Source organism: Pseudomonas nitroreducens (assembly GCF_014204515.1).
Lineage (GTDB): Bacteria > Pseudomonadota > Gammaproteobacteria > Pseudomonadales > Pseudomonadaceae > Pseudomonas > Pseudomonas nitritireducens_A.
Window position 1 is genome coordinate 1 of sequence record NZ_JACHLI010000025.1, and the last position, 56378, is coordinate 56378.

Below are 56378 nucleotides of genomic sequence, written 5' to 3' on the forward strand. Positions count from 1 at the left end.
GGCTCCTACTCGTGCTCGAACACTGCGGACCTGCAGCTTGCCTTGCGCCGCTCTCACCTCCGATCGTATCGGGAAAGGCAGACACAAGCGGACTTTGTCCGCGATAGGTCCTCATCGCGCCGGAGTCCGCTCCTACGCTCGGTTTTGTAGGGCGCATAACCCGGAACGGGTTATCCGCCACGACGGCGGATAACGCCGCGGGCGTTATGCGCCCTACGGGAGCGATCGGCTGCAGCTGGAGCCGTTGGCTAGGAGCGAACTCCATCCGCGATTGGATCTGCTTCGCGCCGGAGGACATCGCGGACGGAGCCCGCTCCTACGCTCAGGCCGCCGCTGAGCGTGCGGCGGGCGCCAGGCGATCGAGACACAACTTGTAACATTCCCTGCCGATCATGACCGGGACACCCCATCCAGCGGACTCCCAGCATGACCACCGATACCCTGGCCGCCGGCGACCTTCCCGTCGCCGAAGAACGGCCCCATCTGGAACACAAGCCCGGCCGCATTACCGCCTTCATCTTCTTTGCCGTGCTCGCCGTCGGCCTGCTGTTCTCGGCCTGGAGCCTGGTGAATGACGTCGATGACGTCACCTCCACGATCACCACCTGGACGCCCTTCCTGCTGCTGGGGGTGGCGCTGTTCATCGCCCTGGGTTTCGAGTTCGTCAACGGCTTCCACGACACCGCCAACGCGGTGGCCACCGTCATCTATACCCACTCGCTGCCGCCGCACTTCGCCGTGGTCTGGTCGGGCTGCTTCAACTTCCTCGGCGTGCTGCTCTCCAGCGGCGCGGTGGCCTTCGGCATCATCGCGCTGCTGCCGGTGGAGCTGATCCTGCAGGTCGGTTCCTCGTCCGGCTTCGCCATGGTCTTCGCCCTGCTGATCGCCGCCATCCTGTGGAACCTCGGCACCTGGTGGCTGGGCCTGCCGGCGTCGTCCTCGCACACCCTGATCGGCTCGATCATCGGCGTCGGCGTGGCCAACGCGCTGATGCACGGCCGCGACGGTACCAGCGGTGTGGACTGGGCCCAGGCGACCAAGGTCGGCTACTCGCTGCTGCTCTCGCCGCTGATCGGTTTCGTCTGCGCCGCGATCCTGCTGCTGGCGCTGCGCCTGCTGGTGAAGAACCGCTCGCTGTACAAGGCGCCCAAGGGCAAGACACCGCCGCCCTGGTGGATTCGCGGCCTGCTGATCCTGACCTGCACCGGCGTGTCCTTCGCCCACGGCTCCAACGACGGGCAGAAGGGCATGGGCCTGATCATGCTGATCCTGGTCGGTACGCTGCCGATGGCTTATGCGCTCAACCGCACCATGCCGGCGGACCAGACCGTGCAGTTCGTCGCCGTCGCCGAAGTCACCCAGCAGGCGCTGGTCCGTGCCGCACCGCAGCCGGCCCCGGCCGACCCGCGCGCCGTGCTGTCGGAATACGTGCGGACCAAGGAAGCCAAGCCGGAACTGATCCCGTCCCTGGCCGCGCTGACTGGCTCCATCGGCGCGGAAGTAAAAGGCTATGGCAGCCTGGCCCGCGTGCCGGCCGAGGCCATGGGCAACGTGCGTAACGACATGTACCTGACCAGCGAGGCGATCCGCCTGATGGACAAGGACAAGGTCGGCAACTTCGACGCGGACACCACCGGCAAGCTGGCCGCCTTCAAGGGCAAGATCGACGAGGCCACGCGTTTCATCCCGCTGTGGGTGAAGGTCGCGGTGGCCATCGCCCTGGGCCTGGGCACCATGGTCGGCTGGAAGCGCATCGTGGTGACCGTCGGCGAGAAGATCGGCAAGACCCACCTGACCTATGCGCAGGGCGCCTCGGCGGAGCTGGTGGCGATGATGACCATCGGCGCGGCGGACATGTACGGGTTGCCGGTGTCGACGACCCATGTGTTGTCCTCCGGCGTGGCCGGGACCATGGCGGCCAACGGCTCGGGCCTGCAGATGCGCACCATCCGCAACCTGCTGATGGCGTGGGTGCTGACCTTGCCGGCGGCTATCGTGCTCTCTGCCTCGCTGTATTGGTTGTTCACCCATCTGTTCTGATTGTCGATGGATGGTTGAAAGCGCTGCTCTTCGGAGCGGCGTTTACTTTTGGCACCGAGTTTCCCTGTAGGAGCGGACTCTGTCCGCGATCCGTTGGCAGGGCCGGCGTGTTCGCCTTCTCTGATGTCGCAGGGTTGCTGCGTTTGCTTGGGTGGTTCAGCGTCGCTTTGGCGTGCGCTGGAGTATTGGGTTTCGCCCCCTCGGGCGACCTACTTTGGAAAGGCCCAAAGTAGGCAAAGGCCTTGCCCCTGCATCCGGTTTTTCGCTTAGGCGAAAAATTCCCTCGTTGAAGCGCAGTTTCAGGGGCACGCGCTGACGGGCCATCCCTGGCCCGACAGCGCTCTCGCGGCATCCATGCCGCTCAACCCCTGAAACTCCGCTTCAACGAGGCCTCCTGAAAGGGGCATTCCGGAGTGTGCGGGCGTTTCACTGGAAGTCTTTTGAGAGCCAGAGCCAGAGCTGAGCGCAGGCGTGGTCTCGTAGGAGCGGACCTTGTCCGCGAAATCCAACGCGTCGGAAGCTGATCTATCAGGAGAACCGCGACGTGATGCGCCTTTAGGAGCGGGGCACGCCCGCGATTCGCGTGTACAAACACGCTCCTGCAAATGGCTTCCACGTTTCCTTCCGGGCCCCGCTTGAAATATCGAACGCGTGGTGCGTATTTTGTACGGGCTTGCGCACTCGCGCGGCGTCCTGTGACTGGGACAAGAAAAACAAGGATAAGAAGTCATGAGTAGCGATCTAGGTAGCCCGCTCGCCGAACGTCTGGCTGGAGTGGAAGAGATCGAGTGCGTCACCCCCGACCTCAACGGGGTGCCGCGTGGCAAGGTGATGACCGGCGAGGGCTTCCTCACCGGACGCCGGCTGCAACTGGCGCGCGGCGTGCTGCTGCAGTGCATCATGGGCGGCTACCCGGCCGCGAAGTTCTACGGCAGCGACGACGGCGACCTCGCCCTGGTGGCCGAGCCGACCCAGATTCACCGTCTGCCCTGGAGCGACGAACCCCGCGCCTTCGCCATCTGCGACGCGCTGGAGCTCGACGGCAAGCCTTCCGGCCTGTCCACCCGCGGCCTGCTCAAGCAGGTGGTGGCGCGTTACGCCGAACGCGGCTGGAGCCCGGTGGTGGCGACCGAGCTGGAGTTCTTCGTCTTCGCCCCCAACCCCGATCCGCTGGAAGCCTTCCAGGCTCCGGTCGGCCTCGACGGTCGTCGCGAGATCGGTCACTCGGCTTTCAGTGTGTCGTCCCACAACGGCTTGCGGCCGTTCTTCCAGGACGTCTACCGCTGCATGGCAGCGGTCGGCCTGGAGCGCGACACCTTCATGCACGAGATGGGCACTACCCAGTTCGAGATCAACTTCCTGCATGGCGACCCGGTGCTGCTGGCCGACCAGACCTTCCTGTTCAAGCACCTGCTCAAGGAAGTCGCGCTCAAGCACGGGCTGATCGTGGTCTGCATGGCCAAGCCGCTGGCGCACACGCCGGGTAGCTCGATGCACATCCACCAGAGCATCGTCGATGGCGAGGGCCGCAATATCTTCAGCGACGCCCAGGGCGAGGCCACGCCGGCCTTCCGCCACTTCATCGGCGGCCTGCAGGCCTGCCTGGCGGACTTCACCCTGCTGTTCGCGCCGAACGTGAACTCCTTCCAGCGCCTGTGCCACCCCTACGCATCGCCGAACAACGCCTGCTGGTCCCACGACAATCGCGCCGCCGGCCTGCGCATCCCGGCCAGCGCGCCGGTGGCCCGTCGGGTGGAGAACCGCCTGCCGGGGGCCGACGCCAACCCCTACCTGGCCATCGCTGCCAGCCTGGCAGCCGGCCTGCATGGCATCGAACGCGAGCTGGAGCCCAGCGCGCCGATCCAGGGCGAGTTCGACGTGCCGCCGGAGTTGCTGCTGCCCTGTACGATGTACGACGCGCTGCAGCGCCTGCAGCGCAGCGAGCTGGCCCGCGAAGTGTTCGGCAACGAGTTCATCGATGGCTACAGCGCGACCAAGGCCATGGAGCTGACCAGCTTCTTCGACGAGATCACCCCGTGGGAGCGCCGCGTCCTGGCCGGGCAGGCCTGACCCGCGCGGGCTGATTTGCAGGCGCCGACAGCGCTGCGGCAAAAGCCGTCGCAGCGCTGATCGGCCGCCATCTCCTGGCGATCTTCAAGCCATCCTCCGCCATCGGGTCGACATCCGTCGAAACGCTCCCCGTGGCCGCGCACGACACGCGCTATTCCGCGCCCGGCAGGGCTCTCGACGCGCCGATTGGCAGCCTCTAATGTGTCCAGCGCAAGTCCCGCTTTCCGCTTTCCGCTGCCCGGACATCGTGCCGGGGTTGTCTGGACCAGGAGGTCCAATGCTTCGGATCGTCACCGCGTTTCGTGCTCTGTACTTCGCCGCCGTCATGCTCCTGACCGGTTCCGGTCTGCTCAGTACCTACCTCGCCTTGCGCCTGGGCGCGGAAAAGGTCGACGGGCTGTGGATCGGCGCCATGATGGCGGCCTACTACCTCGGCCTGGTGCTAGGCGGCAAGATCGGCCACCGGCTGATCGCCCGCGTCGGCCACATCCGCGCCTATGTCGCCTGCGGCGGGTTGGTGACCGCCGCCGTGCTGGGCATCGGCCTGTTGCCCTGGCTGGGCTTCTGGCTGGTGCTGCGGGTCGCCATCGGCCTGGGGATGATGTGCCAGTACATGGTCATCGAGAGCTGGCTCAATGAGCAGGCCGAGGCGCGCCAGCGCGGTGTGGTGTTCGCCGGCTACATGGTCGCTTCCTACCTGGGCCTGGTGCTCGGCCAGCTGGTGCTGGTGGTCCATCCCGGGCTGGGCCCGGAGCTGCCGATGATGATCGCGCTGTGCTTCGCCCTGTCGCTGATCCCGGTGGCGATCACCCACAAGGTCCACCCCGCGCCGCTGCGTCCGGCGCCGCTGGAACCGCGCTTTTTCATCCAGCGCGTGCCGCAGTCGCTGACCACGGTGCTGGTGTCTGGCCTGGTGGTCGGTTCGTTCTACGGCCTGGCGCCGCTCTACGCGGTGGACCAGGGCCTGGGCACCGAGGAGATCGGCCTGTTCATGGGTGGCTGCATCTTCGCCGGGCTGGTGGTGCAATGGCCGCTGGGCTGGTTGTCGGACCGCATCGACCGTGCGGTGCTGATCCGCAACGCCGCCATCCTCCTGCTGCTGGTGGCCTTGCCGCTGGCCGCGCTGCCGCTGCTGCCGGTGCCGCCGCTGAGTCTGGCGCTGCTGCTGCCGATGGGCTTCATCGTCTGCCTGGTGCAGTTCACCCTGTATCCGCTGGCGGTGGCCTTCTCCAACGACCACGTCGAGGGCGAGCGCCGCGTTTCGCTCACGGCGATGCTGCTGGTGACCTTCGGCGTCGGTGCCTGTATCGGCCCGCTGGCGGCCGGCGCACTGATGAAGCTGTTCGGCGCCAACATGCTCTACGCCTTTGTCTGCGCCTGCTCGCTGATCCTCATCTGGCGCGTGCAGCCGGAGAAGGTCAGCGGCGTGCACCGGGTCGACGAGGCTCCGGTCAAGCACGCGGCAATGCCGGACAGCCTGGCATCTTCGCCGTTGTCCGCCGCGCTCGATCCGCGGGTCGACGAGGCGGCGGTAGAAGAGCAGATGAAAGGCAACGACAGCAGCACAGCGACACCGGCAGCGGCGCCTGAAGCCGAAGAGGAAAGCCGGCCCGCCTGAGGGCGGCAGGAAAGAAGAGCAGTGCAGGGCGGCAAGTCTTTGCCGCCCGCTGCAGGCCCTAGAAGAGCTCGTCCTTGTCGAAGCGACGGGCTTCGCGCTGCAACTGGTAGACGAAGCGCTCGACGTTGCGTTGCACCAGCCCGCTCATCTGATGGAAACGCACGCCGGCGAAGCTGTAGCCGACCTTTTCCTCGAAGCTCACGTGGCGCAGTTCGACTTCCACGGTGATCGCGCCGAAAGGCAGGCGCGCGGTGAGCTGCTCGTAGACCTGGCCCGGTTGCAGGCGGTCGGTGACGTTGCCTTCCAGGCGGATCTTGCAGCCGGTGGCGGAGATGTCGATCAGGTTGCCCTTGACCGGGTTCTTCAGCTTGCTCCCGGAGATTTCCACCGGCACCGGCTGGCCCTGGCCGACCGGGGCGCGGAAGGCGTTGCGGCGCTGGTGGTAGAGCATCTGCTCGGGTACCGGCAGCCAGTAGCAGCGGGCACCGTCGATCTCGGCGAAGAAGGCGCTCTGCTTGCATTCCCAGGCGATGCGCACGCCTTCATGGAAGCCTTCGATGCGGAAATCCTCGCCGGCCTGCAGGAAACGTTCGCCGTCATTGGGGATGAGTTCGTCCAGGGCGACGATGTTGCGCTCGCGGTTGACCTCGACGACGAAGCTCTGGAAGCGCTGGCTGCGGCCTTCGAAGGTGATCAGCAGGGGATCGTGGCTATCCATCAGCGTGCGCAGGCTGGCATGGATCTCCACCGGAGCCTTCAGGGTCTTCGGTGGTTGAGGGCCGTTTTCCTCGACGAACAGATTGGACACGGTCCGCGGATCTCCATTGTGTTTGTTATGAGTGGGGCACGGGGCAAGGCCGATACTGGCATTTTGCCCAAACACAGGCCGTCAGGCCAGCATTCCGACGAGCGTCAGGCCTGGCTGAGTGGACGCTGGCGGGTGCCCTGGGTCGAGCCGCCGTAGCGGTCGTAGAGGCGCGGGGTGTCCTGGCCGCGCAGGATGTCGAGCGTGCGCTCGGTGCTGGTCTGGCCGGAGCGGATGATGCGGCCGTTGCGCTGGTTGGCGTCCTGGCAGCGGGCGAGCAGGGCGCTGAGCTCTTCGGCGCGGGCCGACAGCTGGGCGTTGCCGGTGGCCTGGGCGATCTGCGCGAGGCCCGAGCGATCGGCGCTAAGGCCGGCCTGCAGCAGTGCCTGGGTGCGGATGCGGCCGTTCTGCTCCAGCTGTTGCAACAGCGGCAGCTTGCTGTCGAGCAGCTTCTGCAGGGCATCCAGGTCGCGCGCTTGCAGCGCCTGGTACTCGTCATCGATCAGTTGCAGCAGGGTGCTGGCTGCTTCGATGTCGCCGTTGATCAGATTAAGCAGGGCATCGGACATCTTGGGCTCGGCGTTCTAGCGGTTGACCGGCGCGAGCGGACTCAGCGCTGGGATTCGAAATCGAGCAGCTTGCTGGCGACTTTCTGGCTGTCGACCTGGTAGCTGCCGTCAGCGATGGCCGCCTTGATGCGAGCCACTTTGTCGTTGTCGACCACGGGTTGGTCCTTCAGTTGATCGCTTACTTTCTGCAACTGCTGCGCGGTATCGCTGAGCTGTACCGATTCGCCGCTCTTGGCCGGGGCGCTGGCGGAGGACTTCTCGGTGGTTGCTTCGCTGCGACCGCTCTGGACGGCACCGCTACGGCCAGTGCTGGCTGTCGTAGAGGCCGGGTTCAGCCGGTTGAAGTCGATGACCATGGTGGAAACCTCTGGAGGTATTGGACGCTTGCCAAGCTTTTCGGCCGTCCTGCAGGAAACTTTAGGCCGAATTTTCGTGCGCCCGTAGACATTTTGGCGAGGGCTGCGCCCATCATGCCAGAAATGCCGCCCCGCCGAGAGCTAGAGGTTGACCTCCACCGTGCCCGGCTCGACCACCCGCGCCTTGACGATGCGCTGCGAGCGCAGGTTGCGCACGCGGATCTGCTCGCCGGGCACGCCGTCGGACAGCGCCTCGCCCGGCATGAACACATTGATCGCGCTGGTCCTGGCGCGAATCACCACCTGCTCGCCCTTGCGCACGGCGGCGGCCTGCTCCAGGAATACCGGCGCCAGTACCTGGTCGTTGACGGTGGAACGCTTGAGCTTCATGCCGACAACCTGCTGTGGATCGGTCAGGAAGCCCTGGGTCAGCGGGCCGATGTCACGCTCCACGACGCTGATGTCGCCGGGCTCCATGACATGGTTGCGCTGCAGCGGCAGGGTGGTGACCACCACCTGGCGGAACAGCTTTACCGTCGCCGGGATATACACGGTCCAGGGCGAACTGCCGTCGCAGCGCACCTGGACGGTCACCCGACCAACGGGCGTCGCGGTGCTTTCCAGGCTCTGTGTCAGGTCCTTGTCGCACTGCGCCAGGCGCAGCCGCGGGTCGATGCGTGCGACTTCTATCTCGTAGCGCGCGTTTATGCCCGAAGTCTGCAGATAATCTTCCACCTTGAACTCAAGAAAGCCCTGGGTGGAGCCGATAAGGATTTCAGGCGCGGTGAAGTCGTCGGCCCTTGCGGGACCGAGGTTCAGCGCACCGGTGAGGCCGAGCAGCGCCGCCACCAGGGTGGGGGCTTGCCGGAGTCGTCGGAAAAATGTCGTTGCCTGCTTCATGCAACGGGTTAAGCAATGGTCGTGCCGCCTCCATGAAAACAGGCGGCGTTGCGTGCACAGGAGGCTCAATGGCCGGAGTCATGGATTCGGTCAACCAGCGTACGCAGCTGGTTGGCCAGAATCGTCTCGAACTGCTGCTGTTCCGCTTGAACGGCAGCCAGCTGTACGGGATCAACGTGTTCAAGGTGAAGGAGGTGCTGCAATGCCCCCGCCTGACCGTGATGCCCAAGTCCAGCCAGGTGGTGCGCGGGGTGGCGAACATCCGCGGCGGCACCATCCCGATCCTCGATCTGGCGCTGGCCACGGGGCGTCATGCCCTGCGGGACATCGCCAACAGCTTCGTGATCATCACCGAGTACAACACCAAGGTGCAGGGCTTCCTGGTGCACTCGGTGGAGCGCATCGTCAACATGAACTGGGAGTCGATCCATCCGCCACCCAAGGGTACCGGCCGTGACCACTACCTGACGGCAGTGACGCGGGTGGACAATCAGCTGGTGGAAATCATCGACGTGGAGAAGATCCTCGCCGAAGTGGCGCCGACCTCGGAGGACATCTCCGAAGGCGTACTGGATGCCGACACCCAGGCCCGCGCGGTGAGCAAGCGCGTGCTGGTGGTGGACGACTCCTCGGTGGCGCGCAAGCAGCTGGTGCGTTGCCTGGAAACCGTCGGCGTCGAGGTCCTGGCGCTCAACGACGGCCGCCAGGCGCTGGACTACCTCAACCAGATGGCGGCGGCCGGCGGGCATCCGGGAACCGATCTGCTGATGGTGATCTCGGACATCGAGATGCCGGAAATGGACGGCTACACGCTCACGGCGGAAATCCGTCACGACCCGCGCATGCAGGACCTGCACATTCTCCTGCATACTTCGCTGTCCGGGGTGTTCAACCAGGCGATGGTGAAGAAGGTCGGCGCTGACGACTTCCTCGCCAAGTTCCGTCCTGACGACCTGGCCGCGCGGGTTTCCGAGCGGATCAAGGCGGTGGATGGCGCGCTGGCCTGAGGATCCACCAGTAATAAAGGGCGGCGCCGGTGCCGCCCACCGCCACGGCTTTGCGCTATGGTTTTCTTCGACACCGGTCAGGCGGTTGTCGCCCACGGGCGGCAACCGGCCACGAGCAAAGAGGCGTATCTGTGACATCCACCAATTCTGAATTCGAGCTGTTCCGGGATTTCCTGGAGAAGACCTGCGGCATCCTGCTGGGCGCCAACAAGCAGTATCTGGTCGCCAGTCGCTTGAACAAGTTGATGGAGCAGCAGGGCATCAAGTCCCTGGGCGAGCTGGTACAGAAGATCCAGATGCGCAGCCAGCTGCGCGAACAGGTGGTCGACGCGATGACCACCAACGAGACCCTGTGGTTTCGCGATACCTATCCCTTCGAGGTGCTCAAGAGCCGCGTGCTGCCGGAAATGATCAAGGCATCGCCCGGCCAGCGCCTGCGCATCTGGTCGGCGGCCTGCTCCTCGGGGCAGGAGCCCTATTCCCTGTCGATGTCGATCGACGAGTTCGAGCGCACCAACCTCGGCCAACTGAAGGCCGGTGTGCAGATCGTCGCCACCGACCTCTCCGGCTCCATGCTCACCGCCTGCAAGGCGGGTGAGTACGACAGCCTGGCCATCGGCCGCGGCCTGTCCCAGGAACGCCTGGCACGCTACTTCGACCAGAAGACGCCGGGACGCTGGACGGTGAAGCCGCCGATCAAGAGCCGCGTGGAGTTCCGCGCACTTAATCTGCTGGACAGCTACGCGACGCTGGGCAAGTTCGACATGGTGTTCTGCCGCAACGTGCTGATCTACTTCTCCGCCGAGGTGAAGCGCGACATCCTGCTGCGCATCCATGCCACGCTCAAGCCGGGCGGCTACCTGTTCCTCGGCGCCTCCGAGGCGCTCAACGCGCTGCCGGATCATTACCAGATGGTCCAGTGCAGTCCGGGGATCATCTACAAGGCCAAGTGATGGCCGACACCCCGTCTGTTCGGGCGGGGTTCTTGCAAATCATTTGGAGCTGACCGCGGGCGAAGTCCGCGGTCGGTGTCTGCGCCTGCGCCGAGTTTGCGGCGGAGTGTGAACGCAGGATGGGGACTGCGGCGGCGTGCGGTTCGCGAGCAAGCTCGCTCCTACAATCGGGCGCTGCAGATCGGTGTACCTGGGTAGGTCGAATTCCGCCGCGAGGGATTTCGCGGACAAGGTCCGCTCCTACGCCACCGGGAAAGTCTTGACCTCGTAGGGCGCATAACGCGCCAGCGTTATCCGCCGGGGGGTAAACGGCGGATAACCCGTGCCGGGTTATGCGCCCTACGTTCTGGCTCTAACTCTGGCTCTGGTTTTGAAGTCTTCCAGCGAAATATCCGCACGCGCCGAAGTGCCCCTTTCAGGAGGCCGAAGGTGATCGGAGTTCCAGGGGTTGAGCGACATGGATGTCGCGAGAGCGTTGTCGGGCCAGGGATGGCCCGTCGAGGGGGACGCCTAGTTCGGGCCCCTGGAACTCCGAGGAACCGAGGGTACTTTTCGCGAAGCGAAAAGCCGGATGGCAGGGGCGAAGACCTTTGCCTCCTTTGGGTCGTTTGCCAAAGGAGGTCGCCCGAGGGGGCGAAACAAGAAGTTCGCGCGCGTGCCGAAGCGACGCTGAAACACTCAACTACAAGCAAAAGCATCGCGGACAAAGTCCGCTCCTACGGTGTAATCCCGACCACCCGACCACCCGACCACCCGGCAGGCGGCGGATGGCGGATGGCGACGGCGGACAGCAGGCGGCGGACGGCAGACAGCAGACAGCAGACAGCAAACAGCAAACAGCAGACAGCAGACAGCAAACAGCAGACAGCAGACAGCGGTGGAGCAAACAGCAGTGGAACAGGAGGCAGTGGAGCAGGGGACAGAACCCGGATCGGGTTATCCATCTCCAGCAGATAACACCTGCGGCGACCAACTTTAATAGGCCGCCGCAACAACGACGCCACAGGCGGCAAAGCGCAGCGGCAGACTTGCCGCCTTGCCTGCAGCGGCAAGGAAAACGGTTGCCGCTTTGCCGCTGTTTGCCGCCCCTTGCCGCCCCCTGGATCCCCTCAACCCCTTGATCCACAAGGAAATACAAATCTGGCACGCGCCTTGCTGAAGTGTTGGCAAGCCCACACCGGCAAACAGGTTCGTGACCATGAGCATCAGCTTCGACAAAGCCCTCGGCATCCACCAGCAAGCACTGAGCTTCCGCTCCCAGCGCGCTGAGGTGCTGGCCAGCAACCTGGCCAACGCCGACACGCCCAACTACAAGGCGCGTGACCTGGACTTCGCCTCGGTGCTGGCTGCCCAGTCGGACAAGGTGAAGAACGGCACCTTCAGCACCACCCTGACCAACGCGCATCACATTGCCGCGGACGGCGTCAGCTTCGGTGACGAATCGCTGAAGTACCGCATCCCGAACCAGCCCTCGGTCGACCAGAACACCGTCGACGAGCAGATCGAACAGGCCAACTACGCCGAGAACTCGGTGAAATTCCAGGCCTCCTTCACCTTCCTCAACAGCAAGTTCAAAGGGCTGATGAACGCCCTGCGCGGGGAGTAATCGCCATGTCGCTTTCCAGTGTCTTCAACATCGCCGGCACCGGCATGAGTGCCCAGACCACCCGTCTGAACACCACCGCGTCGAACATCGCCAACGCCGAGAGCGTCTCCTCGAGCATCGATCAGACCTACCGCGCCCGCCACCCGGTGTTCGCCACCATGCTCGACCAGGCCCAGGGCGGCAGCCAGGGTTCGCTGTTCGGCGAGACCGACCAGGCCGGCTCCGGCGTGCAGGTGCTCGGCGTGGTCGAGGACCAGAGCCCGCTGGTGCCGCGCTACGAACCGAACCACCCGGCCGCTGACAAGGACGGCTACGTCTACTACCCCAACGTCAATGTGGTGGAGGAGATGGCCGACATGATCTCCGCCAGCCGTTCCTTCCAGAGCAACGCGGAAATGATGAACACCGCCAAGCAGATGATGCAGAAGGTTCTGACCCTGGGTCAGTAAGAGCAGAGGACGCCCCATGAGCATCAATACCGATAACAGCGCTTCGAGCTCGATCCTGTCGTCCCTCAACGCCGGGTCCAAGAGTTCGTCGTCGACCGCCGAGACCGGCACCAGTGCGCTGGGCAAGGATTCCTTCCTGCAGCTGCTGGTGACCCAGCTGAACAACCAGAACCCGCTGGACCCGCAGGACAACACCGAGTTCGTCTCCCAGCTGGCGCAGTTCAGCAGCCTGGAGAGCATGCAGAACCTGGACACCACCCTGGGCACCTTCTACTCCTCGTTCCAGTCTTCGCAGGCCCTGCAGGCCTCGTCGCTGGTCGGCCGCTCGGTGATCGTCAACTCCAGCAAGGTGCAGGTCGACGACCCCACCGCCGGGGTCAAGGGTTCGCTGGTGATGCCGTCCAAGGGCGACGGCGTGACCCTGAAGATCTACGACGACTCGGGTGACCTGGTGCGCACCGTCGACATGGGCAGCCAGAAGGCCGGCAACATCGACTTCACCTGGGATGGCAAGGACGACAGCGGCGAACTGGTCGCCGCCGGCACCTACACCGTCAAGGCCAGCGCCACCCTGGACGGCACCAGCACCGCGCTGACCACCTACCTGCCGGCCACGGTCAACAGCGTCACGCTGGGCCAGAACGGCGGGGAAATGTCCCTGAACCTGGCTGGCATCGGCGCGGTTTCCGCTTCCAGCATTCAGACCATCGGAAAATAACGCCGCGTTTCGGCACAGGAGCAACACATGTCTTTCAACACCGCCCTGAGTGGACTCAACGCCGCGTCGATGGACCTGAACGTCACCGGCAACAACATCGCCAACGTCGGCACCACCGGCTTCAAGTCGTCGCGCACCGAGTTCGCCGACCTCTACGCTTCCTCGATGCTGGGCACCGGCCGCATCGCCGTGGGTAACGGCGTGGTCACCCAGGCCGTTTCCCAGCAGTTCACCCAGGGCAACCTGAGCACCACCGGGCGCAGCCTGGACCTGGCGGTGAGCGGCAACGGCTTCTTCATGACCAGCGACAACGGCAGCCGCGTCTACACCCGCAACGGCACCTTCAATACCGATGCCAACGGCTTCATCGTCGACGGCTCCGGCAATCGCCTGCAGGGCTATGGCACCAACGCCAACGGCAATATCGTCAACGGCGTGATCACTGATCTGAAGGTCGACACCTCCAACCAGCCGCCGAGCCCGACGTCGAAAATCACCTCGACCCTGAGCCTGAACTCCAACGCCACCACGCCCAAGACCACGCCGTTCGACGCCACCGATTCGGACAGCTACAACTGGTCGACCTCCGTGGACATCTACGACTCCCAGGGCAACTCGCACACCATGACGAACTACTTCGTCAAGGACAGCGCCAACAACTGGAGCATGTACACCCTGGTGGATGGTCGTAACCCGCAGACCCCGACCAGCACCACGCCGCTGAGCAGCGACATCACCTTCAACAGCGCCGGCCAGCTGACGGGCATCACCTCCACCGGCATGACCGTCAACGCCGACAAGACCATGACGCTCAACGGCTGGACCCCGGCGGCGGTCACCGACTCCACCACCAGCCCGGTGACCTGGGGCGCCAACGGCGCGGCGGGCACTGCGGGCGGCATCAGCATCGACCTGACCAAGACCACCCAGACCAACGGCGCCTTCGCCGTCACCGCGGTGACCCAGGACGGCTACGCCACCGGCCAGATGTCCGGCCTGTCGTTCGCCGAAGACGGCCAGATGTACGCCACCTACACCAACGGCCAGTCCAAGGTGATCGGCCAGGTGGTCCTGGCCAACTTCGCCAACACCCAGGGCCTGACTCCGGTGGGCAACACCGGCTGGAAGCAGTCGCTGGCCTCGGGCGAGGCGGTCATCGGCACGCCGACCTCCGGCACCCTGGGCTCGGTGGGCTCGGGCACCCTGGAGGAATCCAACGTCGACCTCACCGCGCAGCTGGTGAACCTGATCGTGGCGCAGCGCAACTACCAGGCGAACGCCAAGACCGTACAGACCGAAAGCACCATCTCCGACACCATCATCAACCTGCGTTGATGAGGTGGGGTGCCGGACCTTCCCGCCGGCATCCTGCGCCGGGCCAATGAACCGGCAATCGGTCTTGCCGCTGGCGGCAGAACGTCGCCGCCAGCCGGCCATCGAGGCTCCTTCGGGAGCCTTTCTTTTTTGATATTCCCTTTAATATCAATGTCTTAATTGATTTTTTAGCATTCTGGCACAGCCCTTGCTGAAGTCACTCCAGCACCGCCGGGAATCCGACCCGGCACTGGAGGAATCCCTTGGACAGAATGCTGTATGTCGCCATGAGCGGCGCGAGCCAGAACACCAAAGCCATGCAGGCTCACGCCAACAACCTGGCGAACATCTCCACGACCGGTTTCCGTCGCGACCTGGAACAGGCCCGCGCCATGCCCGTGTTCGGTGACAGCTTTCCGGCGCGCGTCTTCGCCATGAGCGAGCGCCCGGCCACCGACTTCACCGCCGGCGCCCTGCAGGAAACCGGCCGTGACCTGGACGTTGCCGCCAAGGGCGACGCCTGGATCGCCGTGCAGGCTCCCGATGGCGGTGAAGCCTACGTGCGCACCGGCAGCCTGGAAATCGACGCCCTCGGCCAGCTGCGCACCGGCGACGGCATGCCGGTCATGGGCAATGGCGGGCCGATCGCCGTGCCGCCGGAAGAGAAGATCGAGATCGGCGAGGACGGCACCATCACCGTCCGCGGCCTGGGCAACCAGCCCAACGCCCTGGCCACCGTGGACCGCATCAAGCTGGTGACGCCCGATCCCAAACAGCTGGAGAAGGGCGCCGATGGCCTCATCCGCATGAAGTCCGGCGCCCCTGCGCCGCAGGTCGATGCCAACGCCAGCGTGCAGTCCGGCGTGCTGGAAGCCAGCAACGTCAATGCGGTGGACGAGATGACCTCGATCCTGGCGCTGTCCCGCCAGTTCGAGCTGCACGTAAAGATGATGAAAACCGCCGAGGACGATTCCCAGGCGATGGCGCGTGTTTTGCAATTCAGCTGATAGAACCTGATTAACCGTCCGCGGCGCCACAAATCCGGCGCCCGAGGAGAACCACATGCTTCCGGCACTTTGGGTCAGCAAGACCGGTCTGTCCGCCCAGGACATGAACCTGACCACCATCTCGAACAACCTGGCGAACGTGTCCACCACGGGCTTCAAGCGCGACCGCGCGGAGTTCCAGGACCTGCTCTACCAGATCAAGCGTCAGCCCGGCGCCAACTCGACCCAGGACACCCAGCTGCCCTCGGGCCTGCAGCTGGGTACCGGTGTGCGCATCGTCGGCACCCAGAAGAACTTCACCGCCGGCAGCCTGCAGACCACCGACAACCCGCTGGACATGGCGGTCAACGGTCGTGGCTTCTTCCAGGTGCTGACCCCGGACGGCACCGTCGCCTACACCCGTGACGGCAGCTTCCACCTGAACTCCGACGGGCAGATCGTCACCTCCAACGGCAACGCCCTGGAGCCGGCCATCGTCGTGCCGCCCGAGACCCAGACCTTCACCGTCGGCAACGACGGCACCGTCTCGGTCACCGTGGCCGGCAACGCCACGCCGCAGATCATCGGGAACATCCAGACCGCCGACTTCATCAACCCGGCCGGCCTGCAGGCCACCGGCAACAACCTGTTCCTGGAAACCGCCGCCAGCGGCGCGCCCCAGGTCGGCACGCCGGGCCTCAACGGCCTGGGCACCACGCTGCAGAACACCCTGGAGAACTCCAACGTCAGCGTGGTGGAGGAGATGGTGAACATGATCACCACCCAGCGCGCCTACGAGATGAACTCCAAGGTGATCTCCACCGCGGACCAGATGCTCTCCTTCGTCACCCAGAACCTGTAAGTCCTGATCCCGTAGTCGCTCTCCCCGAGAGGTAGCTGTAGATGAACCGTTCCCACCTCCTTCCGCTGCTGGCCATCGCCGCGTTGGCAGGGTGCGTGAGCCCGCCGCCCAAGCCGGACGATCCCTATTACGCTCCGGTGCTGCCGCGCACTCCCGCGCCGGCCGCGCAGAACAACGGGTCGATCTACCAGGCCGGGTTCGAGAACAACCTCTACGGCGACCGCAAGGCCTTCCGTGTGGGTGACATCATCACCATCACCCTCAACGAGAAGACCCAGGCCAGCAAGAAGGCCAGTTCGGACATGTCCAAGGACAGCACCAACAAGCTGGGGCTGACCTCGCTGTTCGGCAGCAGCCTGACCACCAACAACCCGGTGGGCAGCGGCGACCTGAGCCTCTCCGCCGGCTACTCCGGCAACCGCGAAACCAAGGGCGACAGTGCGGCCGGGCAGAGCAACAGCCTGACCGGCTCGATCACCGTCACCGTGGCCGACGTCATGCCCAACGGCATCCTCGCCGTGCGCGGGGAGAAGTGGATGACCCTGAACACCGGCAACGAGCTGGTGCGCATCGCCGGGCTGATCCGCGCCGACGACATCGCCACCGACAACACCGTCGCTTCCACCCGTGTGGCCGATGCGCGCATCACCTACTCGGGCACCGGTGCGTTCGCCGACGCGAGCCAGCCGGGCTGGTTCGATCGCTTCTTCCTCAGCCCGCTGTTCCCGTTCTGAGGTGATGACGATGATGGCCTCTGGAAATGCGCGCAAAGCGATCGCGGACAAAGTCCGCTCCTACGTTCTGGCGGTGCTCTGCGCGTTGCTGGTGGTGCCGGTTGCCCAGGCTGAACGGCTCAAGGACATCGCCAGCATCCAGGGCGTGCGCAACAACCAGCTGATCGGCTACGGCCTGGTCGTCGGCCTCAACGGCACGGGCGACCAGACCACCCAGACGCCGTTCACCCTGCAGACCTTCAACAACATGCTGGCGCAGTTCGGCATCAAGGTCCCGGCGGGTTCGGGCAACGTGCAGCTGAAGAACGTCGCGGCGGTGTCCATCCATGCCGACCTGCCGCCGTTCGCCAAGCCCGGCCAGGTCATCGACATCACCGTGTCCTCCATCGGCAACTCCAAGAGCCTGCGCGGCGGCAGCCTGCTGATGACCCAGCTCAAGGGGATCGACGGCCAGACCTACGCCATCGCCCAGGGCAACCTGGTGGTCGGCGGCTTCGACGCCGAAGGCCGCGATGGCTCGAAGATCACCGTCAACGTGCCGTCGGCCGGCCGCATTCCCGGCGGCGCCACCGTCGAACGCGCGGTGCCGAGCGGCTTCGACCAGGGCAACACGCTGACCCTGAACCTCAACCGCCCGGACTTCACCACCGCCAAGCACATCGTCGACCGCGTCAACGAACTGCTCGGCCCAGGTGTCGCCCAGGCCGTGGACGGCGGCTCGGTGCGCGTCAGCGCGCCGCTGGACCCGAGCCAGCGCGTGGACTACATGTCGGTGCTGGAAAACCTCGAAGTGCAGTCCGGCGACGCGGTGGCCAAGGTCATCATCAACTCGCGCACCGGCACCATCGTGATCGGCCAGAACGTGCGCGTGTCGCCGGCCGCCGTGACCCACGGCAGCCTCACCGTGACCATCACCGAAGACCCCATCGTCAGCCAGCCCGGCCCGTTCTCCAACGGCCAGACCGCCGTGGTGCCGCGCTCCAACGTCAGCGCCAACCAGGAAGCCAAACCGATGTTCAAGTTCGGCCCGGGCACCACGCTGGATGAAATCGTCCGCGCCGTTAACCAGGTGGGCGCTGCGCCCAGCGACCTGATGGCGATCCTCGAAGCCCTGAAACAGGCCGGCGCTCTGCAAGCCGAACTGATCGTGATCTGAGGACGCCGACGTGGACGCCAAACTGCTTTCTGCTGGAACTTCGTCGACCAACTCCGGCGCCTATACCGACCTCAATCGCCTGTCGGCGATGAAGACCGGCTCGGCTCGCGACAGCGCGGGCAACATCCGCAAGGTCGCCCAGGAATTCGAGTCGCTGTTCATGAACGAGATGCTGAAATCCATGCGCTCGGCCAACGAGGTGTTCGCCAAGGACAACCCGATGAACAGCGAGGCGGCCAAGCAGTACCAGGACATGTATGACCACCAGCTGTCGGTGTCCCTGGCCACCCAGGGCCACGGCATCGGCCTGGCCGACGTGCTGGTCAAGCAGATGGAGAAGATGCAGGGCGTGCGCCACACCGGCAACAACCCCTTCGCCCAGACCGGCGCCCAGGCGGCCACCGACGGCACACAGAGCGCCGCGGCCGTCGCCTCGGCGTCCGACCGGCAGAAGACCCCGAGCGTGTTTGCCGCCAACGGCAAGGCCTTGCCGCAGCCCGAAGCCGGTCGTGACGACCGCCAGGCGCTGAACTCGCGCCGCCTCGCGCTGCCGGGCAAGCTGGCCCAGCGTATCGCTGCGGGCATCGTGCCGGGTGCCGACAATGGCAATGCCGTGGCCTCCACCGCCAACCAGCCGGCGCAGCTGGCGAGCAACGACTGGCGTGCCAGCAAGGGCTACGCCCAGCAGATCGACACCAGCGTGCCGGTCGCCGACGTCGATACCTCGGCCATCTCCACCAAGCCGGGCAAGTCGATGTTCGCCTCCGCCGAGGACTTCATCAGCACCATGCTGCCGATGGCCGAACGCGCCGCCAAGCGCATCGGCGTCGACCCGCGCTACCTGGTGGCCCAGGCCGCGCTGGAAACCGGCTGGGGCAAGAAGATGATCGCCCAGCGCGACGGCAGCAGCAGCCACAACCTGTTCGGCATCAAGAGCGGTTCGAGCTGGAAGGGCGATTCGGCCCGCGCCACCACCACCGAATTCGAGCAGGGCAAGCAGGTGAAGGAAGTGGCCTCGTTCCGTGCCTATAACTCCTTCGAACAGAGCTTCCAGGATTACGTCAGCTTTTTGCAGAACAACGACCGCTACCAGGGCGCGCTGGATTCCGCCGCGCGCCCCGACCAGTTCATGAAGGAGTTGCAACGAGCCGGTTACGCGACCGACCCGCAGTACGCGCGCAAGGTCAACCAGATCGCCAAGCAGATGCAGGTCTACCAGACCGTCGCGATGAACGACGGCCCGACCCGCTCGCTTTGACGCCTTTGTAGAGTGGAAAGCGCCAAGGAACGACCATGAGCCTCTTGTCCATCGGATTGTCCGGACTCAACGCCTCGCAGACGGCGCTGAGCACCACCGGCAACAACATCACCAACGTCGACGTCGCCGGCTACACCCGCCAGCAGTCGGTGCAGGGCACGTCTGCCTCGCAGTTCGCGGGGCAGTACTACGTCGGCACCGGCACCACGGTGCAGGATGTGCGGCGCATGTACAGCGAGTTCCTGGCCAACCAGGTGCGCGGCGCGACCTCGGTGAACAGCGATGCGCAGACCTACCTGGCGCAGACCAACCAGATCGACTCGCTGCTCTCGGACAGCACCACCGGCCTGTCCAAGGTGATGCAGAACTTCTTCGCCTCGCTGCAGACCGCGGCGGCGTCGCCCACCGATGCCGCCTCGCGGCAGCTGGTGCTGACCCAGGCGAACAACCTGGCGCAGCGCTTCAACTCCATCTCCACCCAGCTGGGCACCCAGAACAGCTACGTCAACACCCAGATGGACAGCCTGGCCGGGCAGGTCACCGACCTGGCCCGCACCATCGCCCAGTACAACCAGGCGATCACCGCGGCCCAGGCCGGCGGCGCCAGCGCCAACGACCTGCTGGACAAGCGCGACCAGGCGGTGGTGCAGCTGTCGGACATGATCGGCGTCAGCGTGGTCAAGCAGGGCAGCAACTACAACCTCTACCTGGGCTCCGGCCAGCCGCTGGTGGTGGGCAGCAACGCCTCCACCCTGACCGCCGGGCCGAGCGCCAACAATCCGTCGCAGTTCAGCCTCAGCCTGAGCTCCTCCGGCAACTCCTCGATGGACGTCACCTCGGTGGTCACCGGCGGCCAGATGGGCGGCCTGCTGCGCTACCGCAGCGACGTGCTGGACAGCACCCAGAACGAACTGGGGCGCATGGCCATCGTCCTCGCCGACACCTTCAACAGCCAGCTGGCCCAAGGTCTGGACCTCAACGGCAACTTCGGCGCACAGCTGTTCAAGGACATCAACGACGCCAGCGTGATCGGCAATCGCAGCCTGGCCAACACCCACAACACCGGCACCGGCAACCTCAACGTCACCATCAGCGACAGCAGCGCGCTGACCACCAGTGACTACGAGGTGACTTTCACCTCGGCCACCGGCTACACCATCAAGCGCTCCTCCGATGGCGTGCTGATGGGCACGGGCGACCTGACCGACAACCCGCCCAAGGAATTCGACGGCTTCAGCATCAGCCAGCAGAGCGTCGGCACCGTGCAGGCCGGCGACCGCTTCACGGTGATTCCGACCCGCACCGCGGCCAGCGACGTCGCGGTGACCATGACCGACTCCAACCGCCTGGCCTTCGCCTCGCCGGTGGTCGCCAGCACCACCACCGGCAACATCGGCAGCGGCACCATCGCCGGGACCACCCTGACCAGCCAGCTGGATGCCAGCAACGGCACCGCCATGGCCGCGGCGATCAAGGCCGGCCTGCCGGTGAAGCTGGTGTTCGACGCCGCCAGCGGCGGCACCCAGGGCTACACCATCTACGATTCGGCGGGTAACTCGCTGGGCACCGGCAACATCGTGCCGGGGCAGAACAACGACATCAGCATCACCGTGCCGGGCTCGCCAGCGTTCAGCTTCCAGACCACCATCGGCGGTTATCCGGGCAAGGGCGACAGCTTCGGCGTGGCCTTCAACAGCAACGGCGACGCCGACAACACCAATGCGCAGAAGCTGATCGACCTGCAGAGCGCCAAGACCGTGGGCAGCGGCACCGGCAGTGGCAGCGGCATGAGCCTGACCGGCGCCTACAGCAGCCTGACCGAAACCGTCGGCGCCACCGCCAACCAGGCCAAGCTCGACGCCACCGCCACCGCGGCGGTGCTGACCAACGCCCAGGGCACGCGCGACTCGCTGTCGGCGGTGAACCTCGATGAAGAGGCGGCCAACCTGGTGAAGTTCCAGCAGTACTACACGGCGTCCGCGCAGGTCATCAAGACCGCGCAGACACTCTTCGACACCTTGATGAACAACATCTGAGGAGGCTGAAATGGTTGTGCGAATTTCCACCCCGCAGATCTTCAATTCCAACATCGACAACTACAACCGCGGCTATTCCAGCCTCGCCAAGCTGCAGGAGCAGATCTCCAGCGGCTCGCGCATCCAGACCCCGGCCGACGACCCGGTCGGCGCCGCGCGCCTGCTGCAGCTGGAACAGCAGCAGTCGCTGCTGACCCAGTACGCCGGCAACATGACCAGCGCGACCAACAGCCTGAACCAGGAACAGAGCCTCCTCGACTCGATCACCACCGCGCTGCAGCGCGCCCGCGAACTGGTGCTGCGCGCCGGCGACGGCTCGCTGACCGACGACGACCGCGGCGCGGTCAGCGATGAGCTGGGCGAGATCCAGAAGCAGTTGCTGACCCTGATGAACAGCAAGGATGCCAGCGGCAATTACCTGTTCTCCGGCGGCAAGAGCACCGTGCAGCCCTTCGTGCAGAACGCCGACGGCAGCTTCAGCTACCAGGGTGACCAGAGCTCGCTCAAGCTGCAGATCTCCGACAACCTGACGCTGTCGACCAACGACAACGGCTGGAGCATCTTCGAGATGGCCGCCAACGCCAGCCGCACCGTCAGCTCGGTGACCAGCAACCCGAGCACCGACGGCGTGCAGCGGGTGTTCCTGTCCCAGGGCACGGTGACCAGCGACAGCAACTACAACGCCAGCTTCCGCGATGGCGCGCCGTACACCCTGAAGGTGCTCAGCGGCACGCAGTACCAGATCCTCGACAAGGACGGCAACGACGTCACCAGTGACGCCACCACCAACGGCACCTACGACGCCACCTCCAGCGACAGCAACGCCATCAACTTCCGTGGTTCGCAGTTTCAGCTCGACGTGTCGCTGCCTTCCAGCGATGACGCGAGCAACATGGACAGCCTGGTCAACGGCTACAGCTTCAGCTTCGGCGCCGCCCAGGACAGCCTGTCGGTGAAGCGCAGCGCCACCAACACCTCGACGGCGCAGATCACCTCGGCCACGGTGAGCAACAATACCGCCTACACCACGCAGTTCCCCAGCAGCGGCGTGCAGCTCAAGTTCACCAGCGCCACCGACTTCGAGGTCTACGCGCTGCCCACCAGCCAGGGCTCGACGCCGCTGTCCACCGGCACGCTGGGCGCCACCTTCCCGCAGACCGTCACCGTGGCCGGGGTCGACATGACCATCAGCGCAGCGCCGGCGGCCGGCGACCAGTTCGGTGTCACCGCCAACTCGCCGGAGCGGCAGAACATCCTCAATACCATCGGCGACCTGCGCAAGGCGCTGGATACCTCCACCGCCGGCGATCCGCAGGCGCAGCTGAACATCCGCAACCTGGTGGCCAGCGCCATCACCAACCTGGACAAGGCCAGCGACCAGGTGCTCTCGACCCAGTCGTCCATCGGTGCGCGGCTCAACACCATCGATGTGATCAACCAGGAAAACCAGAGCCTGGCCCTGACCAATACCACCACCCAGTCGTCTATCCGCGACACCGACATGGCGGCGGCGACCTCGCAACTGGTGCTGCAGCAGACCATGCTCGAAGCGGCCCAGGCGGCTTTCGCGCGGATCAGCCAGCTGAGCCTGTTCAACAAACTCTGATTCATCCGGCCCGCCCCTGACGGCGGGCCCCCACTTCGGAAGAGACGTACATGGGCGATATCAACTTCAGCGCCAAGGGCCGCCAACTGATCGAGATGTACGGGCAGATGGCTCGCGAAGGCTACGAGCGCCACGACGAACAGCATGTCGACGTGGCCTTCAGCGACTTCGAGCTGCGCCCGTTCCGCCCGCAGATCCGCGAGATCCTGCAGGGCCATGGCATCCGCAATGTGCTCGACTACGGCTGCGGCGGTTCCGACTGGAACCAGCCGGGCTTCGACGACAATGGCCAGTCCGCAGTGCAGTACTTCAACCTGCAGGCGGCTTACCGCTACGAGCCGGCCCGTGGCATCGACGAGCGCCGCAAGGTCGACTGCGTGGTGTCCTTCGATGTGCTCGAACACATCTTCGTCGCCGACGTACCCAAGGTGCTGCGCGACATCTACTCCTGCGCCGACAAGCTGGTGATCCTCAACGTCGCCTGCTACCCGGCCCAGGCGCTGCTGCCCAACGGCGAGAACGCCCACATCACCGTGCGCCAGCCGCTGTGGTGGAAGGGCATGGTGGACTGCATTACGCCGGAGTTCCCTGGCATCACCACCTGCCTGATCTGCTCCACCGCCTGGCGCCAGGCCACCGGCTTCCCGCAATGGAGCGGTGACCTGTGGCAGGCGAGCGAGACGTTTGTCATTGCCAATTGAGTGGGCGGGGTTTCGGCTGCTGGCTGATTGCGAATCTGCCTACGGCTTAACGGGCGCCCAGGTGCTTCGTAGGAGCGGACTCCGTCCGCGATAGTCAGTCCTCCATTGGAGGACTGATCACATGAGCAAACCCATCGGGTTCGTCGAGCGTCCAGGGCACAGGGCGCTGCGAAAAAGCCGAATCTCGATCACGGGTGAGATTTACCTGCTCACCGCCACCACCTCTGACAGGGAACGCTCGTTTGCCGATTTTGCGCAGGCATGCTGCGTTTCGCGTTGCTTCGAAACGGCCTTGGCGCTGGGACGAAATCAACTGCTGGCCTGGGTGCTCATGCCCGACCATGCGCATTGGCTCTTGCAGTTGGGGGAAGGGGAACGGCTGGAGACCAGTGTCGGTCGATTGAAGGCTGTCAGCGCCCGTCACTTCAATGGTGTCTTTGGCAAGCGGGGACCACTGTGGGGCCCCGCCTTCCATGACCATGCCTTGCGCCGAGAAGATGAAATCCTGCCGATCGCTCGATACATCGTTGCCAATCCTCTGCGTGCGGGGCTGGTAGAGCGTGTGGGTGATTACCCTTTCTGGAATACGATGTGGTTGTGAGAGATCGCGGACGGAGTCCGCTCCTACGTTTGGATCAGCTTTTGCGGGAGCGGACTCCGTCCGCGATGCTTTCCTGCAGGAGCAGTCCAAGCCTGCGCTAGCACGCCCCGAGAACTCCCCCAGCAGATCAGATCCAGTGCTCCGGTTCACGTAGGAGCGGACTGCGTCCGCGATGCTTGCGTTGCTGTGTCACCGCCAGAGATGGGCCCACAAAAAAGCCCGGCATCAGCCGGGCTTTTTCACGCGCGCTGCAGATCAATCCAGACGTTTGAACACGCAGAACCCACGGTGGTGGACGCCGTCGTCGAGCAGTTGGCCCTGGTACAGCAGGAAGAAGCCCTGCTCGTAGAAGTGGCGAACGTTGGCGAAGAATTTGGTGTCGTTCATCTTCAGGTCGTTGCTCTCGATGACCACGATGCCGCCGGGCTTGAGCAGGTTCTTCAGGTCGACCACGTAGTCGGGCATCGGCTTGCCGATCCAGACGTGCACGGCGAAGGAGAAGATCACGTCGAACAGGCCCGGATCGCTGGCGCGCAGGTCCTCGTAGGTGCAGGTGCGGAACTCGCAGTTCTGTACCCCGTGGTGTTGCGCCAGGCGGTCGGCGATGCGGATCAGCGAGTCGTTGTTGTCGAAGCCCAGGTAGCTGCCGACCTGCTGCGCCACCTCGATGCCGAAGCAGCCGATGTTGCAGCCGATGTCCAGCACGCGGTCGGTGGGCGAGAGCCATTTTTCCAGCGCGTAGCGATCCATCCGCATCAGGGTCGGGCGCGCGCCGGGCAGGTCCCAGCCTTCGTGGCCCTGGTAGAGTTCCTTGTTGGCGCCGAACACCTGCGACTGCGAGAAGAAGTTCTCGTGGACGTCCAGCTTGCAGTCGCGCCAGGCGCTTTCTTCCGGCGCGGCGTCGGGGCTGCGCAGGTAGCAGAGCACGTCGTTGCCATCCACCAGGCCCAGCTGCTCGCGCAGGTTGTGCTCGGCCCAGACTTCCAGCACGTCGGGCGAGGTGGGCACGGCGGCGCGGCGGATCAGCACCGGCGCGTGGCGGCCTGCGTACTGCAGGAAGCCCTGGTAGTAGAAGTAGCCCATGCGCATATAGGGCACGTGTTCATAGGGAGCGGCGTAGATGATGCCGCTGCCGGATTCGAAGAACAGCGGGGCGATCTTCTGCACCAGGTCCTTGGGGTCGAACAGCGCCTGCAGGTTCAGGGTGCCGGCCTCGATGCGCTGCCAGCCGGTGACCGCCAGCAGGTCGTCACGCTGACTCGGGTTGTTCTCCATGATCGCCTTGGCGCCGGGCGGGCCGCCGGCGTTGGCGGCGTGGCTGGAGCGGGCGAATACCCGGGCCTTGCCGAAGAAGCTGCTGGCCTCGGCCTGGCGCAGGCCCTGGAGCATTTCCAGCTGCGCCAGAAGGTCGGCGGTGTCGGCGCGCTTCTCGTAGGTGGAGAGGCTGGCCAGCCAGTGGTAGGCCTCTTCCAGGTGACCCTGGAACAGCGCCAGGGTCGCCAGGGTGTTGCGCACTTCGAAGTCTTCCGCGTCCAGCTGCACCGCCAGGTGCAGGTAGGGGTGGGCCTCGTCGTAGCGGCGCAGGCGCACCAGCAGGCGACCCAGCAGGCTGTTCACTGCGGCGTTGTCCGGCACGGCCTGCTGGATGTGCAGCAGGTGGTCGAGGGCTTCGTCGTTGTTCTGGTCGAGCTCGCCCAGGGCGATAGCCAGGCTCAGGCGGACCGGCAGGTCGTCGGGGCGTTCGCCGTGCAACTCGCGGAAGGCGGCGACGGCCGCTTCGCGCTGACCGCTCTGTTGCAGTTGCTGAGCCTGGGCAATGCGGGCTTCAAAAGGTTGGGACACTGGGGTTCTCCTCCAAGCGGAGTCGCTGGCGATCAGGGTTGACGGGCGCCGCGCGGGCGGGCCGGTTGAATGGTCTGGGCGTGGGCGGCGTTCATAGCACGCCGCTCCCGCGCATGCGTTGCACGGCCTGGTCCAGGGCTTCGCCCCAGCGGCCCAGCTCGCGGTTGCGGATCAGTTGCACGGATGGGTACCAGTAGCTGGTCGCATCGTCGACGGCCCAGCGCCAGTTCGGGTTGAGCTGGAGCAGCACGAAGGTCGGCACGCCCAGCGCCCCGGCCAGGTGGACGGTGGTGTTGTCGATGCTCAGCACGGCATCCAGGGCGCAGAGCTGGGCGGCCTGGGCATCCATGTCCTTGAGCGGGTTGACCGCCGCGTCATGGTGAATGTGCAGGCCCAGGCTCTCGGCTTCGGCGCGCTCGGGTTCGGTATTGCCGTACTGCAGGTTGATCAGCTGCACGTTGTCCAGCTTCGCCAGTTGCGCCAGTTCCTGCATCTCGATGCGGCGGCTCTGCATGTCGTTGGCGGTGTCGGTGCCGCCGCGCCAGGAGATGCCCACCAGGCGTTTGCCGGGGAACAGCCGCTGGTACTCGGCGCGCTTGGCCTGGGTCTGCTGCGGGTCGGCCTTGAGGAAGGCGCGGGTGCCGGCGAAGGAGGCGAGGGTAGGGCGCAGGAACTCGCCCAGGCTGCCCATGGGAATCTGGTAGTCGCTGCGTGGCCAGGTCTGCCGGTGTACCATGCGCTGGCCGTTGTGGACCTGGCCGGTGCTTTCGCGCTGGATGATCGACAGGTCCGGCAGGCTGCGGTGCAGCAGCGGGTAGAGGCGGTCGTAGGTCTCGACATGCACCTGGCCGCCCAGCTTGAGCAGGTCCGGCAGCATGCTGGCGAACATCAGGTGGTCGCCGATGCCCTGTTCGGCCCAGACCAGCAGGGTCTTGCCCTCCAGCGGCTCACCGCGCCAGCGCGGGGTGTTGAACTCCTGGTGGTGCTCCTTCAGCGACGTCTTCCAGCGCGCCTCGTAATGCGGCCAGGCGACGTCGAACTGCTTGAGGCGCAGTTGCAGCAGCGACAGGTTGTTATGCGTACCCGAATGCTCCGGGAGTTTTTCCAGCGTCTGTATATAGAGGCGGTAGGCGTCCTGGTAGCGCGCTACCTGCTCCAGCGACAGCGCCAGGTTGAACGGGCCGTAGACGTAGTTGGGGGTCAGCTCCACGGTCAGCTGGTGGCAGGCGACGCTGTCGTGGAAGCGCCCGCACTCGAAGTACAGGGTACCCAGCAGACCGAGCAGGATGCTCTGCTGCCAAGGCTCCAGTGGTTTTTCCAGCGCCTGGGTGTACAGCGCCTCGGCTTCCTCGAAACGCTTGCGCAGGCTCAGCGCGGAGCAGTACATGGCCAGCCGCGGCAGGCTTTGCGAAGCCTGGTACCAGCGCTCGGCGCGCTCAAGGTTCTTGATGAACAGCCGATGGGTTCGCATCGTGTCGAGCAGCTCTTCATCGACCTTGGGGTCGGTGGTCATGTCCAGCGCGCGCTCGGCCCAGGGCTCGGCCGATTGCGGGTCCTGCAACTCCAGATGCAGGCGGGCGATCTTGGCGTGGACCATCGCGGTGTTCGGCACCAGTTTCGCCAGCGCTTCATAGAGACGGATCTGCTCCGCACGATCTTCGCGGTCTTCGGCAATCTGCAGCGCCTGGCTCAGGCGCTGGATCTCGGATTGAAGCTTGTGGTTGGACATGCGGAACCTGCTGGTGACGGAGCTTTGGCGCGTGCCGGTGGGCTTTGCAAGAACGAGGCCAGCCGCGGCCTACAGAGCGGTCCGAAGAAAAATCGAAAAAAAAGTTAAAGCCCATCCGACTTGGGACGATAACCCTAACGAAGGTTCTCCACGCCATTTCGAATCAAACGGGCAGGGAGGCCACTTAGCCCTAACACGAGGAATTCGTCATGGCTCTTACCGTCAACACCAACATCGCCTCGCTGTCGGTTCAAAAGAACCTGACCAAGGCCGCCAACAACCTGAACACTTCGATGACCCGTCTGTCCACCGGACTGCGTATCAACAGCGCCAAGGACGACGCCGCCGGCTCGCAGATCTCCAACCGTCTGACCAGCCAGGTCAACGGCCTGAACGTAGCCGTGAAGAACGCCCAGGACGCCAACTCCATCGCCCAGGCCGCTGAAGGTGCTCTGCAAGAGTCCACCAACATCCTGCAGCGTATGCGTGAACTGTCCCTGCAGTCCGCCAACGGCTCCAACAGCAGCGAAGACCAGACCTCGCTGAACCAGGAGTTCAAGTCGCTGACCGCTGAACTGACCCGTATCTCCAAGACCACCACCTTCGGTGGCGGCACCTCCGGTATCAAGCTGCTCGACGGCACCGCCGGCACCAACGGCACCCTGACCTTCCAGGTCGGCGCCAACGCCAACGAAACCGTCAGCTTCACCCTGAGCGACATGAGCGCCACTGCGCTGAAAGGTTCCTCGCAACTGGCTTCCGGCACCCTGGACCTGTCCACCGTGCTCACCGGTTCGGGCGGCATCGCAGCCACCGCCGGCTCGGTCACCGTCAACGGTACCCAGGTCAGCTACGCCAAGGGCGCCAGCGCCAACGACATCGTCTCGGCGATCAACACCAACATCAGCGGCGTGGCAGCAGTAGCCGGCGCAGCTGGCAGCGGCGGCACCACCACCAGCATCTCGCTGACTTCCGGCAAGGACTTCACCGCAGGTGTGGGCACCGGCGCCGGCAGCTCGCACGCTGTGGTCACCTCGAACTCCACCATCCAGGCGCTGGACATCGCTACCGCCAAGGGCGCCCAATCGGCTACCCAGGTGATCGACGCCGCCCTGAAGCAGATCGACAGCCAGCGCTCCTCGCTGGGTGCCATCCAGAACCGTCTGGACAGCACCATCTCGAACCTGCAGAACGTGTCCGAGAACGCCACCGCTGCACGCAGCACCATCCAGGACGTGGACTTCGCCGCAGAAACCGCGGAGATGACCAAGCAGCAGACCCTGCAACAGGCCGCCACCGCGGTTCTGGCCCAGGCCAACCAGCTGCCTTCCGCTGTCCTCAAGCTGCTCCAGTAAGGGGTTGCCGCAAGGCAAAAAACGGAAAGGAAGGGCGCCCGGCGCCCTTCCTTGCTTTGCATTCGGAGGGTAAAACCTGATGGATACCAGCCTCGGAATCAACGGACCGCGTCCGCTCGACAACGCCACCACCGCCGTGGGTGGCAAGCCGGTCGGTGGCAACAGCTTGCCGCAGAACGCCAAACAATCGCCGGCTGCCAAGAACCGTACCGACCTGAACGAAGCCGTCAGCCGGCTGCGTGAACAGGCCCAGTCGGTCCAGCGCAACCTGGAGTTCTCGGTGGATGACGCCAGCGGCGAAACCGTCGTGAAGGTCGTGGCCTCCGATACTGGCGAGGTCATACGGCAGATTCCTTCGGAAGTTGCACTCAAGTTGGCAGAAAGCCTGAAGGAAGCGGGTAATCTGTTGTTCAGCGAGCGCGCCTGATTTCAGTTTTTTCAGAAATTTGGCGCGATTCTTGAATAAGCGTAACCAGACGCAGGCGGCGAACCAGGAACCGCCAGAAATTTGGACAGGAGGGTAGGCACATGGCCGGGACTTCGATCAACGGTGTAGGGTCGGGATACGACATCGACTCCATCGTCACCGCTTTGGTGAATGCGCAGAAGGCGCCCAAATCCAATCAGATCAGCACCCAGAAGACCGCCACCAACACCACGCTGTCCGGTGTTGGTTCGCTCAAGAGCGCCCTGTCGACCTTCCAGACCGCCCTGGGCAAGCTCAACGACACCGATGCCAATGCCTTCGCCGGCCTCGCCGTGAAGAGCTCGAATGCCGATGCGCTGACGGCCACCCTGGGCACCGGCGCCTCCGCCGGCACCTACAACATCGAAGTGAAGAATCTGGCCACCAGCTCCAAGGTGGCGACCCAGTACGTCGACAAGTCCACCTCCTTCGGTGCCGGCAGCCTGACCATCAAGCAGGGCAGCAGCACCTACAACGTCAGCGTCAAGGCCGGCGCCAGCCTGTCGGACATCCGCGACAGCATCAACAGCCAGCTCAAGGACAGTGGCTTCACCGCCAACATCATTACCGACACCAATGGCCCGCGCCTGGTGCTGGGCTCCAGCGTGACCGGCGCCGGCAGCGACATCAGTGTCACCACCAGCGGCGACAGCAGCCTGTCGGTCCTGGCCATCGATGGCGCCGGCACCCAGGCATCCGCCACCGCCGGCGGCTATATCGACAAGCCGGCGATGAACGCCAGCTACACCATCGACGGGCTGCAGATGAGCAGCTCGGTGAACAAGATCTCCAGCGCCATCAGCGGTGTGGAGTTCAGCCTGGTGGCCGAGGGCAAGTCGACCCTGAGCGTATCCACCAACACCGACGGCCTGAAGACCTCGGTGCAGTCCTTCGTCGATGCCTACAACGCGTTGATCACCAGCATCAACTCGCTGACCAAGGTCACCAACACCACCGACTCCAGCGGCAACCCGACCACCTCGGCCGCCGCGCTGGCCAGTGACGCGATGACCCGCAACCTGCTCAGCGGCCTGCACAGCCAGCTGGTGGGCTCTTCCACCAACGGCGGCAGCATCAAGCTGCTCTCGCAGCTGGGCATCAACACCAAGAACGACGGCACCCTGCAGGTCGACAGCGAGAAGCTGGACAAGGCCCTGACCAAGGACTTCGCCTCGGTACAGGGATTCTTCACCGGCAGTGGCGGCCTGATCTCGCGGATGAACAGCAGCCTTGACCTGTACACCAAGACCAACGGCCTGATCGATCAGCGCCAGTCATCGCTGAACCAGACCCTGAGCGACCTGGCGGACCAGTCGACCAAGCTGGACACCCGCATGAGCAAGCTGACCGACACGCTGATGGCCAAGTACACCGCCATGGACACCCTGGTCGCCCAGCTCAAGGCCACCCGCTCCAGCGTGCTGACCACCCTCAACGCGCTGAACAAGACCAGCAGCTCCGACAGCTGATCCCGTCGCCCCGCGCGCGCCGCTCTGCGACGCGCCATGGGGCCTGCCGCCGGGTTTCGTACGATCGTCCATCCGCGACGATTTTTTGCCTAAAGGTTTTCCCGCCAGCGCCGATATTCTGGATATCAACGATTTGATCGTTCGGCGAATCAAGGGGATATCAGATGAACGCTTCGGCAGCGCTGCGCCAGTACCAGAACGTGAACAACCAGTCTCAGGTGCACGACGCCTCGCCCCATCGCCTGATCCAGATGCTCATGGAAGGCGGCCTCAGCCGTATCGCCCAGGCCCGTGGCTCGATGGAGCGCGAGCAGTTCGCCCAGAAGGGCATGCTGATCGGCAAGGCCACCGCCATCCTCGGCGGCCTGCGCGAAGCGCTGAACTTCGAAGCCGGTGGTGAGCTGGCCGAGAACTATGCCAACCTGTACGACTACATGAGCCGTCGCCTGGGCGACGCCAACCGCAGCAATGAACTGGAAGTCCTCGACGAGGTGTCGGGCCTGCTGCGGACCATCAAGGAAGGCTGGGACGCGATCCCGCATTGATCGCGACTCGCCAGGAGATACCGAACATGACTCTCGCCGTCCAGCAGATCGAACAGACCCGCGTAGCCCTGGGGGCAGCGCTGGCCGAGCAGGATTGGGAAGCCATCACCCGTCTCGACCTCGAATGCCGGGTGCACGTCGATGCCGCCATGGTCGAGCCGCTGGATGACGACAGTGATCTCAAGCGCAGCCTGGAAGGCCTGCTGGTGCTTTACCGGGAACTGGTCCACGCTGTCACCAGTCAGCGCGAGGATGTGGCGCGTGAGATCATCCGCGTCAATCGCTCCCACCAGGGCGCCAAGGTCTACCAGCTGTTCGGCTGATCCGACCGGATCGGCTCTCTCCGGGCGACGATCGACCCCGTTCGGTCGCCGCCGCATCCCCCGCGAACTGTGTCACAGTTCCATTGCCATGACCGGGATCAACACCCTTCGTCGGGCAGCATCAAAAAAAACACGCCATTAATTTGACTCTTGCCACATTTTTGACTTTACTAGTGGCCAAATGCTGGCTAACACGAGGAAATTGTGCTCTGGCCAGGTCGTGTCAGCCGCCGTAGTACGGCCTTCAAGCCCGGGATGACAAGCTAAGATGTGGCGCGAAACCAGAATCCTCGTGATCGATGACAACCAGGACCGCTGCCGGGACCTCTCGGTGATCATCAGCTTCCTGGGTGAAGACCAGCTGTCCGGCAACAGCCGCGACTGGCGCCAGATCGTCGAGCCGCTGCCCAATGGCAGCCGCGACGTGCTCTGCGTGCTGGTCGGCGCGGTGGAGAGCAAGGGCGGCGCGCTGGAACTGCTCAAGCAGCTGGCGACCTGGGACGAGTTCCTGCCGGTGCTGCTGATCGGCGAGCCGGTGCCCGGCGAGTGGCCCGAGGAGCTGCGCCGCCGCGTGCTGGCCAGCCTGGAGATGCCGCCCAGCTACAACAAGCTGCTCGACTCCCTGCACCGCGCCCAGGTCTACCGTGAGATGTACGACCAGGCCCGCGAGCGCGGCCGCCAGCGCGAGCCCAACCTGTTCCGCAGCCTGGTGGGCACCAGCCGTGCCATCCAGAACGTGCGCCAGATGATGCAGCAGGTCGCCGACACCGACGCCAGCGTGCTGATCCTCGGCGAGTCCGGTACCGGCAAGGAAGTGGTGGCGCGCAACCTGCACTACCACTCCAAGCGCCGCGACGCGCCCTTCGTGCCGGTCAACTGCGGCGCGATCCCCGCGGAGCTGCTGGAAAGCGAACTGTTCGGCCACGAGAAAGGCGCCTTCACCGGCGCCATCACCAGCCGGGCAGGGCGCTTCGAACTGGCCAATGGCGGCACCCTGTTCCTCGACGAAATCGGCGACATGCCGCTGCCGATGCAGGTCAAGCTGCTGCGCGTGCTGCAGGAGCGCACCTTCGAGCGCGTGGGTAGCAACAAGACGCAGAACGTCGACGTGCGCATCATCGCCGCGACCCACAAGAACCTGGAGAAGATGATCGAGGACGGCAGCTTCCGCGAGGACCTGTACTACCGCCTCAACGTCTTCCCCATCGAGATGGCCCCGCTGCGCGAGCGCGTCGAGGACATCCCGCTGCTGATGAACGAACTCATCTCGCGCATGGAGCACGAGAAGCGCGGTTCGATCCGCTTCAACTCCGCCGCCATCATGTCGCTGTGCCGCCATGACTGGCCGGGCAACGTGCGCGAACTGGCCAACCTGGTCGAGCGTCTGGCGATCATGCATCCCTACGGCGTGATCGGTGTGGGCGAGCTGCCGAAGAAATTCCGTCATGTCGACGACGAGGACGAGCAACTGGCGACCAGCCTGCGCGAGGAGCTGGAAGAGCGCGCGGCGATCACCGCCGGCCTGCCAGGCCTGGACTCGCCTGCCATGTTGCCGGCCGAAGGCATCGACCTGAAGGACTACCTCGCCAACCTGGAGCAGGGCCTGATCCAGCAGGCGCTGGACGATGCTGCCGGCGTCGTCGCCCGTGCCGCCGAACGCCTGCGCATCCGCCGCACCACCCTGGTGGAGAAAATGCGCAAGTACGGCATGAGCCGTCGCGAAGAGGAGATGGCGGAGGATTGACGCCTCCGTCACACTCTATTTTTCAAGCCATTGAAAAATAACGAGTAAATTTTAGGCACGCGGTTTGCTAAGAGTCATTCGACCGACAGATTCACGCCGTCGGACGGATGAGAGAAACCGCATGATGCCAGCCACCCAACGCCAGACCGAAATCGCCTCCGCGCTGCCTGCCGAACAGGTTACCGTGGAGGAGCAGAGCCGTGCCCATCTGGATCAGACCTTCGCGCTGTTCAGCCAGATGTCCAGCCAGCTCACTCAGTCGTACAGCCTGCTGGAAGCCCGCGTCACCGAACTCAAGGGCGAGCTCGCCCTGGTCAGTGCGCAGCGCATGCAGGAGCTGGCCGAGAAGGAGCGCCAGGCCAACCGCCTGCAGAGCCTGCTCGACGTGCTGCCCGGCGGCGTCATCATGATCGACGGCCAGGGCGTGGTGCGCGACGCCAACCCGGTCGCCGTGGCGCTGTTGGGCAAACCGCTGGTGGGCATGCTCTGGCGTGAAGTCATCGCGCGCAGCTTCGCCCCGCGTGCCGACGACGGCCACGAAGTCTCCCTGCGCGATGGCCGCCGCGTGTCCATCGCCATTCGCCCGCTGAACGGCGAACCCGGCCAGCTCATCCTGCTCAACGACCTGACGGAAACCCGTCGCCTGCAGGACCAGCTCGCCCGTCACGAACGCCTGTCCGCCCTCGGCCGCATGGTCGCCTCGCTGGCCCACCAGATCCGTACCCCGCTGTCCGCCGCCATGCTCTATGCCGGCCACCTCAGCGAAGGCGAGCTGCCGGTGGAGCACCAGCAGCGTTTCGCCGGGCGCATCAAGGAGCGCCTGCACGAACTGGAAAGCCAGGTGCGCGACATGCTGGTGTTCGCCCGCGGCGAACTGCCGCTGCCGGATCGCCTGGCGCCTGCGCAACTGTTCGCCAGCCTGCGTGCCGCCGCCGAATCCCATGTCAGTGGCCTGAACCTGCGCTGGCAGTGTGACGCCCGCGTCGGCGAACTGCTGTGCAACCGCGACACCCTGGTCGGCACCGTGCTCAACCTGGTGGAAAACGCCATCCAGGCCGCCGGCCGCGAGGTGCGCCTGAAGGTGCATCTCTACCAGCGCGGCGACAGCCTGCGCCTGTCGGTCAGCGACAACGGCCCGGGCATGAACCGCGAAACCCTGGCACGCCTGGGCGAGCCGTTCTTCACCACCAAGACCACCGGCACCGGCCTCGGTCTCGCCGTGGTCAAGGCCGTCGCCAAGGCCCACCAGGGCGAACTGCGCCTGCGCTCGCGCGCCGGTTTCGGCACCTGCGCCACCCTGGCCCTGCCACTGCTCAAAGCTCAACCTTCTGTTCACGAGGAATGATTGCCATGGCCGCCAAAGTCCTGCTGGTCGAAGACGACCGCGCCCTTCGGGAAGCCCTGTCCGACACACTGTCGCTCGGCGGGCATGATTTCATCGCCGTGGATTGCGCCGAAGCCGCGCTGCCGGCCCTGGAGAAGGACGCCTTCAGCCTGGTGATCAGCGACGTCAACATGCCAGGCATGGACGGGCACCAGTTGCTCGGCCTGATCCGCAAGCGCTATCCGCAACTGCCGGTACTGCTGATGACTGCCTACGGCGCGGTTGACCGCGCCGTGGATGCCATGCGTCAGGGCGCCGCCGATTACCTGGTCAAGCCGTTCGAGCCGCGTGCGTTGCTGGAGCTGGTTGCCCGCCACGCGCTGGGCGCCGTGCCGAACAACGCTGGCGAAGGACCGGTGGCCCTGGAGCCGGCCAGCTTGCAGTTGCTGGAGCTGGCCGCCCGCGTCGCGCGCAGCGACTCCACCGTGCTGATCTCCGGCGAGTCCGGCACCGGCAAGGAAGTGCTGGCGCAGTACATCCACCAGCAGTCGCCGCGCGCCGGCAAACCCTTCGTCGCGATCAACTGCGCGGCGATCCCGGACAACATGCTCGAAGCCACCCTGTTTGGCCACGAGAAGGGCGCCTTCACCGGCGCCATCGCCGCCCAGCCGGGCAAGTTCGAACTGGCGGATGGCGGCACCATCCTGCTCGACGAAATCTCCGAGATGCCGCTCAGCCTGCAGGCCAAGCTGCTGCGTGTGCTGCAGGAGCGCGAAGTGGAGCGGGTCGGCGCGCGCAAGCCGATCAGCCTGGATATCCGCGTGCTCGCCACCACCAACCGCGACCTGCTCGGCGAAGTCGCCGCCGGGCGCTTCCGCGAGGACCTCTACTATCGCCTGTCGGTCTTCCCGCTGGCCTGGCGCCCGCTGCGCGAGCGTCCCGCCGACATCCTGCCGCTGGCCGAACGCCTGCTGGCCAAGTACGCGCGCAAGATGAACCACGCTCCGGTGCTGCTTGCCGACTGCGCCCGCGCCGCCTTGCTGGCGCACCCCTGGCCGGGCAACGTGCGCGAACTGGACAACGCCATCCAGCGCTCGCTGATCCTGCAGCAGGGCGGCCAGGTGCAGGCCGCCGACCTCTGCCTCAGCGCGCCGATCGGCATCGCCCCGCGCCCGCTGCTGAGCGCCGTGCCGACCCCCGTCGCCGTGCCGGTTCCGGCCAGCGTCGAAATTCCGTCGCCGCCGTCCGCCGAGGCCGGGCCACTGGGCGAAGACCTCAAGCGCCGCGAGTTCCAGATGATCATCGACACCCTGCGCAGCGAACGCGGCCGCCGCAAGGAAGCCGCCGAGCGCCTGGGCATCAGCCCGCGCACCCTGCGCTACAAACTCGCGCAGATGCGCGATGCCGGGATGGATGTGGAGGCGTATCTCTACGCCAGCTGACGCTGGCAGTGGTCAGTCGAAAGCTGCAAGCGACAAGTGAAAAGCCCAGCCCTGTGCTGGGCTTTTGCTTGCGGCTTTGAGCTTGTAGCTTGCGGCTGCTCCAATCTGGCACCCAAGTTGCAATCACCCTTGCAAAGCGCCGCGCAGTGTCAAAAAACCGCGGCCAGTCGGAGGGGTAAGTGATGAGTCAGGGTATCGAGTTCAATCGTCTGCTGCTGGAAATGCGTTCCATGCAAATGGAGGCCATGGCCAAGGCTAAGACGCAGGCGCCCGCGACTGCCGAACCGGGTGCGCCGAGTTTCTCGGACATGCTGGGTCAGGCGGTGAACAAGGTGAACGGTACCCAGCAGGCCGCTTCCGACATGGCGACGGCATTCGAGATGGGGCAGAGCGGGGTCGATCTCACCGACGTGATGATCGCTTCGCAAAAGGCCAGTGTTTCTTTCCAGGCGATGACCCAGGTACGCAACAAGCTCGTGCAGGCGTACCAGGACATCATGCAGATGCCGGTTTGATCGGCGAGGATCGTAGGTAATGTCCCAAGCCTCCGTTGTTGACAGTCAAGTTCCGGCCAAGGTCGGCGCCGACGCGCCGAAAAAGCCGCTGCTGGGCCTGTCTTTCCTCGAGAACCTCGCAGACATGCCCATGCTGCGCCAGGTCGGCCTGCTGGTCGGCCTCGCCGCGAGCATCGCGATCGGTTTCGGCATGGTGCTGTGGTCGCAGCAGCCGGACTACAAGCCGCTGTATGGCAGCCTCAACGGCGTCGACGCGAACAAGGTGGTCGAGGCGCTGAGCGCGGCCGACATCGCCTACAAGATCGAGCCCAACTCCGGCGCGCTGCTGGTGAAGGCCGATGACCTGGGCCGTGCGCGCATGAAGGTCGCTGGCGCTGGCCTGGCGCCGACCGACAGCAACGTCGGCTTCGAGATCCTCGACAAGGAACAGGCGCTGGGCACCAGCCAGTTCATGGAGGCGACCAACTACCGTCGCGGCCTGGAAGGCGAGCTGGCACGCACCGTTTCCAGCCTGAACAACGTCAAGGCCGCCCGCGTGCACCTGGCGATCCCGAAGAGCTCGGTGTTCGTCCGTGACGACCGCAAGCCCAGCGCCTCGGTGCTGGTGGAGCTGTACCCGGGCCGCAGCCTGGAGCCGAGCCAGGTGCTGGCGATCGTCAACCTGGTCGCCACCAGCGTGCCGGAACTGGATAAATCCCAGGTCACCGTGGTCGACCAGAAGGGCAACCTGCTGTCCGACCAGCAGGAGCTGTCCGAGCTGACCATGGCCGGCAAGCAGTTCGATTTCACCCGGCGCATGGAAACCAACTTCACCCAGCGCGTGCACAGCATCCTCGCGCCGGTCCTGGGCAACGGCCGCTACAAGGCGGAAGTCTCGGCGGACGTCGACTTCAGCGCGGTGGAATCCACCTCCGAGTCGTTCAACCCGGACCAGCCGGCCCTGCGCAGCGAGCAGGTGAACAACGAGGAACGGCAGAACAGCAACGGCCCGCAGGGCGTGCCGGGGGCGCTGTCGAACCAGCCGCCGGGCCCGTCCAGCGCGCCGCAGACCACTGCGCAGAACAAGCCGGCGGACTTCGTCGCCCCCGGCCAGCCGCTGAAGGACGCCAACGGCCAGCCGATCATCGATCCGAAGACCGGCAAGCCGGAGCTGGCGCCGTACCCGACCGACAAGCGCGAGCAGAACACCCGCAACTACGAGCTGGATCGCTCGGTGAGCTACACCAAGCAGCAGCAGGGTCGCCTGCGCCGGCTTTCCGTCGCGGTGGTGCTGGATGACCGCATGATCGCCGATCCGAAGACCGGCGAAGTCAGCCACCAGCCGTGGACCGCCGACGAACTGGCGCGCTTCACCCGCCTGGTGCAGGACGCGGTAGGCTATGACGCCAGCCGTGGCGACAGCGTCAGCGTGATCAACGCGCCGTTCGCCCCGGACCTTGGCGAGGAAATTGCTTCGCCTGCGTTCTACACCCAGCCGTGGTTCTGGGACGTGGTCAAGCAGGTACTGGGTATCCTGTTCATCCTGGTACTGGTGCTGGGCGTGCTGCGCCCGGTGCTGAATAACCTGTCGGGCAACAAGAGCAAGGCCCTGGTGGGCGGTGGCGCAGCGGGCGAGGGCGGCCTTGGCGAGCTGGGCGGCCTGGAAGGCGAGCTGTCCGACGACCGCGTGAGTCTCGGCGGCCCGGCCAGCATCCTGCTGCCGAGCCCGTCAGAGGGGTACGATGCACAATTGAATGCGATCAAGAGTCTGGTCGCCCAGGACCCGGGGCGTGTTGCCCAGGTAGTGAAGGACTGGATCAACTCCGATGAGTGAAGCGCGCATGAACGCCAAACTGAACAAGGTCGACAAGGCTGCCATCCTCCTGCTCTCCCTGGGTGAGACCGATGCTGCGCAGGTGCTGCGCCACATGGGCCCCAAGGAAGTGCAGAAGGTCGGCGTGGCCATGGCGCAGATGCGCAACGTCCACCGCGAGCAGGTCGAGCAGGTGATGGGCGAGTTCGTCGAGATCGTCGGCGACCAGACCAGCCTGGGCGTCGGCGCCGACAGCTACATCCGCAAGATGCTCACCCAGGCGCTGGGCGAGGACAAGGCGAACAACCTCATCGACCGCATCCTGCTGGGCGGCAACACCAGCGGCCTGGACAGCCTGAAGTGGATGGAGCCGCGCGCCGTGGCCGACGTGATCCGCTACGAGCATCCGCAGATCCAGGCCATCGTGGTCGCCTACCTCGATCCGGACCAGGCCGGCGAGGTGCTCAGCCACTTCGACCACAAGGTGCGCCTGGACATCATCCTGCGCGTGTCCTCGCTCAACACCGTGCAGCCGTCCGCGCTCAAGGAACTGAACCTGATCCTGGAGAAGCAGTTCGCCGGCAATGCCAACTCCACGCGCACCACCATGGGCGGCGTGAAGCGTGCGGCGGACATCATGAACTACCTCGACAGCTCGGTCGAAGGCGCGCTGATGGACGCCATCCGCGAAGTCGACGAGGACCTGTCGGGGCAGATCGAAGACCTGATGTTCGTCTTCGACAACCTCGCCGATGTCGACGACCGCGGCATCCAGGCACTGCTGCGCGAGGTATCCTCGGACGTGCTGGTACTGGCGCTGAAGGGCTCGGACGAGGCGATCCGCGAGAAGATCTTCCGCAACATGTCCAAGCGTGCCGCCGAGTTGCTGCGCGACGACCTGGAGGCCAAGGGCCCGGTGCGCGTCAGCGAAGTCGAGGGTGCGCAGAAGGAAATCCTCACCATCGCCCGGCGCATGGCCGAGTCCGGCGAAATCGTGCTGGGTGGCAAGGGCGGCGAGGAAATGATCTGACGTGGCGAAGGACGAAGAAGAACTCAGCGAACTGATCCGGGCCCGGGATGTTGCCGGGTTCGATCTGTGGTCGCTGCCCAGCTTCGACCCGGTCAAGCCGCAGCCCGTCGCCGAGCCGGAACCCGAGCCGGTGGTGGAGCCGCAGCCGCAGATCGAGGAAGTGCCGGAGGAAGAGGTCAAGCCGCTGACGCTGGACGAGCTCGAAGCGATCCGCCAGGAGGCCTACAACGAGGGCTTCTCCACCGGCGAGAAGGACGGCTTCCATGCCGGCCAGATCAAGGCGCGCCAGGAAGCCGACGCGGCATTGCAGCCGCGTCTGCAGAGCCTGGAAACCCTGATGTCGCACCTGCTCGACCCCATCGCCGAGCAGGACCAGATGCTCGAAGCCGGCATGCTCAACCTGGTGACCCACGTGGTGCGCCAGGTGGTGCAGCGCGAGTTGGCCACCGATTCCAGCCAGATCCGCCTGGTGCTGCGCGAGGCGCTCAAGCTGCTGCCGATGGGCGCCAGCAACATCCGTATCCAGGTCAACCCGCAGGACTTCGAACTGGTGAAGGCCCTGCGCGATCGCCACGAGGAAAGCTGGAAGATCATCGAGGACGACGGCCTGCTGCCCGGCGGCTGCCGCATCGAGACCGAACACTCGCGCATCGACGCCAGCGTTGAGACGCGCCTGGCCCAGGCCGTGAAGCAGCTCTTCGAGCAGCAGCGCGACCAGGCCACCCACGCCCTGGAGCCGGACCTGCAGGTGGACCTGGACGCGCAGCAGGGCGCCGCCGATGCGCCTTGATCGCGTCAGCTTCGCCCGCCGCCTGCAGGGTTACTCTGACGCGGTGAGCCTGCCGAGCCAGCCGGTGGTGGAAGGCCGCCTGCTGCGCATGGTCGGCCTGACCCTGGAGGCCGAAGGCCTGCAGGCTGCCGTCGGCAGCCGCTGCCAGGTGATCAACGACGGCGGCTATCATCCGGTGCAGGTGGAAGCCGAGGTCATGGGCTTCGCCGGCAGCAAGATCTACCTGATGCCGGTGGGCAGCCTGGTCGGCATCGCCCCCGGCGCCCGCGTGGTGCCGTTGCCGGATTCCGGCCGGCTGCCCATGGGCATGTCCATGCTCGGCCGCGTGCTCGACGGCGTCGGCCGTGCGCTGGATGGCAAGGGTGGCATGCGCGCCGAAGACTGGGTGCCGATGGATGGCCCGATCATCAACCCGCTGGCACGCGACCCGATCCATGAGCCGATGGACGTCGGCATCCGTTCGATCAACTCCCTGCTCACCGTCGGCCGTGGCCAGCGCCTGGGCCTGTTCGCCGGTACCGGCGTCGGTAAGTCGGTGCTGCTGGGCATGATGACCCGCTTTACCAAGGCCGACATCATCGTGGTCGGGCTGATCGGCGAACGGGGCCGCGAGGTGAAGGAATTCATCGAGCACATCCTCGGCGAGGAGGGCCTCAAGCGCTCCGTTGTCGTTGCGTCCCCTGCGGATGACGCGCCGCTGATGCGCCTGCGCGCCGCGCAGTACTGCACGCGGATCGCCGAATACTTCCGCGACAAGGGCAAGAACGTCCTGCTGCTGATGGATTCCCTGACCCGTTACGCCCAGGCCCAGCGCGAGATCGCCCTGGCCATCGGCGAGCCGCCGGCGACCAAGGGCTATCCGCCGTCGGTGTTCGCCAAGCTGCCGCGGCTGGTCGAGCGCGCCGGTAACGGCGAGAAGGGTGGCGGTTCGATCACCGCTTTCTACACCGTGCTCAGCGAAGGCGACGACCAGCAGGACCCGATCGCCGACGCCGCGCGGGGTGTGCTCGACGGCCACTTCGTGCTGTCGCGGCGGTTGGCCGAAGAAGGCCACTACCCGGCCATCGACATCGAGGCTTCCATCAGCCGGGTGATGCCCCAGGTCACCACGCCCGAGCACCTGGGCGACGCCCAGCGCTTCAAGCAGCTCTGGTCGCGCTACCAGCAGAGTCGCGACCTGATCAGCGTCGGCGCCTATGTCGCCGGTGGCGATCCGGAGACCGACCTGGCGATCCAGCGCTTCCCGATCATGCGCCAGTTCCTCCGCCAGGCCCTGGACGAGAGCCAGAATCTCGACGACAGCCGCCTGCTGCTGGACGCGGTGGTCAGCGGCAAGGCCGGCTGATGATTGGTTCGCACGAAGCTTTTCGTAGGATGGGTGGAGCGCAGCGATACCCATGCTGTCCGGGGCAGGTCGTCACCGGGAACGCCGGTGTTTCGGGTCGATGGGTATCGCAAGCTCCCGAGCTCTTTGCTCCCTCTCCCTTCAGGGAGAGGGCTGGGGAGAGGGCTGCACGGCAGAGGACTTGCGTATGAACCGCCGCGCCGAACGCCTCGCCCCGGTGGTGGACATGGCCGTGAAGGCCGAACGCGAGGCCGCGCGCCAGCTCGGCCAGGTCCAGGGCCAACTGCAGCAGGCGCAGCGCAAGCTCACGGAGCTGGAGCGCTACCGCTTCGACTACCAGCAGCAGTGGATCCGCAACGGCCAGCAGGGCGTCAGCGGCCAGTGGCTGATCAACTACCAGCGCTTCCTGTCCCAGCTCGAAGGCGCGGTGGAACAGCAGAACCGCTCCGTGATCTGGCACCAGGACACCGTCAGCAAGGCACGCATCGTCTGGCAGGAGAAGTACGCCCGCCTCGAAGGCCTGCGCAAGCTGGTGGAACGCTACCGCGAGGAAGCGCGGCTGGCCGCCGACAAGTACGAGCAGAAGCAGCTGGACGAATTCGCCCAGCGCCTCAGGCCTTCTCCCGACTGAGCCCGCAGCGCCGCCGAGGAGGGCCGTGCTAGGCTCCAGTCAGCCTTCTTCCGTGGAACCTTCGCATGCCTCTTCCCACGCCGGTGCCGGTGGATTTCCAGCACGTCCTGCAACTCTGGCAACTCGTTCCCGAGGGCGAGCCGATCATCACTCCCAGCAGCCATCTGCTGCCGGTCCGCTGGATGGGCCGGGCGGCGATGCTCAAGCGTGCGCTGGACGTCGATGAGCAACTGGGCTCGAAAGTGCTCGACTGGTGGGACGGCGACGGCGCCGCGCTGGTGTATGCCTACGACGGCGACACCATCCTGATGGAGCGCGCCCAGGGCGAGCGTTCGTTGATGCGCATGGCGCTGGAGGGCGAGGACGACGAGGCCAGCCGCATCATCTGCGCGGTGGTGCGCAAGCTGCACCAGCCGCGGGAAAAGCCGCTGCCCGAGGTGATCGGCCTGCGCCAGTGGTTCCGCGATCTGGCCCCGGCTGCCGCACGCTATGGCGATCTCTTCCCGCGCTGCCTGGAAACCGCCGAAGCGCTGCTGGCCAGCGAGCATGACCCGTGCGTGCTGCACGGCGATATCCACCACGACAATATCCTCGACTTCGGCGAGCGTGGCTGGCGCGCCATCGACCCCAAGCGCCTGTACGGCGAACGGCTGTTCGACTACGCCAACCTGCTGTGCAATCCGGACCTGCCGACCTCCCGCGAGCCGGAGCGCTTCCTCCGCCAGCTGGACGTGATCGTCGAATACGCGCGCCTGGATCGACGGCGCCTGCTGGAGTGGGTGCTGGCCTTCGCCGGTCTCTCCGCCGCCTGGTTCCTGGATGACGGCATGGCCGCCGACAGCGACCTGGGCGTGGCGCACCTGGCCGCCGCCGAACTGGATCGCCTGGCATGTTGCGCCTGAACCGCTCCCTCCTGCACGCCCATCCGCGACTGATCGGCGCTGTCGCTGTGGGCGTGATCGTGGCGCTGGCGTGCTATCGCTTCTCGCCCATGACCCGGGTGCTGCTGGGCTGGAACTGCCTGGCCTGGGTCTACGTGCTGCTGATCGGCTGGCTGGCCCTGCGTGCGGCGCCGGCGGAAGTGCGGCGGCTGGCCGAGATCGAGGACGAGAACGCCGAGGCGGTGCTGGTGCTGATCGTCATCGCCGCGCTGGCCAGCCTGGGCGCCATCATCGTCGAGCTGGCCACCGCCGGGCACGCCAGCGGCAGCGAGAAGATCGTCCGCTACGCCTTCACCGCCAGCACCGTGCTGGGTTCCTGGTTCCTCATCGGCACCATCTTCACCATGCACTACGCCCGCCAGTTCTATTCGGCCGGGTCGGCCGAGCCGGTGCTGCGCTTCCCCGAGGGCGAGAAGAGCCCGGACTACTGGGACTTCCTCTACTTCTCCTTCACCCTCAGCGTGGCGGTGCAGACCTCCGACGTGGAGATCGCCTCGCGCTCCATGCGCAAGGTGGTGCTGGCGCACTCGGTGATCGGCTTCCTGTTCAACACCGCCGTCCTCGGCCTGGCGATCAACATGGGCGCGGGGCTGGTCGGCTAGCGGCTGCCGTCATGGCGGCAGCGTCTCGCAGGCCAGCCGCAGGGCGAGGACGAGAAAGGCCAGGGTGAAGCTCCAGCGGATCACCGCCATCACGGCCGGGCGCCCGATCACGAAGTCGCGTACCCAGGACGCCAGCAGCCCGTAGCCGATGAACACGACGAAGGTCATCAGCGCGAACACCAGGCCCAGCATCAGGAACAGCGGCCGGGCATCCTCGCTGCCAGCCGCCACGAACTGCGGCAGGAAGGCCAGGAAGAACAGCCCCAGCTTGGGATTGAGCAGGTTCAGCCAGAGCCCTGTGCCCACCAGCTGCGTGCTGCTGCGCGGGCTGCTGGCGGCGTCCAGCGCCAGGGCGCCGTTGCCGCGAAACACCTGCCAGGCGATGAACAGCAGGTAGGCGGTGCCCAGCAGCTTGATGACCTGGAAGCTGGCTGCGCTGGCCTGCAGGATCAGCGCCAGGCCGAAGGTGGCCAGCAGCAACTGCGGCAGCATGCCCAGTGTGCAGCCCAGCGCCGCGAGAGTAGCGGCGCGGGCGCCAAGTCCGAGCCCGACGGCCAGGGTGTAGAGCACGCCGGTGCCGGGCAGCAGAACGACGACGAACGCCGTCAGCAGGAATTCTGCGGTCATTGCCGTGGGTTTCCCGTGTGGAGAAATGAGGTTTGGTGCTGGCGGGGTCAGGTCGCTGGCGGCTGTCTGCGCGATGAGCGCCACTGCCCCGGCGTCAGCCCGAGCTGGCGGGCGAAGGCGCGGGACAGGTGCGACTGGTCGGCGAACCCGGCGAGCAGGGCCGCCTCGGTCAGCGAGTGGCCCTCAGCGATGGCCTTGTGGGCCTGCCGGACGCGGTACTGCAGGAGGTAGGCGTGGGGTGTGGTGCCCAGCTCGCGGCGGAAGCGGCGCAGGGCCGCGTAAGGCGTGAGCCCGGCGATGGCGGCGAGCTCCGCCAGGACGGGAGCATTGCGCGGGTCGTCATGAATCCGTTCGAGCATGCGCGCCACGCTGCGGGACGGCAGGGCCACCCCGGCCGTGTCGATGCGTTTGTCCAGCAGTTCGCCGAACAGCTCGAGCACGCCTTCGCCGGCTTCATCTGCACAAGCACTCGGCAGGCGTTGCAGCAGGCCGGCAACGCGCCGGGCTAGCCGCGGGTCGGCGAGGGCGGGGAGGGTGAACTCGCGGCGGGCCATGTCCTCGCCGGCCAGTTGGGCCAGCAGCGCCGGTTCGATGTAGAGCATCCCCCAGCGACGGGCCTCGCCGCGCAGGGGAATGCCGTCGTGCAGTTCGTTGGGGCTGACGGTGATGGTGTCGCACGGCCCGGCTTCGACCTGTCCACGGCCGCTCCAGGAGCGATGCCCGCCTTCGAGCATCACGCCGATGCCGTACTCGTCATGGGCGTGCCGCGGGAAGCTGCGCTGCGTGAGGATCTCGACGCTGCGCAGGCCGGGCAGGGCGGCGGTGGTGCAGTTCACTCGGTGCAGCATTGGGTCAGGCCTGCGGGGGCGGAAAAGTGATAGGCAGAGTAGTCCCTGGTGCAGCGTTGATCTTGAATGAAATTGACTATTTCGGAAGGGGTGGGCTTTGGGCGCTCGATCGGCCCCTCACCCCAGCCCTCTCCCAGGGGGAGAGGGGGCCGTTCGGTGTAATGCGAAGATTGGCGTTCGCCGGGGCGATGGTGCCGGAAAAACGATGGATCGCACCCTCGCAGCGAGCTGCTCTCCTTTCCGAGGGATAGGGTGTCATTCGGGGTAAGGCGGAGATTGGTGTGAGCCGGGGCGATGGAGCAGGAAAAACATCGAAGTGCCCCTTTGCAGAGGACGGCCCCCTCCCCCCTTGGGAGAGGGTTGGGGTGAGGGGCTCTTGAGGCCCGCGCCAAGACCGCAATCAGAAGAACGGCCGCGAAGCCTTGAACATGAACGCCGAATCGCAATAGGCGTTGTGCCCGGAATAGGCCGTGCAGTCGCCGCCGGTGAGGCTGCTGCCGCTGTAGGAGAAGTTCAGGTCGATGCCGTTCCACGGCCGGCTGAAGTTCACCGACCAGTCGCCGAAGCCGCTGACGCTGCCGCCGCTGCCCAGGCTCACGGGCGAAGCGAGGCTGTAGGCGGAATACTTGAAGGTCACGTCGAAACCCAGGTCCGGCTGCATGCCCAGGTCGGTGAACAGCGTGGCGGTGCTGCGCCCGGCCTGGGCACTGTAGGCCGCGCCGAGGCGGCTGCCGAACACCGAGAGGCCGCCGTACAGTGCCTGGCTGTCGTAGTCGGGCTGCTCCGGACGGCTGTAGCGCAGGGTGCCCACTTCGTAGCCGAGCTTGCCGTCGCCCAGCGGGTGCTTGAAGCCGGCGTAGCTGTCGATCTCCAGCGGCTTTTCCTGCTCGAGGTTCGAGGTCCAGCTGCCGACGTACCAGCCACTGTCGTGGGTGATATCGAGGCCGCCCTGGGCGCTGTTGGCCTGGCCCGGCTGGACCAGCCCCTGGGCCATGCTGCGGGTCGGCGAATTGGCGAACTTCAGCTCGAAGTCGCCCAGCTCGCGCTGCATCACCTGGGCGCCCGCGTACGGCGCTGCGCACAGCACGCAGGCCGCAATGAGAATGGACTTGTACATGCTCCCCCCTTCTTGCCGGGTGCGACCCTTCCAAGGCCTCTTGCGAGCCTTCGCCCTGCGTCGCACGCGTAAAAGGGTAAAGGCATTCGCCGCGCCTGTGTCGACCGGTGGTCCATTAATCGACTTGCCGGGTGAGCGTTCGACCGGTCTGGCGAGGCGGTTTCCCGATGCTTGCCGAGGTTGCCCCTGTCATCACTTGCTGCTAAATCTTCAAGCTCGTGCGCGACCATCGATCGATAAGGAGAATCCCATGGCCATCACTTCCGTTCCCTCTGCCGACGGGCAGGAGCTGACCATCGTGGTCCAGGGACGCTTCGATTTCGGCGCACACCAGGAATTCCGCGACGCCTATGAGCGCGTCGAAGCCACGCCCAAGCGTTACGTGGTGGACCTCAAGGGAGCGACCTACCTGGACAGCTCGGCCCTGGGCATGCTCCTGCTGCTGCGCGACCATGCCGGTGGCGAGAGTGCGCAGATCAGCCTGGCGCACTGCAACCCGGATGTGCGCAAGGTGCTGGCCATCTCCAACTTCGAACAGCTGTTCAGCATCAGCTGAGCCGCACCGGGCTCGCTGCGGCTACGGCCATGGCTGAACTGCTGACTGTCCTCATCGCCGACGACAACGCTGCCGACCGCCTGCTGCTGTCGACCATCGTCAGTCGCCAGGGGCATCGCGTGCTGACCGCCGCCAATGGCCTGGAGGCGCTGGCGCTGTTCGCCCAGGAGCGGCCGCAGCTGGTGCTGATGGATGCGCTGATGCCGGTGATGGACGGCTTCGAGGCGGCGCGGCGGATTCGCCGGCAGGCCGGCGAGGAGCTGGTGCCGATCATCTTCCTCACTTCGCTGAGCGAACCCGAGGCGCTGGTGCAGAGCCTGGAGGCGGGCGGCGACGACTTCCTCTCCAAGCCCTACAACCGCGTCATCCTCGAAGCCAAGATCCGCGCCATGGGCCGCCTGCATCACCTGCAGCGGATGGTGCTGGAGCAGCGCGACCTGATCGCCCGGCACAACGAACACCTGCTCAACGAGCAGCGCGTGGCCAAGGCGGTGTTCGACAAGGTGGCGCATTCGGGTTGCCTCAACGCGGCCAATATCCGCTACCTGCAATCGCCCTTCGCGCTGTTCAACGGCGACATCCTGCTGGCGGCTTTCAAGCCTTCGGGCGGCATGCACGTGCTGCTCGGCGACTTTACTGGCCACGGCCTGCCGGCGGCGATCGGCGCCATGCCGCTGGCCGAGGTGTTCTACGGCATGACCGCCAAGGGTTATCCGATGGCGGACATCCTTCGCGAGATGAACGCCAAGCTCAAGCGCATCCTCCCGGTGGGCGTGTTCTGCTGCGCGGCGGTGCTCAACCTGAGCTTCCAGCGTGGCCTGGTGGAGGTGTGGAACGGCGGCCTGCCCAATGGCTACCTGCACCGCCATGGCGGCGGCGAACTGCTGCCGCTGGTGTCGCGCCACCTGCCGCTGGGCATCCTCGAACCCGCCGCCTTCAGCGACCATTGCGAGGTCTACGCGATGGCGGAGGGCGACCGCGTGTTGCTCTTCTCCGACGGTGTGCTGGAGGCGCGCAACGCCGCCGACGAGGCCTTCGGCGAGGAACGCCTGCGGCAGGTGTTCGCCGAGGGCCATGCGCCGTCACGCCTGTTCGACGGCATCCAGGCGGCGGTCTCGCGCTTCCGTGGCGAAGCTCAGGACGACGTCAGCATGCTGGAGGTCGCCCTGGTCCCCGAGGCCTCGTTGCAGCGGCCACCGCTGGCCTTTTCCGACAATGGCCTGAGCAGCCCGCTGGACTGGTCGGCGAGCTTCGAATTCCGCGCACCGACCCTGCGCCATTTCAATCCGCTGCCGTTCCTGCTGCAGTGGCTGATGGAGGTGCAGGCCCTGCGCCCGCGCGGCGGCGCGCTGTACACCGTGCTCGCCGAGCTGTACTCCAACGCCCTGGAGCACGGCGTGATGGGCCTGGACTCCGCGCTCAAGTGCGACGCTGCCGGCTTCGCCCGCTATTACCAGGAGCGCAGCCGGCGCCTGGAGACGTTGCGCGACGGCTTCGTGCGCTTCCATCTCGACCTCGCTCCCCACGGCGACGGTGGGCGGCTGCTGGTGCGGGTGGAGGACAGCGGCGCGGGGTTCGACGTGGGCGCGGTGCTGGCTTCCCAGCAGGCCGCCGGCAGTCTCTGCGGACGCGGGCTGACGCTGGTGCGGCAACTGGCTGACTGCTGCCAGTGGTCGAGCGATGGCAAGGCGGTGTCCGTGGAGTTCTTCTGGTCGGCTCAGGCATAATCGGGGCCTTCTTGTCGCCCTCTCCAGAATAAGGAGCAGGGTGGCGAGCCGTCCTTCAGGGAGTGCCCCATGTCCGAGCCGCATCTCGATGGCGCCGTGCTGAGCAATTTGCTGTCGATCATGGAAGACGAGTATCCGCTGCTGGTGGAGACCTTCTTCAGCGACTCCGAGGAACGCCTGCGCGCCATCCGCGACGCCTTCGCCAGCTCCGATGCCCCCGCGCTGCGCCATGCCGCGCACAGCTTCAAGGGCAGCTGCGGGAACATGGGCGCCAGCCTGCTGAGCAGCCTGTGCAAGCGCCTGGAGGAGGCCGCGCGGCAGAACGACCTGGCCACCGCCCAGGGCCTGATCGGCAAGGTCGAGCACGAATTCGGCATCGTTCGCACCCTGTTGCTGCCGGGTCGTTCCTAGCTTCTGCGAGTTGGCCCGCGCCTTGCTATCTCCGTGTTGGATATTCACCTCAACGGAGACCTCCGATGGCTGTCGCCCCGGATATTTCACTGACGTCGACGCCTGATCTCAGGCCCAAGGCGGCGCTCTCCAAGTCTGCCCAGAATTCGTCGAACACCAGCAACGACAAGGGTTCCAGCTTCGCCGACGTGTATGCCAGGGAGCAGCGTCCGGCGGCCAGCGAGCGCCCCGACAAGCCCGTGAAAGCGAAGGCCGAGAAGCCCAGGGACAACACCGACAAGGACGCCAAGGCCAGCGATTCGACCACCCCGGCTGCCGCCGACCAGCCAAAGGTTGCCGACGACGGCAAGGCCTTGCCGGCCGACGGTGCGGCCAAGGCCGATGAGCCGGTGGCCGCCGAGCAGCCCGCGCCCGACGCGACCCTCGACCCGCTGCTGATGCTCGGCATGACCGGCCAGTTGCCGGAGCCCGAGGCGCCGCCGCTGGTGGTCAGCAGCGGTACCAGCCAGCTCACCGATGCCAGCAGCGATGGCGATCTGCAGAAGCTCAACGAGATTCCGGGGGTGAACCTGACCCTGGCCGTGGGCGCTGACGACCAGGCGCAGCAGGCACAACAGACCCAGCTCACCGGCCACCTCGCCGCCAAGCCGGGCGACAAGGCGCTGGATGCCAACGGCAAGAACGATCTGTCCGCCGCCCTCGCGGCGCTGACCTCGGATTCGACTGCCAAGGGCACTGAAAGCAAGCTCGCCGAAGGTGCGCTGAAGGACGGCGCCGACCTGACCCAGCAACTGGCGGACGTGCAGACCGACGCCAAGCCGGAAATGCCGCGCAACGAGGCCTTCGCCGCGCGCCTGGAATCCCTCACCCAGGCGCTGAACACGCCCCAGGCCATGACCAACCGCCCGGTCAACCCGCTGCTGCCGGGGCAGGCCGTGTCGGTGCAGCAGAACGGCTGGACCGACCAGGTGGTGGACCGGGTGATGTGGATGTCCTCGCAGAATCTGAAGTCGGCCGAGATCCAGATGGACCCGGCCAACCTCGGCCGCCTGGAAGTGCGCATCCACATGACCGGCGACCAGACCCAGGTCAACTTCGTCAGTGCCAACGCTAACGTCCGCGAAGCTTTGGACAGCCAGCAGCACCGCCTGCGCGAATTGTTCAACCAGCAGGGCATGCAGCTGGACGTCAACGTCTCCGACCAGTCCGCCCGCGGCTGGCAGCAACAGCAGGGCGATGAGCGTGGCGGCTCGCGGCGCCTGGGCGGCAGCGACAGCGGCGATGACGAACCGGTGCTCAGCGGCGTGTCCGAGATCCGCCCGCAGACGGCCGCGCAGGGCAGGGGACTGGTGGATTACTACGCGTGATCCGCTGGGGGCGTCCCGGATAGGTGGCGCAGCCAGGGCTGGGGAGAGGGCATAAGCCCGAGCGCCGATTTCCCCCTGTTCGCGAGCAAGCTCGCTCCTACGAAAAGCCAGCTCGTAGCTTGGCCGGGCTGTAGGAGCGAGGGGGACGCCCAGTTCTTGCTCGCGAACCGCCCCAACCCCCGAGCTTTCCAGCTCAGAGGAAAATTCTTACTCCTCCCCGTGACATCCACCGTCTAGCCTGTAATATCCGCGGCGGCGCCAGTGGACAAGTTCCAAACTGGCACAGCCCTTGCTCGAACCCCCGGTATCAGCGCATCGCGCCGGAAAAGTGACGGATATTTGGCATGGCCAAGAAAGAACAGACGCCCCCGCTTCCCGATGGACAAGCGCCCGCCAAGGGCAAGCTGAAGCTCATCATCATCATCGCCGTGGCCTTCCTGCTGGCGGTGGGTGCCTCGGTGGGCGGCACCTGGTTCTTCCTGCACAAGAGCGCCAAGCCCGACGAGGCCGAGGCCAAGGCCGCCGAACACGCCGAGCCGACGAAGAAGCAGGCGGTCTACGAAATCCTCGCGCCGGCCTTCGTGGTCAACTTCAACCAGAACGGTCGGCAGCGCTATCTTCAGGTCGCCGTGGCCCTGATGGGCCGCGACCAGGGGCAGATGGATGCCCTGCGCGAACAGATGCCGCTGGTGCGCAACCAGTTGGTGATGCTGTTCTCCAGCCAGAATTTCGACAATCTGGTGACGCCGGTCGGCAAGGAGATGCTGCGCCAGCAGGCCACCAGCAGCCTTCAGGAACTGGCGAAGAAGGCGACCGGTCAGTTGACCGTGGAACAAGTGCTTTTCACCAACTTCGTATTGCAGTAGGTACCCGCCATGGCCATGCAGGATCTACTTTCCCAGGACGAGATCGACGCGCTGCTGCACGGCGTCGACGACGGCCTGGTGGAAACCGAGTCCGACGTCGAGCCGGGGGCGATCAAGTCCTACGACCTGACCAGTCAGGACCGCATCGTCCGCGGTCGCATGCCGACCCTGGAGATGATCAACGAGCGGTTCGCCCGCTACACCCGCATCAGCATGTTCAACCTGCTGCGCCGCTCGGCGGATGTCGCCGTGGGCGGTGTGCAGGTGATGAAGTTCGGCGAGTACGTGCACTCGCTGTACGTGCCCACCAGCCTCAACCTGGTGAAGATGAAGCCGCTGCGCGGCACCGCGCTGTTCATCCTCGACGCCAAGCTGGTGTTCAAGCTGGTGGACAACTTCTTCGGTGGCGACGGCCGTCACGCCAAGATCGAGGGCCGCGAGTTCACCCCCACCGAATTGCGGGTGGTGCGCATGGTCATCGAGCAGGCTTTCGTCGATCTCGCCGAGGCCTGGCACGCGGTGATGCCGATCAACTTCGAGTACGTGAACTCCGAGGTGAACCCGGCGATGGCCAACATCGTCAGCCCCAGCGAAGTGGTGGTGGTCTCCACCTTCCACATCGAGCTGGACGGTGGCGGCGGCGACCTGCACATCACCCTGCCATACGCGATGATCGAGCCGATCCGCGAGATGCTCGACGCCGGCTTCCAGTCCGACGTCGACGACCAGGACGAGCGCTGGATCAATGCCCTGCGCGAAGACATCCTCGACGTCAGCGTGCCGGTCGGTGCCACCGTCGTGCGCCGCCAGCTCAAGCTGCGCGACATCCTGCACATGCAGCCGGGCGACGTGATCCCGGTGGAGCTGCCCGAATACATGATCATGCGCGCCAACGGCGTGCCTTCCTTCAAGGTCAAGCTGGGTTCGCACAAGGGCAACCTGGCCTTGCAGATTCTCGATCCCCTCGAGCGCGTGCGCTGAGCGGATCCCACGAGGACCCACCATGTCTGATGAAGAAAACGTGACCCCCGAAGAACAGGCCCTGGCCGACGAGTGGGCTGCGGCCCTCTCCGAATCCGGTGACGCCAACCAGGACGACATCGACGCGATGATGGCCGGCGCTGCGGCGCCGGCCGTGCCCGCCGCACCGCGCGCACCGATGGAAGAGTTCGGCATGGCGCCCAAGACGCCGATGATCGCCGGGCTGGAAGGGCCCAACCTGGATGTGATCCTGGATATTCCGGTGACCATTTCCATGGAGGTCGGGCATACCGACATCAACATCCGCAACCTGCTGCAGCTCAACCAGGGCTCGGTGATCGAGCTCGATCGCCTGGCCGGCGAACCGCTGGACGTGCTGGTCAACGGCACGCTGATCGCCCACGGCGAGGTGGTGGTGGTGAACGAGAAGTTCGGCATCCGCCTCACCGACGTGATCAGCCCCAGCGAACGCATCAAGAAGCTGCGCTGACATGGCCCGCCTGCTCGCGAAACTGGCCCTCCTGCCACTGGCGGGGGCCTCGCTGCTGGCCGTGGCGGAGGACGCCGCCAAGGCGCCGACGTCCAACCCGGCCATCGTCCACGCCAGCTCCTCGCCGAGCCTGATCACCGGCAGCGCCGGCGCGCAGCTGATGCAACTGCTGCTGGGCCTGGTGCTGGTGGTGGGGCTGATCTTCCTGCTCGCCTGGCTGGTGCGCCGGGTGCAGCAGGTGGTGCCGCGCGGCAACCAGGCGATCCGTCTGATCTCCAGCCAGGCCCTCGGCCCGCGCGACCGCCTGGTGCTGGTGCAGGTGGGCGAGGAGCAGGTGCTGCTGGGCCTGACGCCCGGTCGCATCACCCCGCTGCACGTCATGCGCCAGCCGGTGCACGCCGCCGAGTCGGAGCCGGCACAGCCGGAATTCGCCCAGCGCCTGCTGGAATTGCTGAACAAGGACAAGGGCCGCCCGCAGTGACCCGTTCGTCGAATTTCTCCGTCCTCGCCGGTGCGCTCAAGGCCGTGGCGCCCTTGCTCCTGGGCCTGCTGGCGCTGCTCGCGCCGCAGGCCTTCGCCGCCGACCCGACGCAGCTGACGGCGATCACCGTGACCACCAACCCGCAGGGCCAGCAGGAGTATTCGGTCAGCCTGCAGATCCTGCTGATCATGACCGCGCTGAGCTTCATCCCGGCGTTCGTCATGCTGATGACCAGCTTCACCCGGATCATCATCGTGTTCTCCATCCTGCGCCAGGCGCTGGGCCTGCAGAGCACGCCGTCGAACCAGGTGCTGATCGGCCTGGCGATGTTCCTCACGCTGTTCGTCATGGCGCCGGTGTTCGACAAGATCAACACCACCGCGCTGCAGCCCTACCTCAACGAGCAGATTCCGGCGCAGGAAGCGATCAGCCGCGCCGAGGTGCCGCTCAAGGCGTTCATGCTGGCGCAGACGCGGCAGTCGGACCTGGAGCTGTTCGTGCGCCTGTCCAAGCGCACCGACATCGCCAGCGCCGACGCCACGCCCCTGACCATCCTGGTGCCGGCGTTCGTCACCTCGGAGTTGAAGACCGCGTTCCAGATCGGTTTCATGATCTTCATCCCGTTCCTGATCATCGACCTGGTGGTGTCCAGCGTGCTGATGGCGATGGGCATGATGATGCTTTCGCCGCTGATCATTTCACTGCCGTTCAAGATCATGCTGTTCGTGCTGGTGGACGGCTGGGCGCTGATCATCGGCACGCTGGCCGGCAGTTTCGGAACGGTCTAGCGATGCCCATTCCCGTCGTCGGCCTGGCGCAATCCGGTGGCACCGTAGGATGGCGTGGAGCGAAGCGATACCCATCAGATCCCTTGCGGACGCCGCCGATGGGTATCGCAAGCTCCACCCATCCTACGAACGCGCCATCGACCGGCGCTGCCGAGCAAGAGGAGCAATCATGACCCCCGAAGTCGCCGTCGACCTGTTCCGTGAAGCGCTCTGGCTGACCGCCGTGATGGTCGGCATCCTGGTGCTGCCCAGCCTGCTGGTGGGCCTGATCGTGGCGATGTTCCAGGCCGCCACGCAGATCAACGAGCAGACCCTGAGCTTCCTGCCGCGCCTGCTGGTGGTGCTGCTCACCCTGATCGTGCTGGGCCCCTGGCTGCTGCGACAGCTGATGGAGTACACCCAGTCGCTGATCACCAGCATCCCGACGCTGATCGGCTGATGCTCGACCTCACCAACGCGCAGATCGGCGGCTGGATCGGGGCCTTCCTGTTCCCGCTGTTCCGCATCGCCGCGATGCTGATGGTGATGCCGATCTTCGGTACCCAGCTGGTGCCCACCCGCGTGCGCCTGTACCTGGCGGTGGCGATCGCCGTGGCGCTGACGCCCAACCTGCCGCCGATGCCGCAGGTGGACGCGCTGAGCCTCAAGGCGATGGTCTACATCGCCCAGGAAATCCTCGTCGGCGCCATGCTCGGCTTCGTCCTGCAGCTGATGTTCCACGCCTTCGTCATCTCCGGGCAGATCATCTCCATGCAGATGGGCCTGGGCTTCGCCTCCATGGTCGACCCCACCAACGGCATCTCGGTGCCGGTGCTCGGGCAGTTCTTCACCATGCTGGTAACCCTGCTGTTCCTCTCCATGAACGGCCACCTGGTGGTCTTCGAGGTGCTGGCGGAAAGCTTCACCACCCTGCCGGTGGGTGAGGGGCTGTCGAGCAACCACTTCATCACCGTGGCCGGCAAGCTCGGCTGGATCTTCGGCGCCGCGCTGATGCTGGCGCTGCCGGCGATCACCGCGCTGCTGGTGATCAACCTGGCGTTCGGCGCCATGACCCGCGCCGCGCCGCAGCTGAACATCTTCTCGATCGGTTTCCCGCTGACCCTGGTCATGGGTTTCATCATTGTCTGGATTGGCAGTGCCGACATCCTCACCCAGTACCAGTCGCTGGCCGGTGAGGGCCTGCGCCTGCTTCGCGAACTCGTGGGGGCCCGCTGATGGCCGAGAACGACAGTAGCGAAGACAAGACAGAGGAACCTACCGAGAAACGCCGCCGCGAGGCGCGCGAGAAGGGGCAGCTGCCACGGTCCAAGGAGCTGAACACCCTGGCCGTGCTGCTGGCCGGCGCCAGCGCGCTGCTGATGTTCGGCGCGAGCCTGGCCGATGCGCTGATGCGCCTGATGCGCGGCAGCTTCCAGCTCGACCGCGCCACGGTGATGAACAGCGACAGCATGCTCAACCTGCTGGCCGCCGGCGGCAGGATCGGCGCCGATGCAGTCTGGCCGATCCTCGCGGTGGTCCTGGTGGCGGCGCTGGTCGGCCCGGTGGCCCTGGGCGGCTGGCTGTTCTCCGCCGAGGCGCTGGCGCCCAAGTTCAGCCGGATGAACCCCCTGGCGGGAATCAAGCGCATGTTCTCGCTGCGCTCGGTGACCGAGCTGCTCAAGGCCCTGGCCAAGTTCGTACTGGTGCTGATCGTGGCGATCCTGGTGCTCAAGGCCGACCAGGACGACCTCATGGCCATCTCCCGCGAGCCGCTGGAACAGGCCATGGTGCACAGCGCGAGGATCATTGGCTGGAGCGCCTTCTGGCTGGCCTGCAGCATCGCCTTCATCGCCGCCGCGGATGTGCCCTTCCAGCTCTGGGACAACCGCAAGAAGCTGATGATGACCAAG

Annotated in this window: 56 protein-coding genes (1 of these 56 running past the window's edge); 46 read left to right on the top strand and 10 right to left on the bottom strand. The window is 65.6% G+C overall.

The window, feature by feature from the left end; all coding sequences use genetic code 11:
* Positions 1-426: 426 nt before the first annotated feature.
* The 3 genes from HNP46_RS24960 (at position 427) to HNP46_RS24970 (ending at position 5728) form a co-directional block, all read left to right on the top strand.
* A complete protein-coding gene (locus HNP46_RS24960) occupies positions 427-2040 on the top strand; it encodes an inorganic phosphate transporter (RefSeq protein ID WP_184594371.1) in 1614 nt (537 codons plus the stop codon).
* A gap of 831 nt (positions 2041-2871) precedes the next feature.
* A complete protein-coding gene (locus HNP46_RS24965) occupies positions 2872-4110 on the top strand; it encodes a glutamine synthetase family protein (RefSeq protein ID WP_184594570.1) in 1239 nt (412 codons plus the stop codon).
* Positions 4111-4387: 277 nt separating this feature from the next.
* Entirely contained in the window at positions 4388-5728 is a 1341-nt protein-coding gene (locus HNP46_RS24970) for an MFS transporter (RefSeq protein ID WP_184594373.1), read from the top strand.
* Positions 5729-5786: 58 nt separating this feature from the next.
* Here HNP46_RS24970 and HNP46_RS24975 read toward each other — a convergent pair whose 3' ends face one another.
* From HNP46_RS24975 to flgA, 4 genes are all read right to left on the bottom strand, one after another.
* Positions 5787-6536: a flagellar brake protein gene (locus HNP46_RS24975; RefSeq protein ID WP_184594375.1), complete on the bottom strand. Its 750-nt coding sequence runs from the start codon at positions 6534-6536 to the stop codon at positions 5787-5789.
* A 104-nt stretch (positions 6537-6640) separates the two neighbouring features.
* Entirely contained in the window at positions 6641-7102 is a 462-nt protein-coding gene (locus HNP46_RS24980) for a flagella synthesis protein FlgN (RefSeq protein ID WP_184594378.1), read from the bottom strand.
* A gap of 41 nt (positions 7103-7143) precedes the next feature.
* Entirely contained in the window at positions 7144-7458 is a 315-nt protein-coding gene (gene flgM, locus HNP46_RS24985) for a flagellar biosynthesis anti-sigma factor FlgM (protein ID WP_184594380.1), read from the bottom strand.
* Positions 7459-7599: 141 nt separating this feature from the next.
* Entirely contained in the window at positions 7600-8358 is a 759-nt protein-coding gene (gene flgA, locus HNP46_RS24990) for a flagellar basal body P-ring formation chaperone FlgA (RefSeq protein ID WP_184594382.1), read from the bottom strand.
* A gap of 68 nt (positions 8359-8426) precedes the next feature.
* Here flgA and HNP46_RS24995 point away from each other — a divergent pair, with 68 nt between their 5' ends.
* Complete coding sequence (locus HNP46_RS24995) at positions 8427-9365, top strand: chemotaxis protein CheV (protein WP_184594384.1); 939 nt, start codon at positions 8427-8429, stop codon at positions 9363-9365.
* Between the two features lie 131 nt (positions 9366-9496).
* Positions 9497-10318: a protein-glutamate O-methyltransferase CheR gene (gene cheR, locus HNP46_RS25000; RefSeq protein ID WP_184594387.1), complete on the top strand. Its 822-nt coding sequence runs from the start codon at positions 9497-9499 to the stop codon at positions 10316-10318.
* A 975-nt stretch (positions 10319-11293) separates the two neighbouring features.
* Here cheR and HNP46_RS25005 read toward each other — a convergent pair.
* On the bottom strand, positions 11294-11518 hold the full coding sequence (locus HNP46_RS25005) for a hypothetical protein (protein WP_184594389.1): 225 nt from the start codon (positions 11516-11518) through the stop codon (positions 11294-11296).
* On the opposite strand from HNP46_RS25005, the gene flgB reads away from it, so the two are divergent.
* The 13 genes from flgB (at position 11517) to HNP46_RS25070 (ending at position 24345) form a co-directional block, all read left to right on the top strand.
* Positions 11517-11924, top strand: a complete 408-nt coding sequence (gene flgB, locus HNP46_RS25010) for a flagellar basal body rod protein FlgB (RefSeq protein ID WP_184594390.1) — start codon at positions 11517-11519, stop codon at positions 11922-11924. The two genes, HNP46_RS25005 and flgB, sit on opposite strands and share 2 nt — an antisense overlap.
* A 5-nt stretch (positions 11925-11929) precedes the next feature.
* Positions 11930-12373 carry a flagellar basal body rod protein FlgC gene (gene flgC, locus HNP46_RS25015; RefSeq protein ID WP_184594393.1) on the top strand — a complete coding sequence of 148 codons (444 nt, stop codon included), beginning with the start codon at positions 11930-11932 and terminating at the stop codon, positions 12371-12373.
* 16 nt (positions 12374-12389) lie between these two features.
* Complete coding sequence (flgD, locus tag HNP46_RS25020; protein WP_184594395.1) at positions 12390-13091, top strand: flagellar hook assembly protein FlgD; 702 nt, start codon at positions 12390-12392, stop codon at positions 13089-13091.
* 27 nt (positions 13092-13118) lie between these two features.
* Positions 13119-14426: a flagellar hook protein FlgE gene (gene flgE / locus HNP46_RS25025; protein WP_184594397.1), complete on the top strand. Its 1308-nt coding sequence runs from the start codon at positions 13119-13121 to the stop codon at positions 14424-14426.
* A 242-nt stretch (positions 14427-14668) separates the two neighbouring features.
* The gene (gene flgF, locus HNP46_RS25030) at positions 14669-15412 is read left to right on the top strand and encodes a flagellar basal-body rod protein FlgF (RefSeq protein WP_184594399.1); all 744 of its coding nucleotides are present in this window, start codon (positions 14669-14671) and stop codon (positions 15410-15412) included.
* Between the two features lie 55 nt (positions 15413-15467).
* Positions 15468-16253, top strand: coding sequence for a flagellar basal-body rod protein FlgG (gene flgG / locus HNP46_RS25035; protein ID WP_184594401.1), 786 nt, complete (start codon positions 15468-15470; stop codon positions 16251-16253).
* Between the two features lie 41 nt (positions 16254-16294).
* Positions 16295-16987 (top strand): flagellar basal body L-ring protein FlgH, encoded by a 693-nt coding sequence (gene flgH / locus HNP46_RS25040; RefSeq protein WP_184594403.1) that lies wholly within the window; start codon positions 16295-16297, stop codon positions 16985-16987.
* Positions 16988-16997: 10 nt separating this feature from the next.
* The gene (locus HNP46_RS25045) at positions 16998-18143 is read left to right on the top strand and encodes a flagellar basal body P-ring protein FlgI (RefSeq protein WP_409372461.1); all 1146 of its coding nucleotides are present in this window, start codon (positions 16998-17000) and stop codon (positions 18141-18143) included.
* 10 nt (positions 18144-18153) lie between these two features.
* The gene (flgJ, locus tag HNP46_RS25050) at positions 18154-19401 is read left to right on the top strand and encodes a flagellar assembly peptidoglycan hydrolase FlgJ (protein WP_184594405.1); all 1248 of its coding nucleotides are present in this window, start codon (positions 18154-18156) and stop codon (positions 19399-19401) included.
* 35 nt (positions 19402-19436) lie between these two features.
* Positions 19437-21437: a flagellar hook-associated protein FlgK gene (gene flgK, locus HNP46_RS25055; RefSeq protein WP_184594407.1), complete on the top strand. Its 2001-nt coding sequence runs from the start codon at positions 19437-19439 to the stop codon at positions 21435-21437.
* A gap of 10 nt (positions 21438-21447) precedes the next feature.
* Positions 21448-23043: a flagellar hook-associated protein 3 gene (locus HNP46_RS25060; protein ID WP_221455108.1), complete on the top strand. Its 1596-nt coding sequence runs from the start codon at positions 21448-21450 to the stop codon at positions 23041-23043.
* Between the two features lie 50 nt (positions 23044-23093).
* On the top strand, positions 23094-23744 hold the full coding sequence (locus HNP46_RS25065) for a hypothetical protein (RefSeq protein ID WP_184594409.1): 651 nt from the start codon (positions 23094-23096) through the stop codon (positions 23742-23744).
* Positions 23745-23865: 121 nt separating this feature from the next.
* Complete coding sequence (locus HNP46_RS25070; RefSeq protein ID WP_260403259.1) at positions 23866-24345, top strand: REP-associated tyrosine transposase; 480 nt, start codon at positions 23866-23868, stop codon at positions 24343-24345.
* A gap of 255 nt (positions 24346-24600) precedes the next feature.
* Here the strand turns inward: HNP46_RS25070 and HNP46_RS36090 are convergent, their stop codons facing one another.
* Together HNP46_RS36090 and HNP46_RS25080 are read right to left on the bottom strand one after the other, a co-directional pair.
* Positions 24601-26187, bottom strand: a complete 1587-nt coding sequence (locus HNP46_RS36090) for a methyltransferase domain-containing protein (protein WP_184594411.1) — start codon at positions 26185-26187, stop codon at positions 24601-24603.
* A 91-nt stretch (positions 26188-26278) separates the two neighbouring features.
* Complete coding sequence (locus HNP46_RS25080; RefSeq protein ID WP_184594413.1) at positions 26279-27916, bottom strand: tetratricopeptide repeat-containing glycosyltransferase family protein; 1638 nt, start codon at positions 27914-27916, stop codon at positions 26279-26281.
* A 209-nt stretch (positions 27917-28125) separates the two neighbouring features.
* Between HNP46_RS25080 and HNP46_RS25085 the strand changes: the two genes are divergently transcribed.
* From HNP46_RS25085 to HNP46_RS25160, 16 genes are all read left to right on the top strand, one after another.
* Positions 28126-29271, top strand: coding sequence for a flagellin (locus tag HNP46_RS25085; protein ID WP_184594415.1), 1146 nt, complete (start codon positions 28126-28128; stop codon positions 29269-29271).
* 79 nt (positions 29272-29350) lie between these two features.
* Positions 29351-29698, top strand: coding sequence for a flagellar protein FlaG (locus tag HNP46_RS25090; protein ID WP_184594417.1), 348 nt, complete (start codon positions 29351-29353; stop codon positions 29696-29698).
* A 101-nt stretch (positions 29699-29799) separates the two neighbouring features.
* Complete coding sequence (gene fliD / locus HNP46_RS25095; RefSeq protein ID WP_184594419.1) at positions 29800-31206, top strand: flagellar filament capping protein FliD; 1407 nt, start codon at positions 29800-29802, stop codon at positions 31204-31206.
* Between the two features lie 164 nt (positions 31207-31370).
* A complete protein-coding gene (gene fliS, locus HNP46_RS25100; protein WP_184594421.1) occupies positions 31371-31751 on the top strand; it encodes a flagellar export chaperone FliS in 381 nt (126 codons plus the stop codon).
* A gap of 26 nt (positions 31752-31777) precedes the next feature.
* Complete coding sequence (locus HNP46_RS25105; protein WP_184594423.1) at positions 31778-32074, top strand: flagellar protein FliT; 297 nt, start codon at positions 31778-31780, stop codon at positions 32072-32074.
* Between the two features lie 268 nt (positions 32075-32342).
* Positions 32343-33818 (top strand): sigma-54 dependent transcriptional regulator, encoded by a 1476-nt coding sequence (locus tag HNP46_RS25110; RefSeq protein ID WP_184594425.1) that lies wholly within the window; start codon positions 32343-32345, stop codon positions 33816-33818.
* Positions 33819-33939: 121 nt separating this feature from the next.
* A complete protein-coding gene (locus tag HNP46_RS25115; RefSeq protein ID WP_409372463.1) occupies positions 33940-35163 on the top strand; it encodes a sensor histidine kinase in 1224 nt (407 codons plus the stop codon).
* 5 nt (positions 35164-35168) lie between these two features.
* Positions 35169-36584: a sigma-54-dependent response regulator transcription factor FleR gene (gene fleR, locus HNP46_RS25120; protein WP_184594429.1), complete on the top strand. Its 1416-nt coding sequence runs from the start codon at positions 35169-35171 to the stop codon at positions 36582-36584.
* A 182-nt stretch (positions 36585-36766) separates the two neighbouring features.
* On the top strand, positions 36767-37099 hold the full coding sequence (gene fliE / locus HNP46_RS25125; protein ID WP_184594431.1) for a flagellar hook-basal body complex protein FliE: 333 nt from the start codon (positions 36767-36769) through the stop codon (positions 37097-37099).
* A gap of 19 nt (positions 37100-37118) precedes the next feature.
* Positions 37119-38912 (top strand): flagellar basal-body MS-ring/collar protein FliF, encoded by a 1794-nt coding sequence (gene fliF, locus HNP46_RS25130; protein ID WP_184594433.1) that lies wholly within the window; start codon positions 37119-37121, stop codon positions 38910-38912.
* Positions 38905-39921, top strand: a complete 1017-nt coding sequence (gene fliG, locus HNP46_RS25135; protein WP_045212107.1) for a flagellar motor switch protein FliG — start codon at positions 38905-38907, stop codon at positions 39919-39921. Before fliF ends, fliG begins: the two co-directional genes overlap by 8 nt.
* Before the next feature lies 1 nt (position 39922).
* The gene (gene fliH, locus HNP46_RS25140; RefSeq protein WP_184594435.1) at positions 39923-40711 is read left to right on the top strand and encodes a flagellar assembly protein FliH; all 789 of its coding nucleotides are present in this window, start codon (positions 39923-39925) and stop codon (positions 40709-40711) included.
* A complete protein-coding gene (gene fliI / locus HNP46_RS25145; RefSeq protein WP_184594437.1) occupies positions 40701-42056 on the top strand; it encodes a flagellar protein export ATPase FliI in 1356 nt (451 codons plus the stop codon). The genes fliH and fliI overlap by 11 nt, the downstream gene beginning before the upstream one ends.
* Before the next feature lie 187 nt (positions 42057-42243).
* The gene (fliJ, locus tag HNP46_RS25150; RefSeq protein ID WP_184594439.1) at positions 42244-42687 is read left to right on the top strand and encodes a flagellar export protein FliJ; all 444 of its coding nucleotides are present in this window, start codon (positions 42244-42246) and stop codon (positions 42685-42687) included.
* A 65-nt stretch (positions 42688-42752) separates the two neighbouring features.
* A complete protein-coding gene (locus tag HNP46_RS25155; RefSeq protein WP_184594441.1) occupies positions 42753-43589 on the top strand; it encodes an aminoglycoside phosphotransferase family protein in 837 nt (278 codons plus the stop codon).
* Positions 43577-44230 (top strand): DUF1345 domain-containing protein, encoded by a 654-nt coding sequence (locus HNP46_RS25160; RefSeq protein WP_184594443.1) that lies wholly within the window; start codon positions 43577-43579, stop codon positions 44228-44230. The genes HNP46_RS25155 and HNP46_RS25160 overlap by 13 nt, the downstream gene beginning before the upstream one ends.
* 9 nt (positions 44231-44239) lie before the next feature.
* On the opposite strand, the gene HNP46_RS25165 is transcribed toward HNP46_RS25160, so the two are convergent.
* The 3 genes from HNP46_RS25165 to HNP46_RS25175 all read right to left on the bottom strand — a co-directional run bounded on the left by HNP46_RS25165 (position 44240) and on the right by HNP46_RS25175 (position 46822).
* A complete protein-coding gene (locus HNP46_RS25165) occupies positions 44240-44857 on the bottom strand; it encodes a LysE family translocator (protein ID WP_184594446.1) in 618 nt (205 codons plus the stop codon).
* 47 nt (positions 44858-44904) lie between these two features.
* Positions 44905-45705: a helix-turn-helix transcriptional regulator gene (locus HNP46_RS25170; protein WP_184594448.1), complete on the bottom strand. Its 801-nt coding sequence runs from the start codon at positions 45703-45705 to the stop codon at positions 44905-44907.
* 400 nt (positions 45706-46105) lie between these two features.
* Positions 46106-46822, bottom strand: coding sequence for a TorF family putative porin (locus tag HNP46_RS25175; protein ID WP_184594450.1), 717 nt, complete (start codon positions 46820-46822; stop codon positions 46106-46108).
* A 250-nt stretch (positions 46823-47072) separates the two neighbouring features.
* Between HNP46_RS25175 and HNP46_RS25180 the strand changes: the two genes are divergently transcribed.
* The 12 genes from HNP46_RS25180 to flhB all read left to right on the top strand — a co-directional run.
* A complete protein-coding gene (locus HNP46_RS25180) occupies positions 47073-47378 on the top strand; it encodes an STAS domain-containing protein (RefSeq protein ID WP_184594452.1) in 306 nt (101 codons plus the stop codon).
* A 29-nt stretch (positions 47379-47407) separates the two neighbouring features.
* Positions 47408-49105, top strand: coding sequence for an ATP-binding SpoIIE family protein phosphatase (locus HNP46_RS25185; RefSeq protein ID WP_184594454.1), 1698 nt, complete (start codon positions 47408-47410; stop codon positions 49103-49105).
* Positions 49106-49174: 69 nt separating this feature from the next.
* Positions 49175-49516: an Hpt domain-containing protein gene (locus tag HNP46_RS25190; protein ID WP_184594456.1), complete on the top strand. Its 342-nt coding sequence runs from the start codon at positions 49175-49177 to the stop codon at positions 49514-49516.
* A 65-nt stretch (positions 49517-49581) separates the two neighbouring features.
* On the top strand, positions 49582-50883 hold the full coding sequence (locus tag HNP46_RS25195; protein WP_184594458.1) for a flagellar hook-length control protein FliK: 1302 nt from the start codon (positions 49582-49584) through the stop codon (positions 50881-50883).
* A gap of 344 nt (positions 50884-51227) precedes the next feature.
* Complete coding sequence (fliL, locus tag HNP46_RS25200) at positions 51228-51749, top strand: flagellar basal body-associated protein FliL (RefSeq protein ID WP_184594460.1); 522 nt, start codon at positions 51228-51230, stop codon at positions 51747-51749.
* A gap of 9 nt (positions 51750-51758) precedes the next feature.
* Positions 51759-52730: a flagellar motor switch protein FliM gene (gene fliM / locus HNP46_RS25205; protein ID WP_184594461.1), complete on the top strand. Its 972-nt coding sequence runs from the start codon at positions 51759-51761 to the stop codon at positions 52728-52730.
* A 22-nt stretch (positions 52731-52752) separates the two neighbouring features.
* The gene (gene fliN, locus HNP46_RS25210; protein ID WP_138215080.1) at positions 52753-53220 is read left to right on the top strand and encodes a flagellar motor switch protein FliN; all 468 of its coding nucleotides are present in this window, start codon (positions 52753-52755) and stop codon (positions 53218-53220) included.
* Position 53221: 1 nt separating this feature from the next.
* On the top strand, positions 53222-53701 hold the full coding sequence (gene fliO / locus HNP46_RS25215; protein WP_184594463.1) for a flagellar biosynthetic protein FliO: 480 nt from the start codon (positions 53222-53224) through the stop codon (positions 53699-53701).
* A complete protein-coding gene (gene fliP / locus HNP46_RS25220; protein WP_409372465.1) occupies positions 53698-54489 on the top strand; it encodes a flagellar type III secretion system pore protein FliP in 792 nt (263 codons plus the stop codon). Before fliO ends, fliP begins: the two co-directional genes overlap by 4 nt.
* Positions 54490-54658: 169 nt before the next feature.
* The gene (fliQ, locus tag HNP46_RS25225; protein WP_045212070.1) at positions 54659-54928 is read left to right on the top strand and encodes a flagellar biosynthesis protein FliQ; all 270 of its coding nucleotides are present in this window, start codon (positions 54659-54661) and stop codon (positions 54926-54928) included.
* Positions 54928-55704, top strand: coding sequence for a flagellar biosynthetic protein FliR (gene fliR / locus HNP46_RS25230; RefSeq protein ID WP_184594465.1), 777 nt, complete (start codon positions 54928-54930; stop codon positions 55702-55704). Before fliQ ends, fliR begins: the two co-directional genes overlap by 1 nt.
* Positions 55704-56378: the 5' portion of a flagellar biosynthesis protein FlhB gene (gene flhB, locus HNP46_RS25235; protein WP_184594467.1), read on the top strand. 462 nt of this gene lie beyond the right edge of the window; the window shows 675 of its 1137 coding nt (coding positions 1-675); it begins with the start codon at positions 55704-55706; its stop codon lies off the right edge, out of view. Before fliR ends, flhB begins: the two co-directional genes overlap by 1 nt.

Excerpts from the sequence above, each read along its gene's own strand:
- HNP46_RS25045 (WP_409372461.1), top strand. The coding sequence starts at position 16,998 with ATGATGGCCTCTGGAAATGCGCGCAAAGCGATCGCGGACAAAGTCCGC.
- fliR (WP_184594465.1), top strand. The coding sequence starts at position 54,928 with ATGCTCGACCTCACCAACGCGCAGATCGGCGGCTGGATCGGGGCCTTC.
- HNP46_RS24995 (WP_184594384.1), top strand. The coding sequence starts at position 8,427 with ATGGCCGGAGTCATGGATTCGGTCAACCAGCGTACGCAGCTGGTTGGC.
- fleR (WP_184594429.1), top strand. The coding sequence starts at position 35,169 with ATGGCCGCCAAAGTCCTGCTGGTCGAAGACGACCGCGCCCTTCGGGAA.
- HNP46_RS25115 (WP_409372463.1), top strand. The coding sequence starts at position 33,940 with ATGATGCCAGCCACCCAACGCCAGACCGAAATCGCCTCCGCGCTGCCT.
- HNP46_RS25180 (WP_184594452.1), top strand. The coding sequence starts at position 47,073 with ATGGCCATCACTTCCGTTCCCTCTGCCGACGGGCAGGAGCTGACCATC.
- HNP46_RS25110 (WP_184594425.1), top strand. The coding sequence starts at position 32,343 with ATGTGGCGCGAAACCAGAATCCTCGTGATCGATGACAACCAGGACCGC.
- fliL (WP_184594460.1), top strand. The coding sequence starts at position 51,228 with ATGGCCAAGAAAGAACAGACGCCCCCGCTTCCCGATGGACAAGCGCCC.
- fliI (WP_184594437.1), top strand. The coding sequence starts at position 40,701 with ATGCGCCTTGATCGCGTCAGCTTCGCCCGCCGCCTGCAGGGTTACTCT.
- fliF (WP_184594433.1), top strand. The coding sequence starts at position 37,119 with ATGTCCCAAGCCTCCGTTGTTGACAGTCAAGTTCCGGCCAAGGTCGGC.
- HNP46_RS24965 (WP_184594570.1), top strand. The coding sequence starts at position 2,872 with ATGACCGGCGAGGGCTTCCTCACCGGACGCCGGCTGCAACTGGCGCGC.
- flgM (WP_184594380.1), bottom strand. The coding sequence starts at position 7,458 with ATGGTCATCGACTTCAACCGGCTGAACCCGGCCTCTACGACAGCCAGC.
- fliJ (WP_184594439.1), top strand. The coding sequence starts at position 42,244 with ATGAACCGCCGCGCCGAACGCCTCGCCCCGGTGGTGGACATGGCCGTG.
- HNP46_RS25105 (WP_184594423.1), top strand. The coding sequence starts at position 31,778 with ATGACTCTCGCCGTCCAGCAGATCGAACAGACCCGCGTAGCCCTGGGG.
- HNP46_RS25175 (WP_184594450.1), bottom strand. The coding sequence starts at position 46,822 with ATGTACAAGTCCATTCTCATTGCGGCCTGCGTGCTGTGCGCAGCGCCG.
- HNP46_RS25065 (WP_184594409.1), top strand. The coding sequence starts at position 23,094 with ATGGGCGATATCAACTTCAGCGCCAAGGGCCGCCAACTGATCGAGATG.
- HNP46_RS25085 (WP_184594415.1), top strand. The coding sequence starts at position 28,126 with ATGGCTCTTACCGTCAACACCAACATCGCCTCGCTGTCGGTTCAAAAG.
- flgE (WP_184594397.1), top strand. The coding sequence starts at position 13,119 with ATGTCTTTCAACACCGCCCTGAGTGGACTCAACGCCGCGTCGATGGAC.
- HNP46_RS25190 (WP_184594456.1), top strand. The coding sequence starts at position 49,175 with ATGTCCGAGCCGCATCTCGATGGCGCCGTGCTGAGCAATTTGCTGTCG.
- HNP46_RS25195 (WP_184594458.1), top strand. The coding sequence starts at position 49,582 with ATGGCTGTCGCCCCGGATATTTCACTGACGTCGACGCCTGATCTCAGG.
- fliS (WP_184594421.1), top strand. The coding sequence starts at position 31,371 with ATGAACGCTTCGGCAGCGCTGCGCCAGTACCAGAACGTGAACAACCAG.
- flgD (WP_184594395.1), top strand. The coding sequence starts at position 12,390 with ATGAGCATCAATACCGATAACAGCGCTTCGAGCTCGATCCTGTCGTCC.
- fliN (WP_138215080.1), top strand. The coding sequence starts at position 52,753 with ATGTCTGATGAAGAAAACGTGACCCCCGAAGAACAGGCCCTGGCCGAC.
- HNP46_RS25185 (WP_184594454.1), top strand. The coding sequence starts at position 47,408 with ATGGCTGAACTGCTGACTGTCCTCATCGCCGACGACAACGCTGCCGAC.
- fliO (WP_184594463.1), top strand. The coding sequence starts at position 53,222 with ATGGCCCGCCTGCTCGCGAAACTGGCCCTCCTGCCACTGGCGGGGGCC.
- flgB (WP_184594390.1), top strand. The coding sequence starts at position 11,517 with ATGAGCATCAGCTTCGACAAAGCCCTCGGCATCCACCAGCAAGCACTG.
- HNP46_RS25090 (WP_184594417.1), top strand. The coding sequence starts at position 29,351 with ATGGATACCAGCCTCGGAATCAACGGACCGCGTCCGCTCGACAACGCC.
- HNP46_RS25170 (WP_184594448.1), bottom strand. The coding sequence starts at position 45,705 with ATGCTGCACCGAGTGAACTGCACCACCGCCGCCCTGCCCGGCCTGCGC.
- HNP46_RS24980 (WP_184594378.1), bottom strand. The coding sequence starts at position 7,102 with ATGTCCGATGCCCTGCTTAATCTGATCAACGGCGACATCGAAGCAGCC.
- fliD (WP_184594419.1), top strand. The coding sequence starts at position 29,800 with ATGGCCGGGACTTCGATCAACGGTGTAGGGTCGGGATACGACATCGAC.
- flgA (WP_184594382.1), bottom strand. The coding sequence starts at position 8,358 with ATGAAGCAGGCAACGACATTTTTCCGACGACTCCGGCAAGCCCCCACC.
- HNP46_RS25165 (WP_184594446.1), bottom strand. The coding sequence starts at position 44,857 with ATGACCGCAGAATTCCTGCTGACGGCGTTCGTCGTCGTTCTGCTGCCC.
- HNP46_RS25060 (WP_221455108.1), top strand. The coding sequence starts at position 21,448 with ATGGTTGTGCGAATTTCCACCCCGCAGATCTTCAATTCCAACATCGAC.
- fliQ (WP_045212070.1), top strand. The coding sequence starts at position 54,659 with ATGACCCCCGAAGTCGCCGTCGACCTGTTCCGTGAAGCGCTCTGGCTG.
- flgK (WP_184594407.1), top strand. The coding sequence starts at position 19,437 with ATGAGCCTCTTGTCCATCGGATTGTCCGGACTCAACGCCTCGCAGACG.
- HNP46_RS25080 (WP_184594413.1), bottom strand. The coding sequence starts at position 27,916 with ATGTCCAACCACAAGCTTCAATCCGAGATCCAGCGCCTGAGCCAGGCG.
- HNP46_RS24960 (WP_184594371.1), top strand. The coding sequence starts at position 427 with ATGACCACCGATACCCTGGCCGCCGGCGACCTTCCCGTCGCCGAAGAA.
- fliG (WP_045212107.1), top strand. The coding sequence starts at position 38,905 with ATGAGTGAAGCGCGCATGAACGCCAAACTGAACAAGGTCGACAAGGCT.
- HNP46_RS25005 (WP_184594389.1), bottom strand. The coding sequence starts at position 11,518 with ATGGTCACGAACCTGTTTGCCGGTGTGGGCTTGCCAACACTTCAGCAA.
- HNP46_RS25070 (WP_260403259.1), top strand. The coding sequence starts at position 23,866 with ATGAGCAAACCCATCGGGTTCGTCGAGCGTCCAGGGCACAGGGCGCTG.
- flgH (WP_184594403.1), top strand. The coding sequence starts at position 16,295 with ATGAACCGTTCCCACCTCCTTCCGCTGCTGGCCATCGCCGCGTTGGCA.
- HNP46_RS25155 (WP_184594441.1), top strand. The coding sequence starts at position 42,753 with ATGCCTCTTCCCACGCCGGTGCCGGTGGATTTCCAGCACGTCCTGCAA.
- fliM (WP_184594461.1), top strand. The coding sequence starts at position 51,759 with ATGGCCATGCAGGATCTACTTTCCCAGGACGAGATCGACGCGCTGCTG.
- HNP46_RS24970 (WP_184594373.1), top strand. The coding sequence starts at position 4,388 with ATGCTTCGGATCGTCACCGCGTTTCGTGCTCTGTACTTCGCCGCCGTC.
- flgC (WP_184594393.1), top strand. The coding sequence starts at position 11,930 with ATGTCGCTTTCCAGTGTCTTCAACATCGCCGGCACCGGCATGAGTGCC.
- flgG (WP_184594401.1), top strand. The coding sequence starts at position 15,468 with ATGCTTCCGGCACTTTGGGTCAGCAAGACCGGTCTGTCCGCCCAGGAC.
- HNP46_RS25160 (WP_184594443.1), top strand. The coding sequence starts at position 43,577 with ATGTTGCGCCTGAACCGCTCCCTCCTGCACGCCCATCCGCGACTGATC.
- fliE (WP_184594431.1), top strand. The coding sequence starts at position 36,767 with ATGAGTCAGGGTATCGAGTTCAATCGTCTGCTGCTGGAAATGCGTTCC.